The organism is Methylacidiphilum kamchatkense Kam1 (genome assembly GCF_007475525.1).
GTDB classification, from domain to species: domain Bacteria; phylum Verrucomicrobiota; class Verrucomicrobiia; order Methylacidiphilales; family Methylacidiphilaceae; genus Methylacidiphilum; species Methylacidiphilum kamchatkense.
The window spans coordinates 1,960,832-2,018,502 of the sequence record NZ_CP037899.1 but is presented as its reverse complement, the minus strand read 5'-3'; the positions used below and the strand labels follow the sequence as shown (position 1 = coordinate 2,018,502).

Genomic DNA, 57,671 nt, shown 5'->3' with positions numbered 1-57,671 from the left:
TCAGCATCAGTTTCCCATATGTAAACATCTTGGAGTCTAGCTCCTATGCGGTTATTGGCGTATAAACGAAAACCATCAAACTGGTCTATTGTTTTGCTGCTTTTGAAAAAAGATAGAGGGTTGTGAAGCATGACATCAGAGAAGATTTCTTTAAAGGCATGCCGGCTTTTAGGTCCAATGTAGGCATTGATGGCAAAACTAAAAATGCTATAAAGGAGCGCAAACCAAATAATGGGAGCCATGACCGCGCCAATGCTAATCCCAGCACTTTTTAAGGCAATCAGTTCTCTGTCTTGAGACATTTTGCCGAATAGCAGAATGACGGCAATGAGAAGTCCCCATGGTAAAGTAAATGTCAGGACAAAGGGGATCAGTGATAAAAGGAGTTTCAGGGAAATCCACAAAGGCACTTCGTTATTTACAAGAAGATCTGATAAATCTCGGAAAGCATTGGCAATGACCAGAAAAAAGGTCAAAATGGTGGTAGTTATAAGAGAATTTTTAAAAAGTTCTAGAAAAAGAAATTTATAAATTGTTCTCATGAAAGATGAGAATAAAATAAAACAATAGAAAAGGATTGATACAAATTATCGGTAGTAACAGACAAAATGCAACCTAAAAGAAAAAAGTGAGGGAAGAGTATGTCATTGCAATTACAAATTGATCAGCAACTAAAAGAAGCAATGAAGAAAAAGGAATTGGAGAAAATCTCCACCTTAAGGCTACTCAAGTCGGCGATTAATTATGCTGCTATCCAAAAGTCCCAAAAAGAACTGACAGATCAAGAAATCATTGGAGTCATCTCAAAAGAGATAAAAAAAAGGGAAGAGTCGATTCTCGAATACACAAAAGCCAATAGAACTGATCTAGCGGAAAAAGAAAAGATGGAAGTAGCGATTTTAAAAGAGTTTTTGCCTGAAGCGATGTCCGAAGAAGAAATGGAAGCCCTCGTGAAGAAAGTCATTGAAGAAACGCAGGCCAAAGATAGAAAAGAGATGGGCATGGTTATGAAAACGGTGATAGCTAGAGCTGGCGGTAGAGCGGATGGAAAGAAGCTTCAAGAACTGGTAAAAAAATATCTGGGTTAAGACGCTTTGCAGAGGGAAAAGAATGGTGGAACCTATCTCGAAAAAACGGATCTGTGGATCGCCATGAATATGAGCCAGGAAAGAATCTGGTTGATTCTTGCTACTGTTCTTGAATTTTTTGTTTCTCTTTATGGTTTTTTTATATTAGGTGCTAAAAAGCGGACAGGGGGAGATAAGTTAAGTTTTATTCTTCTTTTTGTCGCTTTCTTTTTAGAAACCCTTTTTTTATATTTGAGAGGCATTTCTATCAATCATTGTCCTATCACCAATTTTCTGGAAACTCTAGCATTCCTTTCATGGGCTTTTCTGCTTATTTATTTTATCATCGGCTCAACTTATAGAATCTCCATTCTAGGTTTTTTTACAGCTCCGACTACCTTCTTGATCAATCTGATTGGTTTGAGTGGTCGGCCTGATACTCCCAAGCTGATGCCTAAATTAGGGTGGATGCTTGAAATGCACGCGGCTTTTTCGATATTAGCTTATGCGATTTTTGGAATCGCAGCCCTTGCCGCAGTCATTTATCTGATGGAAGATAAAGAACTCAAAACCCATAAACTTTCTTCCTTATTTTTTTGGTTTCCGCCTATAGGGGATCTTTTTTTTATTCAAAAAAGAATTTTGTTGATGGGGCTTGTTTTGCTGACAGCTGGACTTGTAGGAGGCATTTTAATATCCCCGAAAAGTTCTTGGGATTGGGTAAAAATTAGCTGGTCGATTGGAATCTGGTTATTTTACCTTTATCTGGTTTGCTGCTCTTTTCTTTTTCATCCTGGGATGAAGCGACTATCTATCCTATCGATTGGCGGCTTTTTATTTATTTTTTTAACATTTTGGGGAATAAATTATTTTAGTCAATTTCACAGATTTTAAACACCATGAAAATTCTCTTCGGGGGCGGGCTTTCTTTTGATACTTCCTCCATTGAATTACGTGAACAGGTAGCATTCCGCAGCGAGGAATATCCTCAGGCGCTCTCCATGATGAAAGCAATGATGCAACTAGAAGAAGCGGTTTTGCTTTCTACCTGCAATCGAGTGGAATTTTTTGCGGTCAGTAAAGATCCTGATCAGGCTTCAAAAAGTTGGAGTGAATTTCTAAAAGTATACCATAAAAAGCAACTACCATTTGAATTATATTCTCATTTTTACAAGGGCAAAAATTGCATTGAGCATCTTTTTGAACTTGCCAGTGGTTTAAAATCAATGGTTGTGGGGGAGACCGAAATTTTAGGCCAACTAAAGGAAGCGTATCTGATTGCAAAGGAGCAGGGTATGGCTGGTAAGTATTTAAACAAGCTATTCCAGTCTGGCTTTGCCGCAGCTAAAGCCGTACGATCTGCGACATGGATCACACGGGGGAGCATTTCGGTGAGTGCTGTGGCTGTTGATTTAGCTGAAAAACTTTTTGGGAGGCTCTCTGGTTGTTCTATAATGATTGTTGGTGCCGGAGCCGTCAGTGAGGCTACTGCCAAGGCTCTTCAAAAAAAAGGGGGTAATATTATTCTAGTAGCCAATCGCACTTTTGAGAAGGCGCTCTCTATAAGCCAAGAGATAAAAGCCGAAGCCATTCCTTGGTCTGAGTTTCCAAATCGAATATCCAGAGTGGATATACTGATTAGCTCTACGGCCGCTCCCCATTATGTAATTACTAGAGAGAAACTGGCCCCCCTGATGGGGATGCGTGGGGGCAGGCCACTTTTCCTCATAGATCTTGCTGTTCCTAGGGATATTGATCCGGCAGTTCAAGATTTGGATGGAGTCTATTGTTATAACATTGATGATTTGCAGTCGATTGCTGACCAGAATCTAAAAGATCGTCTGGCCGAGGTAGATAAATGCAAAAATCTTATAGCGCCGCATATCGAAAGGTATTATCAATGGATGATAGGATCATTAAATGCTACAGAATCAGGTTTTATTAGAAATTTCAGGATCGCGTGAACTTACTTGTTATTGGAACACGGGGAAGCCCCCTAGCTTTAATTCAAACTCAGAGTATTATTGACCGTCTGAAGAAGGAATACCCCGATCTAGAGATAAAGACAAAAATAATAAAGACGACAGGTGATCAATTGTGTGACTATGAGCATTTAGAAGCAATCCAGCAAAGAGGAATTTTTACAAAGGAAATAGAAAAAAATTACTCGAAGCTGAAATTGATCTGGCTGTTCATAGCCTCAAAGATTTGCCTGTGGAAATGCCCCAAGGGTTGGAGATTGCGGCCATACCACCAAGGGAAGATCCAAGAGATTGCTGGGTAAGCCTTCATTATCCGCATCCTGATGGTCTTGAACCTGGGGCCATCGTGGCTGTAGGTAGTCCCAGGAGGGCGAATCAACTCTTAAGAAAGAGGCCAGATCTACGAGTGGTTCCCATTCGAGGCAATGTCGAAACACGGTTAAAAAAGCTTAGAGAAAATAAAGAATGGATGGGAACCATTTTAGCGATGGCAGGAATAAAAAGGCTTGGGATAGATTTATCTTCTTTTTTTTGCACTCCCCTCGGACTGGATTGGATGCTGGCTGCTCCAGGTCAGGGAGCCTTAGCTTTGGAAATACGACAGGGAGATAAGAGGGCGTGGGATCTTGTCCAATGCCTCAATGATTTTCCTTCGGCTTGTGAAGTGTGTGCTGAAAGATCCTTTCTTTATGAACTTGGAGGGGGGTGTAGAACGGCTGTGGGGGCCATGGCAAAGGTAGAAGGATCTAAGTTAGTCCTCTATGGGATATGGTGGCCTCAAGGCAGCCTGCGACCAAAAGAGGGGAAAGTTGTTGGCCAAATTCGGGAAGCTAAAAAGATAGGACAAGAGTTAGCCTATTTGTTGAAAAAACTGTAGTTCGGATTGGGAAAAGCACAAAATGAAGGATAAAAAGATTGGAACGGTTTTTCTTGTTGGCGCCGGCCCTGGTGACCCATTGCTTTTAACACTCAAGGCCAAAGAGCTCATAGAGAAAGCGGATTTTATATTCTATGACTATCTCTGTAATCCAGAAATTTTAGATTGGGCTTCCAATCATTGTAGAAAAGTTTATGTCGGGAAAATTGCCGGCAAAGCGGCTTATTCACAAAGGGAAATAGAACAGTTGCTTATCTCTAAAGCGGCTGAGGGAAAGAATGTCGTCCGATTAAAAGGGGGGATCCTCTTTTGTTTGGTCGTGGAGGAGAAGAAGCGGAAGCTTTGAAGCAAGCTGGAATTCCTTTTGAAATAGTCCCAGGGGTAAGTTCCGCTTTAGCTGTCCCTGCGTATGCTGGAATCCCTTTAACCCATAGGAATTATGCTTCGGTACTGACTATTGTCACGGGTCACGAAGATCCAGCTAAGAAATCTTCGGCTATAGGATGGGAGACGGTAGCCAAATTAAAGGGAACAAAGGTCATATTAATGGGGGTGGAGCGAATCGGGGCAATAGTCAGTAGCCTGATAGAGGCTGGCATGGATCCTAAGACGCCGCTAGCTGTTATTTCGTGGGGAACTTTTCCTTATCAAAAGGTGGTAGAATCTACCCTAGGGGACATATTGACAGGAACACATGCTTCATTTGCTCCGCCTGCTATCATTGTCATTGGAGAGGTGGTTCGGCTTAGAAAAGAGTTGCAGTGGTTTGAAAATAAGCCCCTTTATGGGCAAAGAGTGGTAGTGACAAGAACCAAAGAAGCTTGCTCAAGACTAGCAAAGCGATTGATTGAACTTGGAGCTGAAGTCTTGGAAATTCCGACAATTAGAATTGTCCCTCAGCCATTGGATGCTAAGCAGAAAAAAATATTAGAAAATATTGATGCCTTTTATGATTGGCTTCTCTTTACGAGTCCAACAGCAGTAGACATATTTTTTGATCAATTCCTTCGGCTTACTAATGATATTCGACAACTCGGAAAAGTAAAACTGGGAGCGATTGGAAAGGCAACCGCGCGAGCCATCGCCTCTTTCCATCTTCATGTGGATGTGATCCCAGAAAAATTTACTTCCATGAGCTTGGGGGAATGTTTTTATCAAAGGCGCATAGAGGGGTTACGGTTTTTACTGCCGCGAAGCTCTTTAGCCGATGATAGCCTAGCCAATATGTTACAAACACAGGGAGCCAGTGTCGATCAATGGTCTTTATATGCTATTGAACCCGAAACCGAGGACGTCCGTGGGCACAGAGAGAGATTTAAACATATTGGGGCCCATTGGATTCTATTTGCTAGCGCCAGTTCAGTTAGATATTGGCATCAACTGAACCTCCAATGCCATGATACCTCTCTAATACCTAAAGTTGTAAGCATAGGACCTCTCACAACAAAGGCCTTAAAAGATTTTCAACAAGAAGTGTATGTCGAATCAAAAGAACATAGTATTGATGGGCTAATTGAGACTCTTCTTCAAGTTGTCAAACAAAATAGAGTTGATGACTAACAGTTTATACCTATAGCTTATGGAACCAAAAATAGAATTTTATGAACTTGGTAATGAAGCTCTCGCTGTGGGAGACTTAGAAAAGGCTAAATTTTATTATACAAAAAGTGTAGAGACTGATCCTTCATATTTCGAAGGATGGCAAGCTTTGGCAATGGCCTATTATAAATTAGGGGAATACGAAAAATCAATTGAAGCTAATAAAAAGGCTCTTGAAATACGGCCGGAGGATTCTATGGTTTGGACGAGTCTTTCCTTAGCCTATATGAGGTTAGGGAATAAGATAGAAGCAGAAAAAGCTTCTTTTAAAGCGAGAATTTTTTCATGGAAAAAATCTTCCTAAGGATTTTATATAAAAGTATTTGATAAAAATGAGAAACATCATAAAATAATGTTGTTATACTTAATTAAATAAAGAAATTTAAAGTAAATAACAATTATATGAAACTCAAACATCTTACGAGTGCTGAAGTAAAAGAACTAGCCAAGCTCGTACAGGAAAAAGAAGAACTTCAGGAAAAGGTTTCTGAAATTGAACGCAAGATACAAACTCTTTGGAAAGTAGGGATAAAAGTTCCCAAGAAAAGAATCGAGAAAACACGAGTATCAGTAAAAAGAAGGGGACCAGAAAAAGGGAGTATTCCAGGACATCTTAAAAACTCGATACTGGAGGCTTTAAGAAAAGCTGGGAACGAGGGATTGACTGTAAAAGAACTTTCTGAAAAGCTTGGAGTAAAGATAAATAATCTTTACAGTTGGTTTTATACAACCGGGAAGAAAACGCCCGGACTTATAAAAATAGGTAAAAGCAAATATAGAATAGAAGAATCTACTGTCGAGCCTGAGGCAATGGAAAAATCTGAAAAAGACGAAAAAATTAAAAACCAAAAGTAAAAATATTTCCCATTTTAGTTTTTTGATTCCCTCTCTCTCTGTTTTATTTTTTTTTTTGTTTGGTCTTGACCTAGGTTCACAGCAAACTTGGAAAGGGATAAGGCACTATATGCATTTCCAAAAAACTATGTACAGAAGAAGCAATGGAAGGAAAGGTGTTCTTTCTTTCTGAGGAAATAGGCGTTGCTTTATATTAAGATGGGCTAAAAAGGGTTGAAGAAGCTTTTTAAGAAAAACAAGCCCCTATCCAATGGGGGTGGGGCTTTTAAGATCTTTAAATAACAATCATTAGAAGTGCGCAATACATTTCCTTCTTTTCTGAATTCTTTTCTAAGGAATCCCAAAGCAACCGGTTTCTCATAGCCAAAGGAATAACAACTAGAAGTTAGCCGGCCAACGGCTTGATTTTGGTCGAATAACGGCGCGCATTGGGGAACATTGTCATCAAGGCAAAGGAAAAGAGTTAAAAGATGGTTCACTTGTCCTAAGTGATGGATCCTAGAAATAATTTCTTGGCCAACATAACAACCTTTTGTAAAGCTGATTGCTTCTTTGTTAAGAAAAGCTTCCAAAGCTATAATATTCGCCGTTAGCTCAGAGCCCCATCTAGGAATCATCGCTTCGAGTCGTAAACTTTCCAATATCTTGGGAGGTATTTCCATACAACTGAAATTTTCAATTCCAGTTTGCGTCCATATGTCCCATCCAGGAATACCAAATCTTTTGTTAAAAAAACACAATTCGAAGCCTTTTGGTGACTCTAGACCAAAATAATGATAGAGTCTATAGGAGTTATCTAGCTGTTCGATCGAAACTTTGTCTGCGACAAGAAAACTTGTTAATCGCTTCTCCGTACTCTCTTTGATCTCTTTTGGCGCATCGATATAAAATGCCTCTTGCTGATTGGCTATCCATAGTTCGCAATCGATCCTTCCTTTTCTATTAAGTGCTGCCGTGTGTAAAGATTGTCCTACAGGTAGAGAAGAAAGATCAGCTGGGATTTGTCCATTTAAATATTTTGTCCTGTCTTTGCCATAAACCTTCCAAAGACTCTGATCCCTTAAAGAACACCATCCAGGCTGTCCTTGGACTAATTTTTCATAAATACTTTTCTCGTTCATGGCTAGACACTTCAATGAATAGGTTCAAAAGAGTCGCTGCTTGTTTGCCTTCATCTGCTGATCTATTGCAAGCAATAAACTTTTCTGAACAAAAGAAGAGTAATTTTTTTAATTTAAATAACTAAATGTTATGCGTCAATCTTTGAGCCAATAAAATAAGCGGCATGCCGCATGCTTTTGGGACAGATAAGGGGAAAGTCGAGGTAATAGCTGTCCTTAGGTTCAAGGTTTTGTAGAGGACTACGGGCAAAGAATAAATAGAAAAGTGCCAAATATCGTTGTCAATACTAATAAAAAATATTAATTAATAGGGTGGGTCCTCCTGCTTTGCTCGTAAAGGAGATAGTTCTATACTTCTGTCAGAAAGAACTAATAGAAAGGATTTGAAGGCGGCTAATTCCTGTAGATTGCGTGCAGGAGCTAACACATAGTATTCTTATGCTAAGAAGAATATATCAAGTCCGACTCTACTCTAGCTTATAGCCATGAAAACTGATCAGTTAGAAGTTGATAATTATTTCATGGGAAAAGCCTTAGAGCAGGCTATAGAAGCTTTTGAAAAGGGGGAAGTTCCAATTGGAGCAGTAATTGTGCGGGATCAAAAGATTCTAGGCATGGGACGAAATCGGGTAGAGGAATGCTGTGATGTAACAGCTCATGCCGAAATTGAAGCCATCCGTAATGCGCAGCTTCTTCTTGGAGATTGGAGGCTCACAGCAACGACTATGTATGTCACCAAAGAGCCTTGCTTAATGTGTTATGGCGCTATCCTATTGAGTCGCATTGCAAGAGTGGTATTTGGTATTGAAGACCCTAAAAAAGGAATATTTCAACCTCGCACATTTTTTTTCAATGGGGGAAAAAAATTGGAAATTACTTCTGGAATTAGATCTGAAGAGTCTTTGGAGTTAATGAAAAGGTTTTTTTTTGCTCTAAGAAATAAAAAAAGGGAGTTGCCACTTTGCGATATTGAGATTAGTTAATGTCAATAGCATGGAAGAAAAAACAGTTCATGACACGGGTGAAAAAAATCTACTAAAGGATATCAATTTGCTGTTTCAAAAAAAGTTCCATGAGAATCTCAAGCGAAGCTGCTTGCCGACTTACTCTGTTAAATTAAGATATTGTCCAACCAATGGTATCTTGCCTAAGGAGCTCGTAGAGATTCCAAATACTGACCACCTTCATTTCTTTAATGGCTATGTCCAGAAGGCTATTGGTTATACCATTGAAGATCTGGCCTTGGAAAATGGGGAGGAGGGTGGGGAACTAACTCTTCTTTTAGATGGAACAAAAAATTTTGCGAGTCATAAAAAAAGATATGAACAGTTATCTAAAAAACTGGATCGTATAAGGATATGGAGTATCCATCCGTTAGAAGGCTTGCCTTCTAATATCGATTTGATTCATCCAGTACATCCACGGTTAGCAAAGTATCGGTTTTATTTGTTTAGGAATTTGAAAATTGAGGTGGTATTTGTCTGCAAGCAGCTGAACAGGGCCACTGACATTGGTTCTCAAAAGTTCATTGGTTTTTGCAGTTTTGATCCTTTTATTGTTCATTCATTACGCTGGAAATTTTATCTTCTAAGTTCGGGAATCGATAAAATCGTCAGCCATTGGGAAAAACTTTTTCTCTGGCCCTCTTTTCGGATTCAGGAAATCGAAAATTTTATCAATACTAAATTAAATTCCTATTTTACTGAATAGTCTTGCTTTTTTTCTCATTTAGTGTAGGAATCGGTCTTCATGGCTGCGATAACCCCATTTTTTACTAAAGAGCTTCGGTTCCATTTTTTAGGAATATGTGGAACGGCTATGGGAGCTGTGGCTTCGATGCTCAAAGATATGGGTTATGTCGTAGGAGGATCAGATGAAAATGTTTATCCGCCCCTATCGACCTTTTTGAGCCAGAAAGGAATAGTGGTAGCGGAAGGATACAAAGCAGAAAATCTTCCAAAGGAAGTGGATGGAACCCTAGTTGTTGTTGGAAATTCGATCAAAAGAGGTAATCCAGAACTGGAAGCGGTTTTAGAAAAAAAATACCTTTTTGTGTCTTTGCCTGAAATATTGAGATTTTTCTTTCTTCATGGCAAACAGAATATCATTGTCACTGGAACCCATGGGAAAACCACTACCACTTCCCTACTAGTATGGCTATTTGAATCTGCTTCCCTTAATCCCTCCTTTTTTATTGGAGGTCTTCCTAAAAATTTTGCTTCCGGATGCAGATATACCCAAAGTGACTACTGGATTTTGGAGGGGGATGAATATGATACAGCCTATTTTGATAAAAGGAGTAAGTTTCTCCATTACCTTCCTCAAACAGTTATTATAAATAATATTGAATATGATCATGCAGACATTTTTCCGAGCCTAGAAGATATTTTGCTTTCCTTTAAAAGACTTGTTCATTTGATTCCAAAAACAGGCCATTTAATCATTCCAGAGGACGATCCAGCCATTGCGGAAGTCGCCAAAGGCTCCTTTGCGCCGGTCTATACCGTAGGATTGGGGGAAAAGGCAGACTTTCGGATCAGTGAGATTGCCTACGAAGAGGCAGGTAGTAACTTCAAGATGCTTGGGGAATCATTTTTTTTACCCATGCCTGGGGAATATAACGTTAGGAATGCAGCGATGGCCATTGCAGCAGCCACCCTTTATGGCATAAGACCGGAAGTAATCGCCAAAGCATTGAGGGGATTTCTTGGAGTCAAACGTCGGCTAGAAGTATTGGGGGATGTTTGTGGCATCAAAGTCTTGGATGATTTTGGTCATCATCCAACGGCCATTTGTAAAACAATTCAAGCGATTCGGCAACGTTATCCTGGAAGAAGGATTTGGTCAGTATTTGAGCCTCGGAGTAATACAACTCGAAGAGCTGTTTTTCAAGAAGAGCTGCCCCATTCTCTGTCTTTTGCTGATGGAGTCATCGTTAGTGAGGTAGCTAACAAAGAAGGGATTCCTCCTACCGAAAGACTGAATCCAGAAAAAATTGTTCAGGATATTAATCGCAAAGGCATCCCCTCGTATTTCTGTTCTTCGCCTGAGGATATCCTGGAAAGGCTTCGGAAAGTATTGATTCCAGGAGACGTTGTAGTGTTTTTCAGTAATGGCTCTTTTTATGGTCTTCCTTTTAGATTATTTGAAATGCTAAAAAAATTGAGTGGTGGATCCATTTGACCACTATAGTGGGACAAAATGACGCAATTATGCCCTCCTAAAAAAAAAATATAAAAATCTACTATTCAAATATCTCCTTGTATTCGAATAAGATCTAAATTTATTTTTTTTATGGCATACTTTTTGCTCCAAAAAAAGCATGGCACACGTATTAGGCATCGATTTAGGTACGACGAATTCCTGTATGGCGATAGTGGAGGGCGGCCAACCGGTGGTTTTGGAGAATTCCGAAGGGGCTAGGACAACACCATCAGTGGTGGCGTTTACAAAAAGTGGAGAGAGATTAGTAGGTCAGGCGGCCAAGCGACAGGCGATCACCAATTCTAAAAATACCATATATTCCATAAAGCGGTTTATCGGAAGAAAGTTTAGCGAAGTTCAAGAAGAAATAAAAAGGGTTCCTTATAAGGTCATAGAAGGCAAGAACGGTGATTGTGCGGTAGAAGTAGAAGTGGGAGGGGAACGAAGAATCTATACGCCTCAGGAAATTTCTGCTTTCATATTGATGAAACTGAAAGCGGACGCTGAATCCAAACTTGGAGAAAAAATTACCCAGGCGGTTATCACAGTTCCTGCTTATTTTAACGATAGTCAGCGTCAAGCTACCAAGGCTGCCGGTGAAATTGCTGGATTTGAAGTATTGAGAATTATCAATGAGCCGACGGCAGCTTCTCTTGCCTACGGTCTAGATAAAAAGAAGGACGAGCGGATCGCCGTTTACGATTTAGGTGGAGGGACATTTGATATCTCTATTTTGGAGATTGGGGAGGGAGTTTTCGAAGTTAAGGCGACCAATGGGGATACGCATCTTGGAGGCGACGATTGGGATGCGGCCATAATGGAATGGATTATTCAAGATTTCAAAAAAGAAACAGGTATCGATTTGCATGGTCAACCTGACGCAGTTCAAAGGATCAAAGAAGAGGCTGAGAAAGCCAAAATAGCCTTATCCTCAGCCCTTGAATATGAGATCAATTTGCCCTTTATCACAGCTGATCAAACAGGTCCCAAGCATATTCAAAAGAAATTGACGAGAGCCAAGCTAGAGCAACTGACTGAACATCTTGCTGAAAGAACGGTTCAGCCTGTTCTCAACTGTTTGAAGGATGCAAAATTAACGGCTGCCGACATTGATGAGCTTGTGCTAGTTGGGGGGATGACCAGAATGCCGAAAATTATCGAAACGGCTAGACGGCTTATAGGCAGAGAGCCTCATAAGGGAGTAAATCCTGATGAGGTAGTGGCTGTTGGAGCAGCCATACAAGGAGCAGTGCTAAAGGGACAAGTGAAGGATGTGCTGCTCTTAGATGTTACTCCCTTGACTCTTTCTATTGAAACAGCTGGAGGCATTGCGACTCCTATGATTCCCAGGAATACGACGATTCCTACTCGCAAATCCCAAATATTCAGCACCTTTTCAGACAACCAGCCAAGTGTAGAAATAAGAGTGCTTCAGGGAGAAAGGCCAATGGCTAGAGACAACAAGCTGTTGGGAGTTTTCCATTTGGACGGTATTCCTCCGGCTCCTCGAGGAGTGCCGCAGATTGAGGTTACCTTTGATATTGATGCCAATGGAATTCTTCATGTTTCTGCTAAAGATTTAGGAACGGGCAGAGAGCAAAAAATAACGATTACAGGCTCTAGCGGACTTTCCAAGGAAGAGATCGAAAGGATGACAAAGGAGGCCGAAGCTTATCGAGAACAGGATTTGAAGAATAAGGAGAGAGCTGAGGCGAAGAACAATGCGGATAATGCCGCTTATCAAGCAGAAAAGCTCTTAAGAGAATACGGTGATAAAGTCGATTCAGCTAAGAAGCTGGAGATTGAGAAATGCATTGAGAAAGTTAGAGAAGTTATTAAGGGGGATGACACGGATGCTATCAAGAAAGCTATGGAGGAGCTCAATGAAAAAGTCCAAGCCATTTCAGTAGAAATGTATAGAGCGGCTGCATCCAAGTCTTCTTCGAGTGCTCCTCCGCCACCAAGCTCAGGTGGTGAAAAATCCGATGTAATCGATGCAGAGTTTGAAAAAGTTGACAAGGATAAGCCTCAAGGGTCCTAGTGCGGAAGGCTTGATCTCTATACTGGGAGATAAAATAAATCTTTAGATGAGATCAAAACAATGGTTTTGGAACTAACTTGAAAAAAGGAGGTAAAGATGGTTGAACCTAAAATTCGCCCTTTAGGTGAGCGGGTATTAGTCAAGCTCAACGAAGAAAAGGAAGTAAGAAAAGGAGGAATCATTATCCCGGATACAGCCAAAGAAAAACCCCAGGAAGCAACGGTTATTGCTGTTGGTCCTGGAAAGTTGGATGAAAACGGGAAAAGGATTCCTATAGAGCTAAAAAAAGGAGATAAGGTTCTCATTAGCAAATATGGTGGAACTGAAGTAAAAATCGATGGAGAATCCTTTCAGATTCTTCGCGAAGACGATGTTTTGGCCATCATTGAAGAATAAACAAACGATAAACTATTAAAAGGAGGTAACCAATGGCTGCCAAACAATTGATTTTTGATGAATCTGCTAGGCATTCCCTTTTGCGTGGTATCGAAAAGTTAAGTAAGGCGGTTAAATGCACGTTGGGCCCAGCAGGACGCAACGTTATACTTGATAAGAAATTCGGTTCCCCTACCATCACAAAAGACGGTGTAACTGTTGCCAAAGAGATTGAATTGGAGGACCCATGGGAAAATATGGGTGCTCAATTAGTAAAGGAAGTCGCTTCAAAAACAAGTGACGTTGCAGGGGATGGAACAACAACAGCCACCGTTCTTGCTGAATCGATATACAAGGAAGGGTTGAAAAATGTTACAGCAGGGGCTAATCCAATGGATCTTAAGCGGGGAATTGACAAGGCGGTCCAGGCTGTAGTCAAGCAACTAAAAGAAATATCCCATATTGTTAAAGGAAAAGAAGAGATCAAACAGGTAGCTACGGTATCTGCAAATTGGGATACTTCTATAGGGGAAATCATTTCTGATGCCTTAGATAAGGTAGGAAAAGATGGAACAGTAACTGTCGAAGAAGCCAAACACATTGAAACAACTCTGGAAGTTGTAGAAGGCATGCAATTCGACAGGGGATATATTTCTCCATATTTTGTCACAAACGCTGAAGAGTTAGAAGCGGTATTAGAAAATGCTTATATTCTGATTCATGAGAAAAAGATTTCTAGCCTCAAGGATCTATTGCCACTGCTAGAAAAAATAGCCAAGGCGGGTAAGCCACTGTTGATTATTGCCGAGGATGTGGAAGGTGAGGCTTTAGCTACCCTTGTTGTCAATAAGCTAAGAGGAACTTTGCAGGTTTGTGCTGTCAAAGCTCCTGGATTCGGTGATAGAAGAAAGGCAATGCTTGAAGATATTGCCATATTAACAGGTGGACGCTGCCTCACAGAAGATCTGGGCATAAAGCTTGAAAACGTGCAGCTCGAAGATCTTGGGAGGGCTAAAAGAATCGTCGTGGAAAAGGAAAATACCACGATCATCGAAGGTGCTGGAAGCAGAAGTGAAATTCAGGGAAGAATCAATCAGATCAAGAGGCAGATAGAAGAAACCACTTCGGATTATGATCGTGAGAAGCTCCAAGAAAGACTGGCTAAGCTGGCTGGGGGTGTTGCAGTGATCCAGGTTGGAGCTGCCACGGAAACTGAACTCAAGGAAAAGAAAGCTAGAGTAGAAGATGCTCTCCATGCAACAAGGGCTGCAGTAGAAGAAGGCATCGTCCCAGGTGGTGGCGTTGCTTTGTTGAGATGCCAGAAAGCGATCGAGGAGCTTTCTTTGAAAGGGGATGAGAAAATCGGCGCTGATATTGTGTATAAGGCGCTAGAATATCCTCTGCGAACCCTAGCTTATAACGCTGGATTAGAAGGGAGCGTTATTGTTAATGAAGTGAAAGCTAGAAAAGGGAACGAGGGCTTTGATGTGGCTACACATAAATTTGTAGACATGTTTGAAGCTGGTATCGTCGATCCGACTAAAGTTACCAGAACGGCTCTTGAAAATGCCGCTTCTATTGCTGGCTTACTGCTTACTACGGAGGCGATGGTTACTGAAATTCCTGAAAAGGAAAAGAAACCAGCGGTCCCATCTGCCGGCGGTGGAATGGGTGATATGGAATATTAAGTTAATAGATTCTAAAAACAAGCCAGGACGAAAATCCTGGCTTGTTTTTTTTTGTTATCATAATTCTGTTTTTTTAGGGTAAAAATGGGAATTTTTTTGTTCAAATGAAAAATAATTTCTTGGAAAACTAGTCTCTAAAAATTCTTTTTTGATAAAAATCCAGAAACATAACCACATCGAAGCTGGTAATGCACAAAGGTTGAGAATTGGAAGATCGATTAGCGTGAGGTTGTAAGCGTGGTGCATAGATGTCCTTCCTCTATTGCCTAGGATCAAGGGGTATCGTTTCCAAAACGTATCGCAAATGACTTTTTCGTGAATCCTTTGAGGTAATATTGTTCATGGACATGGGCCAACATTGTCTAGTTACTCTTATAAGCATTAAGGGCCGTTCCGAAACGGCAGAGGATTCTTCCTGAAAAGATCATACGGCTGGCTCTATGGGCTAGTAACACATCTCCTTCAGGGAATGGGGGAATTTCGTTCATCTGGTAAAGTTATAAAGAACAAGTTTGAAGAATAATGCTTTTATTTTTTTTATTACCATATAACTAGAAATAAGAAAATGTCTTTACTCTTTCCATTCAACCGGTGGATTTATGTGGAGGAAAAATGGGTCAATTTTCGTTGGAGTATATGATTCTTAGAACAAGGTTCCTTTTTGGTTTTTACTTTTTTTGGTTTCTCTGTTGGGTCCATGCTCAAGTCGACATGAAAGATATTGAGGAAATTCTTGTAGATAAAGAGCAAACTCTACAAGGAAAGGCTAGAAAAATCTGGGGAAGAGATTTGTTTGTAGGGTTCTTTTCAGGAGGCTTTTGGCCATCTAGAACATCTACTTCGGCTTACTTTTCAACAGGTAGAATGGAACACGCAGAGGGATATACTCAGCCCCATGCAGGATATTTTGGGGGGCTATATTTAGGATACGATTTTAAAGAAGCTGCTATCGGCCTTTTTTCTGACAAAGGGTGGAAAGCAATTCCAGCCATAGCCTTGGTCTTAAACTATGGACAGATAAGTTCTTCTGGTTTCTCTTATAATTCCTTTTCAGCGACTCCATCGTATAACAACGGTACCAATCAGTCTTTTATTCCAGAAATTGCTGGCGTCGTCAATTTTTCTAATGCCACTCGATTTGTTCCTTTCATAGGGCTAACTCTTGGGGTGGCGTTTAATTGGCTTATCGATGAAAGTATTCTTGGACCACATGCGGAGGAACTTCTAGTTCCTGGACAAAGTTCGTTTGCTCTGGCTTTTACCTCCAAATTGATTGGAGGATTGGCTATAAGACTTTTTCCACATTGGGATTTGATCCTAGCCTATACCACTAGGTACATTGCTCCAATGGATTTTACCTTTCAAGGTTCTCCGCAGGCTGGATTTCATACATTAGTTTCTCACTCTGGCTGGTACCAGGATTTTGAAGGATGGGGTGCCATTCAATACAATTTTTGGCCCTAAAGATCAAAGGAAATCAGAGTTGCTAGCTAATGGCATTAATCTGAGAAAAAACTCTTAAAACTCTGCAAACTTGTACATTAGCTAGTGGATGATGGGATTTTTGCCTACCGCTTCAAGAATTGTCCCTAGAGATTTAATCCAATTCACATTGTCTTATGCAGGAGCTTCTACTGTTCCACTGCTTCCCCTTTTTTAATAGACTAGGAAAATAAAGACTAGGAAAATAATCCAGATTCTCATCGTTTATTTCAGATGAGGATACTGGTATAGTAAAACACTATGAAAAGACAAACTATGGTTTCTTTATGGCTGTCCCTTTTTTTATTTGTTGGCGGTTTTTTAATGAACTCCCATGCTCGATCATCCACTGTTTCAAAAATAAATTGTAACTGCGCTGCTAAGTGCGCCCATGCTAAAAACTGTTTTGGTTTTAAGACAAAATGCGATCATGGGAAAAAGCGCTAAAAGGCAGTAGCTAACGGCCTTATCATAGAAAAGGGACTCGTAGATAATCAATCTAAAGAGGGAAGATAATCCTTTTCTAAAAATAAAGTGGCATGAGATTTAAGGAGCTCTATTGCCTTTTCAGGCTCGGTCTGTGGCAAGCTACACTGGCCTCTTGCACAGATATAGGCAACAGGATATCCTGGATAAACTGAAAGAAGATTAGAATAAAAATCTATAGATTTGAAAGTTCTGGGCACTCCTTGGCGAGGATCAAGAACTAAAAAGATCCGATTCGGAATGAGCACACTGGATAAGGCATTGTAGAAGGCTCTTGTTTTTAAGTCATCTTTTTCTCCCACAAGAATAATTTCGACGGGTGAAACTGAGTATTCCAAATAAACTCCTAGGAAATAAGGCAATGCGGTTGGAAATCTTTCTAAGATAGGCCATGCGCTGTTAAACAATTCTTCTAGCCTTTTTTTCCATTTTTCTTCTCCGGTTATACTGAAGAGCTTCAAGAGAGCGTATGCCGATAAAGAAAGAGTCGCAGGTTCTGCTCCATCATATTCTTCTCTTGTTTGAATGATCGTTGCCGCCGTTTCTATGGCTCTAGAAAGATATTGATGTCTGTAGGGATCAGCAAATTTTTCTTCGAGCAGCTCTTGAAACACTTTTGCTTGCAGCAGCCATTTTTCATCTTGATCGGCTTCGAAAAGGTCAAGTAGGGAGGCGGCAAGAGAAGCATAGTCGGAAGCAAAGCCAGGGATAGATCCTCTGCCTTGGCGATATATACGGTAAAGGATTTTATTATCAGGATCCCAAAGATGCTCGAGAATAAAATTTGCTGTTTTTTTAGCTTCGTTTAAATATCGACTGTCAGCTAATACCATGTAAGCCTTTGCCAGAGCAGAAATCGCATAACCATTCCAAGCAGTAATGATTTTATCGTCTAAAAAAGGCTTAGGTCGTTTCAACCTGGCTTCTTTTAGGGCAGTTTTTGCTTTTAAAACAAGAGCTTTAGTTTCTTCTATTGGCATTTTGAGCTCTTCGGCTAACGCAGAAAGTGGTTTAGAAAAAAAGAGCATGTTCTTTGACCGCATTGATGGCTCAGATCCTAATCCTTCTGAAAGATTGCCTTGATCGGTGGCCCCAAAGAATGAAGCTAATACGTTACTTCGTTCTTTACCTGTCACCCCCTCGAGAATTTGTTCAAGTTCTTCCATAGTCCACAAATAATAAGCTCCTTCAGCTTTTTCTCCCGAAGAAGTTAGGCTGTCAGCATCTTCGGCAGAATAAAAACCACCAGCAGGATTATAGAGATGGCTAAAAAGATATTCGAAAATAGCAGTGGCCGTTTCTTTGAAAAGAGAGTCATTAGTTATTTGGAAAGCTTCCAAATAGGCTATAGCTAGATGGGCTTGATCATAGAGCATTTTTTCAAAATGTGGTAGTCGCCACTGTGCATCTACTGAATACCTGTGAAATCCTCCTTCCAGAATATCATGGATACCTCCGCAAGCCATTTTTTGAAGAGTAAAAAGGGCCATCCTCATAGCCTTATTTTGGAGGGGTTCTGGGAGTTCTTTGAAGGAACCAGCCCTAAATAAAAAATAGAAAAGGCTAGGACGTGGAAATTTCGGAGGAGGAGAAAAGCCGCCATGTACGCTATCAAAATTCGCCCAAAGTTGTTCTACTGTTTTTCTTGCTATTTGTGTTAAATTTGGCTGGCTTTCAGTTTCTATAGAACAAAGGATACTTTCCCGCATTTTATTAAGTATTTCCTGACCCTGTTGTTGAAGAGCCGATCGGTGAGATTGCCAAAGATTGGCAATTTTTTTAAGCAAATCAATAAAGCCAGGTCGTCCCCATTTACTTTCTAGAGGGAAATAGGTGCCGCCAAAAAATGGCTCTAAGTCTGGTGTCAACCAGACACTCATAGGCCATCCTCCCTGTCCACAAAAAGCCTGGACAAATTCCATGTAGAACTGATCAATATCAGGCCTTTCTTCTCGATCTACTTTTACTGGTATAAAAAAAGCATTGAGCAGTTCAGCAACTATTGGATTTTCAAAAGATTCTTTAGCCATCACATGACACCAATGACAGGTTGAATAGCCAACAGATAGAAAAATTGGCCTGTTGAGTTCCTTTGCTTTTTGGATAGTTGCTTCCGTCCATGGCTGCCATTGGACAGGGTTGTGGGCATGTTGGAGTAAGTAAGGACTTTTTTCTTTGCTTAGAGTATTCATGAATGAGTGTCAGTTGAAAAAGAACAGTTCTTAGAAACCAAAAATCAGTTCTTTATTTTTTAATATCTTCGGATAATTCTATTAGAAAGTCAATTTTCCCAAACTATCTGTTCAAAGAGGAGCTACATTTTAGATTTGAAAAAGAGAGGGAGGATAAGAATGGCTTGGCGGATCGATCGCCTCTCTTTATTTTCCTTTCTGTTCCTATGGATACCTCTTCTTGCCTTGACCAATGGAAAAGAAAAAAAGAGAGGGGAACTTTTTTTGACAGCAAGCCAAGCGGAGCTCATAGGAAAAAAAATCTGGGAAAATGAGTCTGGTGGAAAAGTATCCGGGTTACTGGCATGGAATGTGGGCGAGGATTTCGCTTCTTTGGGTATATGTCATTTTATATGGTACCCAGCCGGAAAGAAAGGTCCTTTTGAAGAAAGCTTCCCTCGCTTCTTAGAGTTTGCCCTTGAGAATGGAGCTAAGCTGCCTAGGTGGTTGACTCCTCAGTCCAATTGCCCTTGGTCTACGCGCGCGATTTTTTATGCTGCGGAAGGAGGAAGGCAGATGGAGGAATTAAAGCTTTTTTTATTAGATACTATTCCTCTTCAGATTCAGTTTGCGATTCTGAAGCTAAAAAATGCTTTGCCCAAAATGTTGGCGCTGAGTCCTGCAAACGAAAAGAAAAAAGTGGAAGAGAATTTTATTTTGCTTTCTCAATCTCCAAGGGGGGTATACGCTTTGATAGATTATGTGAATTTTAAAGGGGATGGAACTTGGCCTACCGAGAGGTATAAAGGGAAAGGATGGGGTCTTTTACAAGTTCTAGAAGAAATGGATGGGGGCGATCCGGTCGATGCATTTTGTCAGGCTGCTGAAAATGTGCTAAAGAGAAGAGTAAAAAATGCACCTCCTAGCCGTCATGAGGAAAGATGGCTCGCAGGCTGGATCAACCGCATTGAAACTTACCGTCATTAATTCCATCAAGGTCATGATAGTGTTAAACAAGGGAAGACAAAAGACAAAGACCTTTTTTTGGTCGATCTTTTGGAGTCTTTTGTTATTAGCCTTTTCTATTCAAAAGCTTTGTGCATGGAACCTTGAAAAAAAAATTGATCAAGTGGTGCCTCTTATTCAAATGATGAAAAATCGCTATAAGGATAATGTTCCAGAACCGATCTTTCAAGAGGCAAAAGGCATAGGGTTTATCAGTCTCTACCAGGCTAGCTTATTCATGAAAGAAAGGCAAGGAGTCGGATTAATTATAGTTCGGCTTCCTGAAGGACGTTGGTCAGGCCCATTGGCAGTAAAGGTATCTGGATGGGACTTGGGACTCAGCGTCGGTTTCCTATCTGCGGATCTATTGTTGGTGATCAATACCCAGGAAACAATTGATTTGCTAATCAAGGGGACCAAATGCAATATTGGAGTTGGGCAGAGTGCTCAACCGGGATTAGTCGAATTAACAGAAGACCAAGCCATTTCTCCGACTGCTGCCGTTTATGTCTATCTAATTTCTAAGAAAAAGTTGAAAGGGATTGCCATAGGCAATATTGATCTGGTAGCTGACCCCGAAACAAACTGGAAATATTATCAAACCAAATGCATACCTTATCAAATCCTTTCCGGAAGAATTGCCGTTCCTGAAAGTGGTCAGCGATTAATCCAGGCGCTCTTAGAGCCCTATCGAAGTTTGCCAGTAAAACCAGCAGAAAGGGTTGTAGCTTCTCCGCCCTAAGCTGCTTTGATTTTTTCTTCTAGCTAGCCGAAGGTGGCTTTTCTTGACGCATGGGAATTTCTATTTCCATTGTTGTTCCTTGGCCAAGGTTACTCTTTGCCCTGATTTTCCCTCCATGAAGTTCAACAATTTGCTTGGTGATCGAAAGGCCTAATCCCGTACCCCCTTCTGTATTCCTAGACTTGTCACCACGATAAAATCTATCGAAGATAAAAGGCAGGTCTTTTGGAGAAATGCCAATACCATTATCTGTAATTTTAAGAACAAAGTATGGATCATTTCTCTGCGCTTCAATGAACACTTTTCTAGGGGGAGAGGAGAATTTGACGGCATTATCAATCAAATTATAAACAGCTTGTTGGAACCAAAAAGGATCAACCTCTATGGGTGGCAAGTCTTTTTCAATAACCAGATTGACCTGACATTCTTTTTGCTGGAAAAGGGGATGGAGCTCTTGAAGGGTTTCTTCCAGGAGATCTTTTATTACGAAAGCGGAGGGCTCAATGATCAGTTTGCGTGATTCAAGCCTGGCCAAAAGCAAAAGATCTTCGATTAAAGCAGAAAGTCTAACGCAATGTTTTTTTAGAATTTCGTAAATCCTTTTAGTTTCCGCTTTTGATAGTTTCGGATTTTCTATTAAAGTTTCGACATATCCTTTAAAAATGGACAATGAAGTCCGCAGCTCATGGCTCACATTAATTATAAATTCTTTTCTTGCCTCTTCGAATTTTCTTCTTTCCGTAATATCACGGAAGACGAGAACCATTATATTACTCGCTATTTCTGTATTTTCATTCACCACAGGAACAGCATCCACAACAAAATATCCAGTTAAATTGCTGCTATTGTCTATTCCAAGAACTTCCTGCGATAGGGGTTTTTGATTTTCAAATGCCTTTTCGATGATCCGTTCAACTTCGGGTAATTGGATCAATTCAAGAAGTTTTTTGCCTTGAGGATTGGTCGTTAAGCCTAAGATGTTTTTGAAAGAGTCATTGGCTAATTTTATGAAATGATTGCGGTCAATTATAGCGATGCCTTCGGTCATCGATTTTAAAATAGTATTTAAATTAATTTCTTCTTCTTTGGATGTGCGTATAAGAGAGTGAAATTCATTTGAGATAGCTTCAAGATTCCTCGATATCGCTGAGAGGGATGGATCTCCAGAAAGCAAAAAAGAAGAGGGGATCTGTTTATTCCTTATAGATTGGGTAATTTTTTCTATTTTCCGAATTTTAGAGAGCCAAAAGTTCTGTCGAAGAATAAAGAGAGTAAGGAAGACTCCGGTTAAAACAAAAACAAAACTGAGAGTAAGCCAAAGCATAATCCTAATGAAGTGCTAAAAACTGATCAAACAAGCAAAGAGCACAACAGCCTTAAGTTGTTTTTTTATACCTATAACCAATGCCTCTAACTGTTCTAAGAAATTGCGACGCTCTCCCAAGCTTGTCTCTGAGCCTTCGGATATGGGTGTCGATCGTACGCGTATCAATAGTCTTTTCGTATCCCCAGACTTCCTTAAGCAATTGTTCTCGGGTTTGGACTGTCCCTTCTTTTTCCATCAGAGTAGAAAGCAGCCGGAATTCAATAGGAGTCAGCTCAATTCTTCTCTTTTTATAGTAAGCAACTTTATCAATCGGATCGAGTCTGATTTGATCGTCATGTTCGGCTTGCCCAACGGGGCTTTGGATTTCAAATCGTCTACGGAGGACGGACTGGATTCTTAAGATAAGTTCCCTAGGGCTGAATGGCTTGGCAATGTAATCATCTGCTCCCAACTCCAAGCCTAAGATTCTATCTGATGGATCAGACTTTGCTGTTAATATCACAATCGGGATAGCTGACGTATCGGGATCTTTTTTCAAGTACTTACAAACATCAATCCCAGAAAATTCAGGAATCATAAGATCGAGAACGATCAGATCTGGCAATTGTTTTCTAGTAACTCGAAGGGCTTCCATTCCTTCTTTTGCCACAACCGTTTCAAAGCCCTGAGCTTTAAGATGCATACAGATCAATTCCGACACATCTTCTTCGTCTTCGACTACTAGTATTTTTTTCTTTTTTTTATCCGTACCCATACTAACTATGTATGCGGTTCAAAATTAATCGAAACAAAAGGAAAAAAGAGATGTTCTTTGAAAGAATCTTCCGTTGGCATTAAAATATAAAAAACAATACATAATAAAGAGAAAAATGTATAAAAAACTCTTTTTTAAGATCGCTTTTTTTAAAGAAAATGTATAAGAACAATGCTGTATTAATTTTTTCCTTTAATTGAATGCAAATCTAGGTATATTAAAGAAGGCTTTCTTATCGATCTCTTTTTTCATTGAATTTTCTTAATGTTTATATTGTTTTTTTGCATTAAACCAATCGAACGAATACTATGTCGCTAGATTCTTCTGATCTTTCTACTTTGCCGAAAGTTGAAGTTGGCTACGATGCTTCCCAAATAGAAAAATTAGAGGGCTTGGAAGCTGTAAGGAAAAGGCCTGGGATGTACATTGGCCCTACCGATGAAAGAGGGTTGCATCATTGTGTCTTTGAAGTCCTTGATAATTCCATTGATGAGCATTTAGCTGGCTATTGTAGCCGGATTGAAGTGACCATCCATGTGGATGGGTCGATTTCCATTTTAGATAATGGCCGTGGCATTCCTGTGGAGCCGCATCCAAAGTTTAAGATCCCTGCTGTAGAATTGGTATTAACAAATCTCCATGCTGGTGGCAAGTTCAAACAAGGCGTCTATAAATATTCGGGGGGACTGCATGGGGTAGGAGCAAAATGCGTAAATGCATTGTCGGAATGGTTTAAAGTGGAAGTTTTCAGAGACGGCAAGGTCTACAGGATGGAGTTTCGAAGAGGGAAAACTTCTCGACCATTAGAGGTGGTTGGCAAAACCCAGAAGAGGGGAACGTTGATTACTTTCAAGCCAGACCCTGAAATATTTACAACGCTTGATTTTAAAACGGAGATTATTGCTAAAAGGCTTAGAGAGCTTGCCTTTCTTAATCCGGGACTTGAAATTTTGCTTCTGGATGAAAGGACCATTGATGGGTCTAAACCAAACACCTTTCGATTCTTTTTTAAAGAAGGAATTGTTGAGTTTGTATCTCAATTTACTCAAGATCTCAAACCGCTTTGTCCTAAGCCGATTGTTATTCAAAAACAAAAAGAGGATCTGATCCTTGATTGTGTGCTTCAGTATACGGAAGGCTATACGGAACAGATTTTTTGTTATACCAATGGTATTCCTAATCCTGATGGAGGAAGCCATCTTTCGGGCCTAAAAACAGCCCTTACCCGATCGATCAATCAATACGGAAAAGCTAATAATCTCTTTAAAGAGAAGGACCCTCCATTGAGTGGAGAAGATGTCCGAGAGGGATTAGTTTGCATTCTATCCTTAAAGCATCCCAATCCAAGTTTTGAATCGCAGACGAAAGTTAAACTTGTCTCCCCGGAAGTCGAAGGCTTAGTCGCCTCTCTTGTTTATGAGGGGATGATGAATTACTTGGAGTCCAACCCTCAAAGTGCAAGAAAAATCGTTGAGAAGGCATTGACGGCGGCTAGAGCCCGAGAAGCAGCTAAAAAGGCTAGGGAAGCAGTTCGTAAAACGGCTTTAAGCGGTGGTGGATTGCCTGGGAAACTAGCCGACTGTTCGGTAAGGAATCCGCAAGAAGCAGAACTTTTTATCGTCGAAGGTGATTCTGCTGGTGGATCAGCAAAGCAGGGCAGGAATAGGCAGTTTCAGGCTATTCTTCCTATTCGAGGAAAACTAATCAATGTAGAAAAAGCCCGCTTAGATAAGGTCCTTAATAATGAAGAGATCCAGACGATTATTACAGCAATTGGAACGGGAATTGGCGAGGGAGATGGTGAAGGGGCTTTTCTATTAGAGAGATTGAGGTATCACAAAATCATTTTGATGACAGATGCAGATGTAGATGGTTCACATATTCGCACCTTGCTTTTAACCTTTTTTTACCGACAAATGCCTGAGCTTATCCACCACGGTCATATTTATATTGCACAACCCCCACTGTATCTTATCGACAAAAAAAAGGAAGAACAATACGTCCAGAACGACGAGGAGCTTAATAGAATTTTGCTTGAGCAGGGAGTAAAAAATGTCGAGCTTTCTATTGTTGGGGAACACAAGGTCTTTTGTGGGGAGATCCTGCTCTTGTTGTTGTCGAAACTTGAAAAACTTAGTCAATTTTGCAAATATCTTGAACTTCATGGCGTGGACTTCGATTTATTGCTTTCTAAAAAGGATCCCCAAAGCGGCAAACTTCCTGAGCATATTATTCGGGTTTGGGAAAACAATCAGGAAAAACTTTTCTTTTTCTTTGATGATAGAGAGTTGGGTCGTTTTGCTGAAGAAAATCCAGATCTTTTGCTTTTTGAAGCGGCTGGGATAGAAAATGGAGCATCGACGGTTGATGCCTCTGAGCGGCATGGAGCAGATAGCAAGCGTCGTGCGGCCTATGTAGAACTATTTGAAAGTCCCATTATGATGAAGATCCTCGATGAGCTTGCACAGCTTGGGTTTGAAATCAAAAGCTACAGATCCAAAGAGCATCCTCTCTATAGAATGGTTGTTAAGAAAGGAGAGAAAGGGGAGAAGCTGCTCGATATTTTTTCAATTGGACAAATTTTGGATGTCGTAAAAGAAAATGGCAGAGAAGGAGTCGAAATCAAACGGTTTAAGGGACTTGGAGAAATGAATCCTAAGCAGCTCTATGAGACGACGATGGATCCTCAGAAAAGAAAATTGCTGAAGGTTGAGATTGCTGACGCTATTGAGGCTGAAAAAATATTCATCACTCTGATGGGCGAAGATGTTGAGCCAAGAAAACGTTTCATAGAAGAAAATGCTCTTCAGGTAAAAAATTTAGATATTTAAAAGAAAACAATTCTTAGACTGATGGAAACTTATGGCGCAGAATTCTGAAAACAACGAGCAACTATCAATCAGAGATAACTCATCTGTTCGGATGGTAGATGTATCCGAGGAGATGAAGAGTTGTTTTCTAGACTATGCGATGTCGGTGATTATTTCAAGGGCCTTACCGGATGTAAGAGATGGATTAAAACCTTCCCAGAGAAGAATTCTTTTTGCTATGCACGAGCTAGGGCTAGCGCCTAACCGCAAGCATTTAAAATGTGCAAAAATTGTGGGAGAAACAATGGGGAATTTTCATCCGCATGGGGATCAAGCTATCTATCCAACGCTTGTTCATATGGCTCAACCATGGGCAATGCGGGAAGTGCTGATCGATGGGCAAGGAAATTTTGGTTCCATTGAAGGCGATCCACCAGCAGCCATGAGGTATACTGAAGCCCGACTTTCTCCTGCTGGAGCTTTGCTCATGGCGGATATGGAGAAGGACACGGTTGATTTTGTTCCCAATTATGATGAAACGCAAATGGAGCCAGCAGTTTTTCCGGCTGCCTTCCCTAATTTAATCGTTAATGGAGGAACGGGAATTGCTGTAGGAATGGCTACCAATATTCCTCCCCATAACCTTTCTGAGACTATTGATGCGTTGGTTGCGTTGATTGATCAACCAGGTCTTTCTGCTGAAGATCTTCTCAAATACATCCAAGGCCCGGATTTTCCTACGGGGGGAGTTATCTTGGGTAAGGAAGGCATTGTCAGTTATTTTACCACTGGGAGAGGTAGCCTGAAAGTGAGAGGGGAAGTGCATTTTGAAGAGTTAAGAGGGGGCAAGTCGGCAATTGTTATCGACGAAATTCCTTATAATGTCAACAGGGCTTCTTTAGTTGAAAAGATTGGGGAACTCGTTAACCAAAAGATTATTCCAGAAATTGCGGATATAAGGGATGAATCCGACGAGAATACTCGGGTAGTGATAGAACTCAAAAGAGATGCCATACCAAAGGTTGTCATTAATAATCTCTACAAGCACACGCCCCTACAGACCACTTTTGCGGTCAATATGGTGGCAATTGATCGATTACGCCCCAAATCCCTCAATTTAAAAGAACTCCTTTTTTGTTACTTAGATCATAGGCATGATGTCATAGTCAGAAGAACCCGCTTTGATTTAAACAAGGCCTTGGAGAGAGCTGAAATCCTTGAAGGATTCTTGATCGCCTTAAGCCAGCTTGAAGATTTTATTCGATTGATAAGAGAATCAACGAATCGAGAAGAAGCTCGGAAAAAGCTTTTAGAACTAAAATTTTCAACCCGTTTACTTGAAACCCTTGGCATATTCATTGCCCAGGATAGAATAACAGAGGAGGGAGTCTATAGCCTGAGCCTAAGACAGGTAGAAGCTATTCTGGATTTGCGTCTTTATCAACTCACTGGGCTCGAAAGGGGGAAAATAGCCTCTGAATATGCAGAGTTGCTTGAAAAAATTGAGCAGTTTAAAGAGATTTTGGGAAGCGAAGAGAAAATTTGGGCTCTTATAAAGCAAGAGCTTCTGGCAGTCAAAGAGAAGTATGGTAATCCTAGAAAGACGAAGATTCTCCAAGAGGCAGGGGAAGTTAGTTTCGAAGACTTAGTGGCAAACCAGCGTGTGGTCATCACTCTGACGCATAATGGTTTTATTAAAAGAACCAATCTTGATAATTATAGGTCCCAAAGAAGAGGGGGAAGAGGGGTTGTGGGCATGGCGACCCAGGAAGTTGGCAAAGAAGAGGAACAAGATTTTGTCGAAAATCTGATCAATGCTTCCACTCATGATTATTTGCTCTTTTTCACTACCGATGGAAGGGTTTACATTCAGAGAGTATATGAGATTCCAGAAAAAGAAAGAGCGAGCAAAGGCAAAAACATAGTCAATTTCCTTGAATTAAAACCTACCGAAGAGATCGCTTCGATGTTGCGAATCGTTGCCAATTCCGAAGTTTCAGACTCAAGAGAGACTTCCTGGGACAAAAACGATTATATTTTTTTCTGTACCAAAAAAGGACGCGTAAAAAAGACGCCCGTTGCCGATTTTCAAAATATCCGAAAAGGTGGCATAACGGCAATTAGTATTGAGGAGAATGATAAACTGATCGATTGTATGTTTACCGATGGGCAAAAGGATATTGTTTTAATTACCAAAGAGGGGCAAAGCATAAGATTTTCAGAAACCCAGGTTCGTTCCATGGGTAGAAATGCTGCTGGAGTTATAGGAATTAATCTTCGAGAAGGGGACGAAGTGGTGGGAGCTGCTGTGGTAGATGAGAGAGCAACGTTGCTTGTTGTGGGAGAAAAGGGGATAGGGAAAAGAACTTCTTTTGAAGAATACCGTCGACAGAAGAGGGGAGGCTATGGAATAAAGACAATGAAAACCACAGAGAAGACAGGCAAAGTGGTATCGGCCAGAACCGTTTTCGAAGAAGATGAACTGATGCTATTGACGCTCAAAGGCAATGTTATCAGAATTAAAGTAAAAGATCTTCGAAAGACAGGCAGAAATACCCAAGGGGTACGACTTGTTCAGTTGGATAGCGATGATAAAGTCACCTCGATCGCTCGAGTAGTTCCTGAAAAGAGGAAGGTGAAGAGCCTTTGCTTCCTTAATTGCTTTGATACTGTTCCTTAAGACTTTCTCCTTCCCACACAGGGATCGAGAATAGTTTTAGGGTCAACGTTCTCCCAAGCGCCGTGTCTTTCCCTCTCCACAGGCTCAAGACCGTAGAACTTCATAGAACCAAATCCTTCAGGCTTCCAAATGGCATTCCTTTATGTCCCTATGGCCATACCACCAGGGACTTGGCCACTGCTTAGTGTTGACATTCTGCCAGAGAAGAAAGATGCAAATATATACCTGCATCTTAGATGATAGGAGGCAACAAGCTGCAAGATTGGTCTAAGGTGCTGTTTTCTATAGCGAGGGGGAGCCAGCTGCTTTTTTGATTCTTTCATTGATAGCTTTTCCTAAACCTTCCTCTGGCAGGAGTAACGCATAGATTTTTTCTATGTTGCTTTTGTCCAATTCTCGAAGCATTTGAAAAAAATTTGCGGCTGCTTCGATCAGTGATCTTTCTTTGGAAAGATTTTTGACAACTTTGAATCCTGTCGTGTCTTCTTTTCCCCAGAAAATCAAGCCAGCATTTTTTCTTTTCCAGTAGGGAATCTCTGAGAGGGAGGAGATAATTTCCACCGGGACTGAAGGAGCATAGTGTTTAGGGAATCGGCCAGGTGCTAGGTTCCATTCTGTATTGGGAGCAGGGACGGCCAATGGCCCTATTCTCTTTTCTATTTCCTCTCTAGGGATGGCACCATATCGGAGCAGCAAGGGAGGGTCATGGGTAAACGAAATGACTGTCGATTCAATACCCACTGGACATGGCCCTCCATCAAGAATTAAAGGAATCAGATGATTGAATTCTTCGAAGACGGCTTGTGCGGTCGTAGGACTAATTTTCCCAAATCTATTTGCACTAGGCGCTGCCAGTGGTCTGCCAAGTTTTTCGATCAGTTTTAGGGTTAGAGGATGTTTGGGTACCCTAAATCCGGCAAAAGGAAGCCCTGCCGAAACAATATCAGGAATCGAATCTTTTTTTTCTAAGACCAGAGTGAGGGGACCTGGCCAATACATCGTAGCAAGAAATCTAGCTGGTTCTGGAAGGTTCTGAACAAAGGAAAAAACTTGGCTTGCACAATAGCAGTGGACAATTACCGGATCTATTTTCGGCCTTTTTTTAAGTTCAAACAGTCGGGCTACAGCTTCGGAATTGAGAGCATCAGCAGCCAGGCCATAGACAGTTTCCGTAGGGATAGCAACAACTTCTCCTTTCTGCAAAAGTTCTATCGCCTTTTCGATTGCATTTTCTATTGGTAAAGCAGATCCTTGATTTTTCATTGGATAAATAAATAATGTGAATGCCTTCCCTTCTTCATCTAAAGGAACAACAGGGTGTATTGGTTAAAAAAGAACTAAAAAGTATAGATTTGATTCTACCTTTGGTCATATTTAAAAAGAAAGTCTTTTTAAGAAAAACCAAGAATAGCATGGAATAATATTAGAGAATGAGAGTAGTGTTTATAGGTACAGGAGATTTTGGTGTTCCAAGTCTTGAAGCTATAGCCCTGGATGGAAGATATACCATTCCTGGAGTTATTACTCAGGCGGATCGACCTTTTGGTAGACAAAAAGAGCTTTTACCTTCACCTATCAAAAGAGCTGCCTTGAAATTGCATTTATGGGTTTTTCAACCTGAAAATATTAATTCAGCAGGTTCTATCCAACAAATTCAGTTCCTAAAACCCGATATCATTGTTGTTTGTGACTATGGACAGATATTGTCTAAAGAGGTGCTTGGGATTCCTTCTATTGGGATTTTGAACATCCATGGATCGCTTCTTCCTAAATATAGAGGGGCATCACCAATCCAAGCCGCCATAAAGAACATGGACAAAGAGACGGGGGTAACCGTCATTTGGATGGATGAGGGGATAGATACAGGTGATATTTTAACAAGTGAAAAACTATTAATTCGCTCGAATGACACGGCTGAATCCTTGCATAATCGTCTTGCCGAATTAGGAGCACGATTGATTATTCAGTCTCTAGAAGCAATAAAGGCTGGGAAAGCGCCGCGGATTCCTCAGGATCATGCACTGGCTTCTTATGCAAGGAAAATAAAGAAAGAGGAGGCGCTTATAGATTGGACAAAAGATAAACAGGAAATAGATGCAATGGTCAGGGCTTTTAATCCATGGCCTGTGGCTTATACTACGTTGAAAATAGGGGAAGAGAAAAAGATCCTAAAAATTTACAAAGTAATTATTTCTCATCGGGCTAGAGGGAATCCAGGAGAAGTTGTGCGTATAGATAAGCATGGAGTTTTAGTTGCTGCAGGGCGTGCTGGCGGTCTGTTGTTAAGAGAGGTTCAACTCGAGGGAAGAAAGAAAATGCATGCGGCTGATTTTGCTCGTGGGGCAAGACTAGCTATTGGCACGATTTTGGGACAAAAAGATGAGGATTAAAGCAGCTTGCACCTTGCTTGCAGCTATCAGCCTGGATGGCAAATTTCTCAGCACTGATTTTTCTCCTTCTTTGCTTTGTCATAGATTATTACCTTTGGAGGCTTTCCCAGTTAATCTCTTTACAGATCTTCCGGTTCATTTAGATCAAGAAGATCAAGACCAATTTGTTCGATTACAACCTATTAGTCTTAAAACTTTTAAAGAGATCATAGCCAGGAGTCATCCCTTTTTTCTTTTAGGTTCTCCTGAGGCCAATAAAATGGCTTTGCTAGCAGGAGTTGTCCAAAGGATTTCGTTGTTATGGATTCCTTCCTTTTATGTTGAAAGGAAGCAATGTCTCATTGGGGAAGTTGATTGGAGGAATAAAAAAATGAAGTGGCATTTGGAATGTTGGAGAGTTTTTCCCGAAGGTTGTGCTTGTCATTATAACATCGCTGATCCTTAAGTTGTTTTATTATCTTCTAGAAGTTGTGTTTCTGTTACTATATAAAAAAGAAATGATGAAACAGGTGGGTTTATTTTTATTAACGGCTTTTTCTTTTCTAGTTTGTAGCTCTTTTGTGGCCTTTGCTCAAAGGCCGTTTAGCTTACCTAAACAATTTTCCGTAATGCAAATTATTAAAGTCGGAGGAGGAGAAATTGTTCAAAAGATCTTTGTTGATGGAGATAAAATTAGAGTTGAAGGGCCGACGGGAGTGCAGCAGCAGATCAATATAATCCGTAAAGACAAAAAGACGATTTATACTCTTTTTCCAGATGAAAGAATTTATTTTGAACATCCTGTCAAAGAGGAAACTCCCCTTTTCGATATAACCCCAGGAGATCCTGCTGCTAAATGGACTCCTGTTGGTACCGATACGCTTCAAGGAGTGCTTTGCGATAAATATTTGATGGAATCCAAAGCGGGAAAAGCCACCTTTTGGATTGGCAAGGAGACTGGAGCACCGGTTCAAATAATGCCAGAAAAAGGAAATGTATTGGTTGAGTGGAAGGATTATAAAGTGGGGCCACAGCCAGAGGAGCTTTTTGTTGTCCCATCAAATTATCAGCAAATAGAAAACTATACAATAGATTCAGAAGAAAAAAATCAGACAGCCCCTTCTGAAAAACAAAAGCCTCCTATTCCTCCTTCTCCCCATGATGTCCAATAAAACTTTTTTTAATTTTTGAAGAGAATGATCTAATCAGCTCAATTGCTGGATAAGTGAATCTTTATTTTTCAGTTATTGTCAAAATTTTTTTTTTTAGAAAAGTGAATTTTTTTATCGCGATTTTTTCTTTTTAAACATAAAAAACCCTTCTGTATCCATCAAAAAGAGGAGCATATATTCCAAGTGTTGTAGAAAAAAACGCAATTTTTACTATTTATGAAGTTCCAAGAAAATCTGCTTTTTCTCTTAAACTTCCATTATTCGGTATTGGACTGATTTTCCTGTTAAATACCATCGACTATGTCTATCAAAGGCTCTTTGCCTTTACGAAAGGCCTTGATTACTCAACTCCACAATACCAACAATATTGGATGAGTGTCTTATGGGCTGAACTCATTATTGAGGCTTTGGTAGCTCTTTTTGTTGTCGTGTATTTGTGGCAGACAAGAGACAGAAACCTTGAAAATCTTTCCCCTGCAGAAGAACTAAAAAGATACTGGATTTGGGGATCGTTTGTTCTAATGTATGCTTTTGCTGTCTTTATTGCAGCTTATTATGCAGAGCAAGATGCGACTTGGCATCAAACTGTAATCAGAGACACAAGCTTTACTCCTAGTCATATTATTGAATTTTATCAAAGTTATCCCGTTTATATCATTTTAGGATTAACGTTGTTGATGTATGCTTTAACTAGGTTACCTCAATTTGCAAAAGCTACCTCCCTTCCATTAGTTATTTTAGTGGCTTCTCCTTTAATGATATTCCCCAACGTTGGTCTTAATGAATTTGGTCATACGCGTTGGTTCATGGAAGAGGTCTTTTCTGCACCACTCCATTGGGGTTTTGCAATTTTTGCTTGGGGGGCGTTGTCTCTATATGGAGTCTTAGTAACGGTATGTCCAAGAGTCTATAGTCTAATCGATCAAGTTTATTTAGGGGCAGAGGTACCTAGCGCCTCGACTGTTATAGAAAATCCTGAGGCTTGTATTAATCCCTTATTCTGTTCTTGTGAGAAGAACATTCTTCCGAATAAATAAAAAGGGTGAAAAATAGCAATTAAGAAGGAAGGAAGGAAGAGGGAATCTCCAATATGAATGAGCAACTCTTGACTCAGAGGGAAATCGAAGCAGATTTTGTCAGGAAACGCTTTGATTTGGCTGTCCTTTTGATCATTTTTCTTGCAACTGTAGCAGCTGCTTGGATTCATCAACAACTCTTTGCTGGAGACTGGTCTTTTTGGATCGATTTAAAAGATAGGATGTGGTGGCCAGTCATAGTTCCAATTGCGACTATCTGTTTTCCTGCTGCCGTCCAAGCAGCTTTATGGACTCATTGGAAATTCCCTGCAGGGGCGACTATGGTATGCTTTGGCCTTTTGCTTGGACAATGGTTGAATCGGATTATTAATTTTTGGGCATGGGCTAAGTTTCCTATTAATTTGGTCTTTCCTGAGACATTGCTGCCGCAAGCGATTGTTTTAGATGGGATCTTAATGACTACAAATAACTTTGTTGTGACTGCCTTAGTGGGTGGAGAGTTATGGGGGCTGCTTTTTTATCCGTCAAATTGGCCTATGATTGCGCCATACCATGTGCCTGTCCTGTGGGAAGGGCAACTCCTCAGTGTGGCTGATCTTATTCAATACCAGTATATTCGAACCTCAACACCTGAATATTTAAGAATGGTAGAAACTGGAACAATGAGGAGCTTTGCTGGCGGCGTGCTTGGAGTCTCCGCTTTCTTTTCTGGGTTTATATCTATCATTATGTATTTTATCTGGTGGTATATGGGCTATTTTTTCGCAAAGCCGATCTATCTCAAAGGTAAGAGGATATAACTCTATCAGACATAGAATTCAAAAGGGTAAACCTTTCGGTTTTAAGTATAAGACTTTCGGTGGCCTTCTATGTTTTCACATTCTTGAGATCTTAAATTGTAGATCAAAGTTTTTTTTCTATTTTTATCCTTTAAAAGCGAAGAATACCGCTCCTATGATGAATAGATAGGCAATCAAGAGATTCCAGCTAGGGGACTCTTTGAAAATGATCCAAGCAAGCAGGGTAAAGACTGCCAGAGTAATACATTCTTGAAGCACTTTCAGTTGAGTCACGCTAAAAGAATACGATCCAATTCTATTGGCTGGCACCTGAAAAATATATTCAAAGAAGGCTAGTCCCCAACTCATCATAATAGCTGTAGGTAAAGGTTTGTGTCTGAATTTCAAGTGCAGATACCATGCCAAAGTCATGAATATGTTGGAAATAATTAAAAGCAAGATCGTTTTCATGGGTCTAGCTGTATATTGGTTTTTTTTAGGCTGCATATCGTGTTCTCTGACTCTCTTCTTTCCAAGGAAGACTCAAAAAAGAAAGTTCTTAAAAAAACTAATCTCAGCCGTTTTTGTCTACAGGCAAGGAAGGAAAATAGAAAACAAACTTGCCATAGACTATTTCTCGTTGGCGATCAAGAATATTTTTTAGCCTTTTATTAGCTTATCTAAACACTGGCTATCTTCTAGCGTGGTTATATCTCCTGAAATATGCCCCTCACGACTGATTTCTTTTAGAAGTCTGCGAACAATTTTGCCACTTCGAGTCTTAGGTAATGCATCAATGAATCGAATTTCCTTTGGTCTTGCTATAGAGCCTATCTCTTTTACAACATGTTCCTTTAAAGCATTCTCTAAGTCCAATGACGAAGTCCATCCTTCTTTGAGTGTTACGTAGGCTATAAGAGCCTCTCCTTTTTCTGGATCAGGGACTCCAATGACTGCAGCTTCAGCAACTGCTGGATGACTAATGAGTGCGCTTTCTAATTCAGCAGATCCAATGCGATGTCCTGAGACATTGATCACATCATCGATTCTGCCTATAATCCAGAAATAACCTTCTTTATCTTTATACGCTCCATCCCCTGTAAAGTATACTCCTGGGATTCTACTGAAGTAAATTTTTTTGAAACTCTCCTCATCCCCATAGATGCCTCTTAACATCGAAGGCCATGGTTTTTTTATGACCAACAACCCATTTTTCCCAGCAGGCATGGGCTCCCCTTTTTCATCAACGACCTCAGGTTCTATTCCAAAAAGTGGAAAAGTGGCTGAACCAGGTTTCATTGGGGTAACCTTGGGCAGAGGGGATATCAAAATAGACCCTGTTTCCGTTTGCCACCATGTGTCTACGATGGGACATTTTTCTTTGCCAATATTTTTGTAGAACCATAAAAATACATCGGGATTAATAGGTTCTCCGACACTGCCCAATATTCTTAAGGAAGAGAGATCATGTTTTTCTATCCATTGGGTCCCCCACTTGATAAAGGATCGGATCGCGGTGGGAGAGGTATAGAATATAGTGATCTTGTATTTTTCGATTAGCTGCCAAAATCGGTCGTAAGAAGGAAAATCGGGAGCTCCTTCATAAATGAAAACGGATGCTCCGTTAGCTAGCAGACCATAGACGACGTAGCTATGGCCAGTAATCCACCCAATATCGGCCGTGCACCAGTATAAATCCTCTTCTTGTAGATCAAATACAATCTTCGAACTGAAAGCCGTTTGAACCAAATAGCCTCCGGTGGAATGGACAACCCCTTTTGGTTTTCCGGTCGTGCCACTGGTATAAAGAATGAAGAGGGGATGCTCACTGTCTAAGGGAACCGGCTCGCAAGTAGTTTCAACCAAACTAGCTTCTTCTTCCATCCAATAGTCTCTGCCATGGCACCACCCAATGGGGGCCCCTGTCCTTTTAAAAAGAAGGACTTTTTGAACTTGTGAGCTGTGTTTAAGCGCTTCGTCCACACGCTCTTTTAAAGGAATGATTTTGCCTCTCCGAAAGCCACCATCGGCGCTAACAATGATCTTGGCTCCACTATCAACTATTCGTTCAAGGAGTGACTTTGCACTAAATCCAGCAAAGACGACGCTGTGAATAGCGCCAATACGTGCACACGCAAGCATAGTGATGATCGCTTGGGGGATTAAAGGCATGAAAATGATCACCGTATCTGAGCAGTTGACTCCATGCCTTCTTAAGACATTGGCATATCTAGCCACTTCTTGACTTAACTCTTGATAAGTGTAAGAAATCCTTTCTCCAAATTCTCCTTCCCAGAGTATGGCAGTCTTATGTTTTCTATTTCCGCTTAAATGCCTATCTAAACAATTATAAGCTGCATTAAGTTTGCCTCCACAAAACCACTGACAATGAGGGAATTGGCCATCGAAAACTTTAGTCCATGGTTCGAACCAGTCGATATCTTTGGCTATTTTCTCCCAGAAAAGTTCAGGATGAGCAATAGATTCTTTGTAGAGGGTAAAATACGTTTGCATGGAATCGACTAAATCGTTCTGCGAGCATGGAAGTGGAGGATAGATTTTTTTAGTAGAGTGAAAATAGGAGTTGTCTTCTTGTATGAAATCCATGGAAAAATCCTTCTTTTTTTAAAAGAAAATTTACTATCCTTGTAAAGCAAGAAAAGAAAAAGAAATATTAACGGATATCGTACTTACGTAACTTAGCGTAAAGCAGGGGTCTTACAATTCCAAGTTTTTTAGCGGCAGCCGAGCGAGTGGGACATTCGGCAAGAGCTTTATGGATGAACATTTGTTCAAGTTCTTCTAAGGCTTTCGGAAGAGGTAAGTTGAAAAGATTTTGGATTTCTTTTATTTCAAGTGGATTATTAAAAGGCAGATCAATATCCATAGGCTCTATGGTCTTTTTTGGCTGAGTTAGACAAAGTCGAATAATTAGATTTTCTAATTCCCTGACATTTCCTGGCCAATGATATCTATAGAGTAAAGAAAGCGCTTTTTTTGATATCCGTTTGGGATTTTCCTTTGCATATTTAGCAATAAAAAATTGGACTAAATCAGGAATATCTTCTTTTCTTTCTCTAAGGGGAGGTGTATGGATGCGAATGACATTTAACCGGTAGAAAAGATCCTTACGAAATTGTCCACTTTGTATATTTTTTTCAATCGTCTCTTTGCTAGAAGCTATTATCCGAATAGATCTAGCTTTGGTGATTTTCTCTTCTTCAAAAAGGCGAAGAAGTTTTGATTGGAGAGAAGCTTCCAGTTCTTCTACTCCATCAAGAAAAAGAGTGCCCCCAATGGCCTCTAATTTTTTTCCTTTATGTCCCATAACCGTCCTCTGAGATTCTACACCAGCAAAATGGGCCCCGAAGATTTCATTCTCAGCTAATTCTTTGGGAAGGGATGCACAATGGATGGAAACAAAAGGGTGCATTGCTCTTGAACTGCTAAAGTGAATGGCTTTTGCAACGATTTCTTTGCCACTGCCAGTTTCTCCAGAAATCAATACTGGTTGATCAGTCAGAGCAGCGATTGCTATCATTCTTCGGAGTTCCTCTGCCAAACGGCTCTTACCGATGATTGCATATGGGCTATCTAGGGAAGCAGAGCGTCTCATTGCAGCGAAGCGTTTGAAAAAGGCATTGGATTAGCACTATACTTTGTAATATACGAAAATATTTTGTTGGAAATAGTAGCATGCAAATTATTAAGTCACAATACAGAGAGAGCATTGAGTTCTTTGTTATCTTGGTGGTAGCCACAGCCTTTTGAATTTCTTTTCCTTAAAAAAGAAAAAGCGATACGAGACAAAAGTTTCTTTTGGTTTATTTGTAAATGTTTTTTTTCGGCAGGCGTAGGATTATGGGATAAGATCAAACTGTGCTCTTTTCCCTTCTGTTGAATTGGGTCCAACCCAGAGAAAAAACCGGCCAGGTTCAATCTTTCTTTTCCCTTCATAATCTATAAAAGCTAAATCCTCGGAGGAAATAGTAAATTTAATTTTTTGTTTTTCTCCAGGGTTAAGAAAGACTCTTTGTATTCCTTTTAATTCTTTTAAAGGTCTTGAAATGGAAGCTACTGGATCACGAATGTAAAGCTGTACGATTTCTTCTCCAGGAACCGTGCCTGTATTTTCTATTTCTGTCTGGATCTCTAATGTTTGATGATAATTGATTCTGGAACGATTGAGAGTAGGGAAGCTGTAATGGAAAGTAGTATAACTTAATCCATAACCAAAAGGGAAAAGGGGGGTGGTGCTTTGGTCGATATAGCGGCTGGAGGGAAAGGAGCGGTTGGCTGGTCTACCGGTAGGAAGTTGAGCGTAATAAATAGGGATCTGTCCGACGGATCTTGGGAAAGTGATCGGCAACTTTCCAGAAGGATTGTAGAGCCCAAAAAGTATCTGTCCTAAGGCTTCTCCGGTTTCTGTTCCTAAAAACCAAGCTTGCAGGATTGCTTTTGTTTTGGCAATGATTCTTGAGAGATCCAGCGGCCTGCCGCTAAAGACTATGAGGACAACTGGGACTTTGGTTTCTAATAAGGCTTCAATAAGCTGCTGCTGTTGTGTTGGAAAGTCTAAAAAAGCTCTCGATGCAGCTTCTCCTGACATATTTGCTTTTTCTCCCACCGCTGCGACTATCAGTTGACTACTTTGAGCGATTTTGAGGGCTTGCTGATAATCCACCGTGCCATGGCGAAACCTATTGCAGCCTTCAACCACGTTGATTTTTGTTCCCCTAGGAGCATATCTTTTTAGGCCTTCAGCAAGGGTTATTACTTCATTGCCATCTCCAATGGCAGACCATGGGCCTAAATGTTCTTTGCGTTCTTCACTGAAAGGACCGATTAGAGCAATAGAGCGAATAGAAGGAGCAATGGGGAGCAGTCCATCTTCATTTTTTAATAACACCACGGATTTTTTGGCTGCTTCCAAAGCTATTTGCTTGTTGGTCTTAAGAATGGTCTGCCATCTATTTTGATCTATCTTTAGAGGATGTGGCTCTTGGGTAAAAAGTCCGAGCTTATTTTTAAGGGTTAGGACCCTCTGGACAGCATCATCAATCGTTTCTTCTTTGACCTTTCCTTCTTTGAGGAGTTCTTCTAAATATTGGGAATAAAGACCACTAGCCATATCTATGTCAATACCAGAATTTATGGCTATTGCCACGGCAGCTTTTTCATTTTCAGCAATCCCATGATGGACCAGTTCTCTGACAGCATTCCAATCGCTGATAACTGGACCCTCCCATCCAATGTCCTTTCTTAATAAGTCTTTTAGCAACTGTGAATTGGCGGCTGGCGGTAAGCCATTAATGGCAACAAAGGCTGCCATCGTTGCAAATGCTCCTTGTTTAAAGGCTTGGAGGAATGGAGGAAGATAGATTTCTTGAAGTAGCCTATAAGATATAGTTACTGAATTGTAATCTCTCCCACCTTCGACAGCTCCATAACCGACAAAATGCTTAGGACATGCAGCAAGGAGACTGGAAGAAGAAAGGTTCGTGCCTTGAAACCCTTTGATCCATGCTGATGAAAGGAGAGAGGCTAAAAAAGGGTCTTCCCCTGGACTTTCGGCTACTCTTCCCCATCTAGGATCTCGACAAACATCAAGCATGGGAGCAAAAGTCCAATGAATTCCAAAAGCTCTTGCTTCTTTAGCGGAAGCACGAGCTACTTGCTCAATCAGTTCTGCATCCATACTAGATGCCAAAGCAATCGGGATAGGAAAAATGGTTTTAAAACCATGCAGAACATCGAATGCAAATAGTAAAGGAATGTGCAAACGGCTTTTATGCGAAGCGATCCGCTGAGCTTCTTCAATTTGTGAGGGGTCTGTTAGGTTTAAAAAGGAGCCTACTTTTCCTTTTTGAATAAGAGTTTTTAGCTCTTCAGATAGCATGCCATCCTTGGGACTTAATTGAACCAACTGTCCAATCTTTTCTTCTAGGTTCATTCTGGAAAGAATAGCTCTGACATCGGATGGTGCGATCGGCTTAAAAGAGGATGAGGGCATTGCTAAAACAATAAATAAAAAAGACGAACTGGCAAAATATAGTCGTCGAGGCTCAGTCTGTCAGATGTTTTACAAAGGGATTTTAGGGGAATCCATTCCCTTTTATGCCTATCTTAAGAGGAACGAATCTTTACTTTAGCAAAGCTGCTTTTCTTACGTGTCCTATGGCCTGGGTCAGATTCATTGTCTCCATCCATAAATGGGTTGGCGTGTAGGGCTGGACCAAATTTTTTTAAAATGCTTGCTACATTGAAGTTGCGGCCTTGAATTGGCTATAAGTCCGAACATGGCCACGCTTCTACAGGAGTAAGTAGCTTGCCGGATGTTTGCGGTATGGGTAGGAAACCGTCTATTTTCCTGAAAACGATTTCAAGGGTCCTGTTCCAGGGAGAAGCTAATAACTATTTTTGGATCAGAAGTGGTTTTTTCCCCTGGGCCTTTTTCCATTTCCACAAAATGGGACAACCTGTAAAGGAAAAAGTTTGGCGCAGTTTCCCTTCAAGAAATTTTTTATAGGCTGCTTTGAGTAAGGTGAGATTATTGACAAAAAGAACAAATGTTGGACAAGGAGGCGCTTTTGAACTGTCTTTATCTTTAAGTTGTGTGGCGTAGTAAATTTTTAATCTTTTACCTTGAATGGGCTGTGGGGGGAATTGATGCAAGGTCCTTTGGAAAAATTCGGCAACTTCATGGGTAGGAATGCATTTTTTTCTTTCCTGGTCGACAAGAAGAATAGCAGTGAATAAGCTTTGATAATTCCATTTTTTTTCAGCACTGAGTGCCACTACAGGCGCATAACTTAAAAAAGGAAGCTCTCTTTGTATCAGTAGGCGACTTTCTTTCCCCCAGTTTCTCCGATCGAAGGAATTCTCTAACAAATCAATTTTATTGAGGACAATGATACAGGGCCGAAATGCCTTTTGTATTAATCCACCAATTTTTTTGTCTTGCAGGCTGATTCCTTTTTCAGCATCAATGACAAATAAAACGATATGTGAGCGGTTTATAGCATGTACAGTCCGACCAGCGATTTTGCTTTCTAAGCCTGGTTGCAGTTTATTTTTTTTCTGAGCCCTGCCGTATCGATCAGCGTGAAAGGAACGCCAGCGATACTAAAATCAACATCCACAGCGTCATGAGTTGTTCCCGGATGTTCGTCCACCACAAGCCTTTTTTCTCCAATAAGCCCGTTTATCAACGTTGATTTTCCAGCATTGGGTTGGCCTATGACGGCGATGCGGGTAGGAGGAGAAGCGGGCAGTTTTAAATCCTTTTGCTCTGTCTCAATGGAATTGGTCGCAAAGATGGAACGAAGAAGCTCTTCTATCCCTCTATTATGTGCTGCTGAAACTGGGAAAATGGTATCGAATCCAAGTGCAACAAAGTCCAAAGTGTTATTTTCCAGTTTAGGATCATCTATTTTGTTGACGACAACAAAGACTGGCTTTTGCCTTTTCTTTAAAAATTTTCCTATTTCTTGATCTAAAGGAGTGAGTCCAGTTCTGCCATCGACGACAAAAAGGATATGGGTAGCTTCTGTTAAAGAAGTCTCAATTTGCTCGAAAAGGGACTTTTCTAAATTTGTTTTTGGATTAAAGTCTAACCCTCCTGTATCTATGACCATTGCTTTTTGCCCATCCCTGTGAATAAAAGAAATGATTCGATCCCTTGTGACCCCTGGGATATCATGGACCAGGGATAGTTCTTTGCAACAGATCCTATTGAACAAAAGAGACTTTCCAACGTTCGGCCTTCCGATAATGGCAACGACTTTCATCCCTATAGAAGATTATCTTTTTTTGCAGTTGGAGAAACAGAATGATGTTGAGATAGTAGAATTTTTATGGCTCTGATAGAATATACTATACTAGAAAGTATAAGGAAAAGCGCACACAAATAGACCGAAATATTGGTTAGTTTTGCAATTCCAAGCAGAGAAAAACCCACTAGGCTAAAACTTGTGAATGTAGCCAATTTGCCAGTCCAATGCGGCTGAACTTCCATTTCTTTGTGTAGGGCTTTTAAAAAAAGAAAACCAAAAAGAAGGAAAAGATCTCTGGAAGCTATTAGAAGAGGTAACCATAAAGGAATTTTAGCTATTTTTGAAGCGTTGATGGTCGCTAAGGAAAACAGCATGACAAAAAGAAGTAATTTGTCAGCGATCGGATCCAGAATGGCTCCTAGCTTGCTTTTTTGTCCACAGTTCCTGGCCAAATACCCATCGATACAGTCAGAAAAGGCGGCAACTAGAAAAAAAATCAAGGAACCTGCCCGCAGTTTTTCATCCGGTTGGCTTATTTCATCACTCTTTTGGTATTGATTAAGGAAAAAGAGTATAAGAGGAAGGGATACAATTCTAAACAAGGTTATCCATGAGGCCAGCGTCATAAATCATCATTCATGTTCAAATAGCACTTTATGTAATCTATTCAAAACCTTCTCTTTTCCTAGTACTTCCAACATTGGATAAAGACTGGGTCCAACTGTTCTTCCCGTAAGCGCTACCCTAAGTCTGTGAATATAATCGGCAGTCTTTCTTCCATTTTTCATCGCTAGGCTCTTAATTGTTTCTTCAAGTTCCTTTGATTGAAAAGGAGAAATCTTTTCAAGATATGGGAAGACTTCTTTAAGGATATTCTTTCCCTTGTTGTCTAGGTATTTTTGCAACACAGCATCTTCGTATTCGATTTGCTCACTGAGCAGGGGTTTCATCCAATCAACAAGTTCTTTGCCCGTTTTTACTTTTTCTCTTACGATAGCAACAGCCCCTTTCAAAAAGGGGATATTATCATAATGGTCATCAATAAGACCTGCCTTCTTAAGCCAGGATAAAGCGTGGGGAAGTAGTTCCTCTAAGGGCATCGCTCTCATGTATTCTCCATTAATCCACAGCAGCTTTTGACGATTAAAACGAGCGTTGCTCCGATGAATCTGAGTTAGATCGAACTTTGCAATTGCCTCTTCAATGTCGAATATCTCTCTATTTTCTTTGATCGACCAGCCAAGCAAACACAAATAATTGCGGAAGGCCTTAGGTAAATACCCTTCATCAATATACTCCTGGACAGAAGAACCTTTATCTCGTTTGCTCATTTTTGAGCCTTCCGGATTGAGGATAAGGGGAATATGAGCATAAAGAGGTGACTTTATCCCCAAAGATTCAAAAATGGCAATATGTTTAGGGGTATTAGATAAATGATCTTCTCCCCGGATCACATGGGTTATCTTCATTTCACAATCGTCTACAACATTAACGAGGTGAAACACAAAGGAGCCGTCTTTTCTACGAATCACAAAATCTTTTTCTAGCGTACAATCAAAATAGATATCGCCACAGATAATATCTGGCACAATGATTCGCTTTCGAGGCATTCGGAAAAGAACAGCTCCCTCTTTGATATAGGCCATATCTTTATCGATCAGCTTCTTACAGTAAGCTTCGTAAATATCTTTTCTCTGGCTTTGAAAATAAGGACCAAATGATCCAATGGTGCTGCCATCAGGTAAAGGACCTTCGTCCCAATCTAGGCCTAACCAGCGGAGGTTCTCAAAAATGACCGATAAGGCTTGAGGGGTATTTCGGCTTGCATCGGTATCTTCGATCCTCAAAATAAAAGTTCCGTTCGTATGCCTGGCATAAAGCCAATTGAATAGAGCAGTTCTAGCTCCGCCTATATGAAGATAGCCGGTAGGAGACGGAGCGAATCGAACGCGTGGATGAGATGGAGTGGTTGAGGTCATGGCAGATAAGATAAGTTAAAAAATGATTCGTGCTCTAGTCTAAATTATTCTAGGAAAGCTCTTTTTAAAAATAAATATTCAGCTGTTTTCTTTTTAGAGTTAAAGGAAGTATTTTTGTGGGAATCAGTAAGTCAAGAATCCACTAGAGAAAGTGACAGCGGAACTGTCTCGAGGTTCAAACCATTGTTCATAATAGGTTCTTTTAAAGAAAAATGGTTTATCTTTGAAGATTTCCATAAGAAGGGCAATAGCACCCACACCATCAAAAAAACGAATATTTTTTTCCTTTTGAAGATGCGCAAGAAAACCTTCTAAATTTTGTTCTTCGACTTTTTTCCATAGTTCTTTTTCCCACGATTCTGTATCTTTGAGCAATACTTTTGTTAAGTCCAAAGGATGACCAAATCTTGGGCCAATATGGCATCCATCAATGCTAATGATAAGAGCTGCTTTTTCCCCATAAGCGTTAAGCACTTCACGAAGAGCGGCAGCAAGCATTCGCATCATTGAAAGGGCATCCTTGCCGTTGTCATAAATGATGAGATCGTGTAAGCCGCCACAGAGAATAGGGATAAATTCTAAAGGCTTTTGGATGCCCATCCAGTAACGCAAAGCTTGCATAAAAACGATAGGAAATTCGATAGAATGCTCTTTTTGATGTCCATAGGGATCAGCCAGAGAAAAATTGACGCTTCTTTCGATGAGCTCCACAATATCCGTTCTGTTATAGGCTCTTCCTAAAGGAGTTATATAATCTCTACTATCAATACTCCATTCAAGCCGGCTATGGTGTCCAACTCCAAGGATAATGAAAAAATCGGCTTCTGCCCTAGAAAACCAGTGAGAAAAGGCATGAGTATAGGCCTTGGGACTTACTTGAAAATCGATATGAGGAGACAAAACGGCAAGCCGCTCTTTTTTTTCTTTCCCGATCGAATTTTTTTCAGGCCAAGCGCAAGCGCCGGGCAGATCAAAAAAAGAACGGAATTTGGTCAGGCATTCTAGGGGATCAGAAGGATAGGAAAAGCCGTGGCAGCTTGCTCGAACAACACTCTTTTGCTTATTTAAGTTTTTCAAGTTCATAGGCAACGAAAATCAATAAAATGAAAAATTAAGGACTGTAAAGCTCCAGTTAAATAATCGTTCCATGAGGAACGACTCCGCCTCGTGGGATGATAACGATCCCATCTCGAATATAATAGAAATCACCATCGTAATTCTGAGGCTTGCCGGCAGGAGAAATTTTCACATTATTGCCAATCCGACTATTCTTATCGATGATGGTTTTTTCAATGAAAGAGTTATTGCCAATCCCTATTCTAGGAAGACCGTGGCCTTCTGCGCTTAGCGCCTGACTTTCTGTTTCGTAATAGTCGTTCCCAAGAAGCACGGTATCTTTGAGGCAAGTTTCTGGTTGAACAATGCTTCTTATTCCAATGAGAGAATGGGTGATTTTCGCTCCCGTAATGATACAGCCTTCCGCAATAAGAGAATTTTCGATTGTTGCATCGAGGATTTTGGAGGGCGGAAGATATCTGGGCCGAGTAAATATGGGAAAGTGGCTATCGTAAAAGTCAAAATTGGAATGGAGATGACATAGGTCCAAATTGGCTTGGTAGAAAGCTGAGATTGTTCCAATGTCTTCCCAATAGCCAGGATAAATATAAGAATAGACCCGATGCGTGCGGATTAACGAAGGAATAATATCTTTGCCAAAATCTGGCTCAGCGCCTACAAGCGCATTGGAAAGGGTCTTGCGATTAAAAACATAAATGCCCATTGAGGCAAAATAGTAAGCTGAATCCTTTGGTATGTGATAAAGACTTAAAAAAGGATCGGATATAGCAAATTCTTTCAGTACTTCTTTTTCTTTCGGTTTTTCCACGAAGGCCACTATTCGTTTTTCTTCATTGACCCTTAAGATTCCTAAGGCAGAAGCCTGTTTCATGGGAACAGGGGTGATTCCGACCGTCACATCTGCGCAGGTTTCAATATGCTGTTCGATCATTACTCGGTAATCCATCTTATAGAGTTGGTCTCCAGCAAGAATTAAGACCATATCATGAGGGTGACTGGCAAAATGGATAAGGTTTTGTCTAACCGCATCTGCGGTACCCTGATACCAGTAAGCACCTTTGGGAGTCTGCTGCGCAGCCAGAATTTCTACAAAACCTTGGGAATAGTCATCAAACCGATAGGTCTGCTGGATATGTCGATGGAGAGAAGAGCTATTGAACTGGGTTAATATAAAAATTCTTCTTAACCCAGAATTGATTGACAAACTTATGGGGATATCTACAAGACGATATTTGCCAGCAATAGGCACGGCTGGTTTTGCCCTTTCTTTGGTTAGTGGGAACAGTCTTGTGCCTGCACCTCCTCCCAGAATCACTGTAATGACATCCATGGGAGAAAAGGAAAAAAGGTGAGATCTATTCATAATGTTTGATATTTATTTTGATTTTATTTAAAAAAGATACGCCATGTGTGGAATTTTTGCTTACCTTGGGAAAAAGAAGGCACAGCCTATTCTGTTGGATGGGCTCAAGCGGTTGGAATATCGGGGCTATGATTCCAGTGGTATTGCCATTTTCGATGGGACTAAGATTGAGGTGGTAAAAAAAAAGGGAAGAATTTCTGAACTTATCCATCTTCTTGGGAAAAAGGAGTTGGACGGTAGACTGGGGATCAGTCATACCCGCTGGGCCACTCACGGTATTCCTAGCGATGAAAATGCGCATCCACACTTCGACCAGTTGCGCCATCTTTCGTTGGTTCATAATGGAGTTATTGAAAATTACCAACTTTTAAAGCAAAGATTAATCCATTTAGGGCATACCTTTCAATCAGAAACAGACACGGAAGTTTTAGCCCATCTTATAGGTCATTACTATGAGCTGGGAAATGAAGACGATCCCACTGCCAGACTTATCCAAGCACTCAAGCGTTCACTAAAGGAAATTAGTGGCACTTATGGGATTGCTTTGATCCATTCCGAGGTCCCCAACTTGCTTGTAGGGGCTAGAAGAGGTAGTCCCTTGGTCTTGGGAATTGGAAATGATGAGTATTTTTTAAGTAGTGATGTCACAGCGATTTGTCCCTATGCGCATAAAGTTGTCTATTTAAATGATGGAGATCTTGTAACAATCAACCCTGAGACTTTCGATATCCAGTCTTTAAATAAAACTAATAATGGATTTGAAATCCGGGACGTTGATCAATCTGAAATGAGTGCCAGCCTCAAAGGCTTTCCTCATTACATGCTAAAAGAAATTTATGATCAGCCCGAAGCGATTAGGAATGCTTTCCGAGGTAGATTAATCCAGGAAGAAGCAACGGCTAAACTGGGAGGACTGAATATGAGTCCTCAGGAACTACTCAGGATTGAAAGAATCCAAGTTATTGGATGTGGTTCTGCTAGGCATGCTGGGATTGTGGGGGAATATCTTATTGAATCCCTCGCACATATTCCGGTAGAAGTCGAATTTTCAAGTGAATTTCGATATAAGAATTCTCCGATTGATAGGCATACGGTGGTTATTGCTGTGAGCCAATCTGGAGAAACTGCTGATACCCTTGCGGCTGTCAAAGAAGCAAAAAGAAAGGGGCTTAAGGTCCTTGGGATATGTAACCGTGTGGGAAGCTCGATAGCCAGAGAAACAGAAGGGGGAGTCTTTATGCATGCAGGCCCTGAAATCGCGGTGGCGGCTACAAAATCGTTTACTTCCCAAGTCCTTATCTTCACGCTGCTTGCTTTATTATTAGGCAGATTGAGGTTTCTCTCTGCCAGAGAAGGCCATGAAATCGTAGAAGCTATTGAAGCGCTTCCGGATCAAGTGGCCGAAGTCATCAAGTTGGATCCACAAGTCCGAGAGTTGGCAAAAAAGTATGCCCATTCAAAAAGATTTTTGCTCTTTGGACGCCAGTTTCAATATGGAGTGGCATTGGAAGGTGCATTAAAGATAAAGGAAGTTTCCTATTGTAGTGCCGAGGGGAACCCTTCGGCTGAATTAAAACATGGGATTATAGCTTTAATCGATCAATTCACTCCGAGCATTTTTCTTTGTCCTAAAGACGGCGTTTATGACAAAAACATTAGTAATATGGAAGAAGTAAAGGCAAGAGGCGGACCGATTATCGCTATTGCGACGGAAAAAGACGATCTGGTTTCTAAAATTGCCGATGAGGTCTTATATATTCCCAATGCACAAGAGTATTTGTGTCCCATATTAACCGTTATCCCGCTGCAATTGTTTGCGTATCATTTGGCAATTATCTTGGGCAAAGACGTTGATAAACCTAGAAATTTGGCCAAAAGCGTTACGGTAGAATAAGCCGTTGATTCGGCTAGTCTTCTTCACCGACTTGCCGTCTCAAAAGATCCATTACTGAAGCTTGAATGTTCTTGCCCTCGTAGAGTATCTTGTAGACTTCATCGGCGACTGGTTTTTTTTGTTTAGAAAAAAGAGCGCTTTTGTAAACGGAAAAAGCCGTTGGATATCCTTCTATAACGGTTGATTCCATTGACAAAGCCTTAGTCAAAGGAATGCCAGAAGCTATTCTCATCCCAAGCCTAAAATTCCTACTTTTCATGCTGCTAGCCGTAAGCAAGAGATCTCCTACACCACTAAGACCAAAGAAAGTCTCAGCTTTCCCGCCTGCAGTCACTCCTAGTCTGGTCATTTCTGCTAAGGATCGAGTCAAAAGGGAGGCATGAGCATTGTCCCCTAGAGCCAGTCCATAGCAAAGGCCTCCAGCAATCGCATAAACATTTTTAAGCGCGCCTCCTAGTTCTACCCCCACCAGATCGGTGGTCCGATAAACGCGAAAGGTTCTCGAATGAAAAATATTTTGGAAAAATATTCCTAGAGCTTCTTTTTCAGATGCTACGACTGCGGCTGCTGGAAGTCCAGCAGAGATTTCTTCTGAAAAGGTAGGGCCCGAAAGAGCTCCTACATTCTCATTTTTCCATACATCTTTGATGATTTCCGTGACTCTCTTGCCCGTGGTGATCTCCAATCCTTTACTTAGACTTATGACTGGACACTCTGGATTAGGAAACCGAAGAAGAGTTTGTCGAATGTGCTGAACAGGAATAGCAATACAAAGACAGTCAAGTTGTTGTTCCCACGGATGATCCGTATGATGAAAGCCGAAAGGTTCATGGCCATTTTCTGCAAGGAGTTTTTTTATCGTTTTCCCCCACTTCCCCTGGCCTAGGATACCGATCTTCATTTGTTTTGTTTTGAAAAATTCAGTTTTGGTTCAGTCCCATTGAAAATTCTTTTTATGTTTGATCTATGTCTCCATATAGCAAGAAAAGAAGCGACAATGGAAAAAAAGAAGAATAAAGGATTGTTTGGATAGAGGATAAAGGTAAAGAAGGGAAAGAACAAAGCAGCACAGATCGAGCTGATCGATACAATGCGGGTAAAAAACAAGATACCGAACCAAGCAATCAGAAGCAGGAGGAACACCTTGGGCATAAGGGCTAAGAGGACACCGGCTGAGGTTGCTATTCCTTTGCCTCCCTTGCCCTTTAACCAAGGGGTAAAGTTATGACCAATTATAGAAGCAAGACCACAAATCAGAGCAAAAAGATCTGAAGAGGTTTGATGAACATCGAAATGAAACCGAATAAGAAAAACAGGGAGAAAGCCTTTTAAAAAGTCGAGCAAAAAAACTAAAAGGCCCCATTTCCAACCCAAAATCCTACCAACATTAGTGGCTCCAATGTTTTTGCTGCCCAACAGCCTAATATCAATCCCCTTAGCTTTGCCTAGAAGAAAACCGAATGGAATGGAGCCGCAAAGAAAAGAAAGGAGGATGCCACTAACAAGCAAAAGTGGTGAAATAGCTGTTGAACTCATAATGAGCCGACGCAATTAAAATGCTAGAACATACGTAATCGAAAGGGAATGGTTCATTAAAAAAGAGCATTCTTACACACTTTATGGTCTACAATCCAGTACTTTTTGTCTTAAAGCGTGATCAGCCAAAACCAGCTTAGTCATCGCTTCAACGATTGGAACAGCTCTGGGCAATACACACGGATCGTGTCTACCTCTTGCCCGTAAAAGAACTTCTTCTCCATCCACTGTCACTGTCTTTTGCTCTTTGGCTAAAGTGGCCACCGGTTTAAAAGCCACACGAAAAAAAAGATTTTCCCCATTACTTATGCCCCCTTGGACTCCGCCACTCCAGTTCGTATACGTTCTTACCCTTTTGCCTTCCATATAAAAAGGATCGTTATGCTCAGAGCCTCTCATTCTGGCCGCTTGGAAGCCAGAACCGATTTCAAAGCCTTTTGAAGCAGGTAAGCTAAGCATTGCTTTTGCTAAGTCAGCTTCCAGCTTATCAAAAACAGGTTCCCCTAGGCCAGGAGGCATCCCACGAACTACACAGTCAATCACTCCCCCGACCGTATCCCCTTCTTTCTGTGCTTTTTCCACTTCTTTTAAGGCATTATCAAAATTTTCTGAATCGGGCCATCGTAATATGTTCGATTCAATTGTTTCTTTGGTAATTTTATTAGGATCACAAAAGGATTTGACTCCATGAACCTCTGATACCCATGCAATAACTTCTAAGGAAGGGTAGAGGACTTCAAGGAGCTTTCCGCCAACCGCCCCTCCTGCGACTCTGCCTACAGTTTCCCTGGCAGAGGCTCTCCCACCCCCTTGCCAATTACGAATGCCATACTTGATTTGATAGGTATAATCCGCATGCGATGGCCTATAAATATGCTCCATCTCAGCGTAGGCTTCTGGACGGGCATCTTCATTTCTTACTAAAATTAGGATAGGGGTTCCTAAAGTCATCCCATTAAAGGTACCAGACAGAATTTCAGCAATATCTTTTTCCTTCCTCTGGGTAGTGATTTTACTTTGTCCAGGTCTTCTGCGATCGAGTTCCTTCTGGATGTCTGATTCAGTCAGAGGAATGTTTGATGGACAGCCGTCTACAACGACTCCCACTCCTTTGCCATGAGATTCGCCCCAGGTAGTTATGCGAAATAAATGTCCGAAGGTATTGGGCATATATATATGATGGTATCGTCCTAATAAATGTAAATGGCTTGGATATTTTAAGGCTTAAAAACCCATTCTCCTATTCATACTAGGTTCAATTTCTAATAATCGCTACAGAAAATCTTGAGCTAAAATTTTTTTTAAACACCGTTGCTCATAAAGGATAGGCATCTTGAGTTTATAAAAAAATAAATGGTAGTAAAGGGTCTCTTTCTTTCTATTTACTTTAAAAAAGATATAATTTAAAAAACGGATTTTAGGGTATGCCAAGACACATTGTACTTGTGGGGATGATGGGGGCTGGAAAGTCTAGCGTTGGATCCTGGCTTTCCCAAGAAAAAGCGATTCCCTTTTATGATTTGGATCGGATGATAGAAGAAGCAGAAAAGGCAACAATAGCTGAAATCTTCGCCACGAAAGGAGGCGAGTATTTCAGGAAAAAGGAAATGGAAATGGTTTACCAAGTCATTTCCTCTCCTCCCGGAGTGATTGCTACGGGAGGAGGGACTTTACTAAATCCATCTAACCTCTCTCTTTTAAAAGAGCATGGGTTTCTTTTTTATCTTCAAGCCTCTTTGGAACTGCTTTGGTCAAGGCTACAAGATAAAACGGATAGACCTCTTCTTTTTGGGAAAAATCCAAAAATGACATTAGAAAAGTTATTGAAGGAAAGAGAATCCCTTTATAAGGCAGCAGACATGGAAATTGAGGTTGATGGAAAATCAATTGAACAGCTGGGAGAACTTTTATGGAGTCATTGGATCAGAGCAACGGAGAAAAAAAGTGGCTAAGCCATTCGCGTATAGGCTTTGTTGGTTCTGGAAAAATGGCTAAGGCGCTAGTGCACGGGTTTTTAAGGAATAACAAAATGAGCTTAGAAACTCCAATATGGGTTTCTGGGCGTTCCAAAGGGAGCATTCAATCCTTTTTAGAAGAATTTGAGGGCCATAAAATCCATACCACCCTGGACAATCGGGAGTTAGTTAATCATACCGATGTGGTATTTTTATGTGTGAAACCACCCCAAGCAGAAGAGGTTTTACGAGAAATCAGTGCCCTAATGGCATCTAAAGTTTTCGTTTCGGTTGTCGCTGGTTTGACAATAAAAGACATTACCCAACTTTTATCCCATTGCATGGTGGTTCGAGCAATGCCAAATCTTCCTTGTCAAATTGGCAAAGGAGTGATCCCTTATGCTTTAAATAGGGATGAGGATACAAAGAATAGGAAGATGGTTAGCCTGATCCATTATTTATTTTCCCTACTAGGCCATCCTATTCTGATTAGTGAAGATCTTATGGCGGCAGCAACTGCATTAGTTGGGTGTGGCCCGGCTTATGTCTGTATGCTTATGATAGGGTTAATAGAACAAGCGAAAGCCTATGGATTTCCAGATTTGGAGGCGATTCAATTAATGAATGAGATGGTTTTAGGGACTCTTTCACTGCTAATGGAAACAAAGAGATCCCCTGAAAAACTCCTTTCTGAAGTCAAAACACCACGTGGAATTACAGAAGCAGCGACTCAAGTGATGGTTCGAAAGGGGTGGGAAGATATTTTACTGGAAGCGATAGAAGCGGCAAAGAAAAAGGCTGAAGCATTGGAAGTCAGCTTAAAATAAATAAAGAAAATCTGAGAATGAGCTTGACTTTTTATCCCATAACCAAAGAACTTTACGATTACGCCGTTTGTCATAGGACTTATGCTTCCGATCCTTTAATGCAAAAGCTTCGGAGCGAGACCATGGCATTAGGAGAAATTTCCGAAATGGCTATTCCTCCCGAAGAAGAAAGTTTCCTCTCGATACTGGTTGCAGCATGTAATGCAAAGACTGCGATAGAAGTGGGAACCTTTACAGGGATTGGTTCCATAGCCATTGCCAGAGCATTCCCCCAATATGGGAAGCTTGTTGGTTGTGAGATCAATCCTCAGTGGATTGCATTGGCTTATAAATGTTGGAAAGAAGCTGGGTTGGAGCATAAAATAGAAGCGAAGCTTGGTCCTGCATTAAAAACCATTCAAGAATTGGAAGAGGAGGTACGGTTTGATTTCGCTTTTATTGATGCGGATAAAGAAAATTATGAAAATTATTATGAATTGTTATTGCCTAAAATGCGACAGAATGGGCTACTTGACAATATGTTTTGGAGAGGAAGAGTGCTTTGTTCTGAAAAATCTGACAAAGATGCCCTTGTTTTGAATAGGCTCAACGACAAACTAAGCAACGATACCAGAATTGAATCGGTACTCCTTCCTATAGCCGATGGAGTTGTGATCGCTAGAAAGAAAAGCTAAAAGGAACTTTATGATTTTCGATGTAAACGACTTTGAAAAAGAGGTTATCGATAGAAGCAAAACTATCCCTGTTGTTGTGGACTTTTGGGCAGCATGGTGCGGTCCATGCCGCATGTTGTCTCCTCTGCTAGAAGAGTTGGCAGTCGAAGCGCAAGGAAAATGGGATCTAGCAAAAGTGAATGTAGATGAACAAGAAGCAGTGGCTGTAGCGTACGGAGTGAGTGGAATTCCCGATGTGAGGATATTTATTGATGGTGAGGAAAAAGACCGCTTCATTGGGTTACAACCTAAAGCAGCAATTAAAAGTTGGCTGGAGAAAAATTTGAATCAAAAGGCGCTGAAGATAAAATGGAAAACAGCCCTCGATTTATTTGAGCAAGGGAAGTTCCATGAGGCGCTTGTGGCTTTTGAAAAAGAAAAGGAAAAGCCAGAGAATCCCCAGGAGTTTTTAATCTATGCGAAATTCCTTCTTTTGTCCGATCCGCAAAAAGCGTTGGCAGTTCTTCAACCAGAAATGGAATCGGAAGATCCATTTTCCTATGAGGCAATCAAATGTCTTGGAACTTTGTTGCTTGGTGAGGAAATAGAAAAATTGGGTGAAACTGATGAAAAAAAACGTTTTGTGGAGGGCCTGGAAGCAATCAAAAAATTGGATATAGAAAAAGGACTGTTTCATTGGATTTCTCTGTTGCATATAAATAAGAACATTGGAGAAGGATTAGTCTTAAAGGCGGTTCGTAGCTTATTTCGATATCTTGGTCCAAGACACCCGCTTTCTCTAAAATACAGCCGAGCTTTCTCTACAGCTGTCAATGTTTAAGAGAGGGGAACAGAAAGTTCCCAATACAAACAAGAAGGCAAGTTTAAAATGGATTTGCCAAGCTTAGTTGCTCTATGATCTTTAGGATACGTATGGAGGGATAAAGAAATGGCACCAGTGGAATTAATCCTATCCTAGTCGACCCTATCAACGGAGCAGGAAGCATATTACTCTACTGGTTCGATATGGACGACCACATCGGTAATATTCATCGGGGAAGCACAGAGTTTATCTTTAACCTTATGACCGATAATATGTCCTTCTCTGACTGTTAGCGAGCCGGGTACCATCACATGGATATCCATCAGGAGACCTTGGCCACTTTTGCGAATCCGACATTTTTCAATCTTTATGACTCCTGGAACTTCTTCTGCGAGATTTCGGATTTTCTGTTCAATGTTCTTTGAGGGAGCCGTATCCATCATTTCAAGGAAAGAAGGTCTAATAAGATGAATACTGTTCCAAAAAATGATTATAGCTGATACGATCGCTGCGATACTGTCCGCCTGTTTTAACTCTGTAACGACTGCAAGAAGAATTCCCAAAAAGGCGGCCAGAGAAGATAATGCGTCGGAGCGATGATGCCAGGAATCAGCACATAAAACAAGACTGCCGGTATTTTCTCCAAGTTTCTTAAAGATTCTATAAAAAATCTCTTTTATAATGACGATCATGCCAATAGCAGGAAGGGTATAGAGGGAAGGCAAGGGAGTGGGAACCCATAAGTTTTTTATGGCTTCGATGGATACGAATAGGGTGCAAAGCATAAGGAGTATGGAGACAATGAATGCGGCGATAGGATCAGCTTTCCCATGGCCAAAAGGATGGTCAGGGTCAGGAGGAATTTGAGAAATTTTTATTCCAAACCATACAAGAAATGAAGAACCTATATCAGCCAAAGATTCTAGACCATCGGCTATTAAAGCAAAGGAATGGCCACTAAGCCCAAAAGAAATTTTTCCAGCAGCCAAAAGGAAATTGACCAGAATGCTTAAGCTAACAAAGAGGTTAATCTGCTTTTGTTGGTTCATTCAAGCAAAGGATTCGACTTGCCTGATATAAGCTTGCAATAGTTTAACATTTAGAAATAAGGTTTCATGTCCATTTTTTAAAAAAATTATGTTTATTTTGAGCAAATACCATGGTATGAAAAAATTTATAAATTACTAATTCTCAAGGAGGTAAGCATTGAAAAAGATTATTTTTGCTCTTGTTCTTGTTGCTTTTCAGGGCTCTTGGTTGTTTGCAGCTGAACAGGTAACTGTAAAAGGAGAACTAGTCGATTTGGTCTGTTATATCGATCATGCTGCTCGGGGTGAAAAGCACATGAAATGTGGCCGTACTTGTCTTAATGCTGGTTTGCCCCCTGGGTTGAAGGGAGAAGATGGAAAATTATATATTATTGTTGGAGAGCATAAGCCGATAGGAAAAGAAGCCGCAAAGTATGCCGACCAAAAAGTCACGGTCAAAGGCAAATTGGTCAGTGCCGACGGGTATCATTTGATTGAAGATGCTGAAATTATTCCTTAATTTCTAATTTCTTTGTCGAAAGCATTTTTAGTTCTTATTTTTTAACTTTAAATGAGGATAGGGTTGATTGTTTCCTTTCAACCCTATCCACAAAGCTTTATTAAAGCGATCTACATCCAATTTATCTTCTTTAGAAAAATCTTCTTCTGACATCAACGCGTTCCAGAACGCGCTGTCATGTACTGCATGTTGGATTGGTTTTTTATTCGGAAGAGGAAGATCGGTCGTGTTCAATATTTCAGGAACGATGGCAGTATAAGACCAGTTTTTTTGTTTCAGGTCAAAGATATTGCTCATAGGTTGAGAAAATTGGTCGTAAACGGATAATGGACCTATACCAAGAATTTTTTCAATGGTCTTGATAAGATTAATTGTCGTGTATCTAGTTGAGATAGTAATTCCTTGTTTAACATATGGTCCAATAATCAGAGCTATGCTTCGATGGGCATCCACATGGTCAACCCCATTTTGCGCATCGTCTTCAATCACGAAAATAAGAGTGTCATCTTTATAAGGGCTATGGGCGATCTTTTCAACAATGAGTCCAAGGGCATAATCGTTGTCTGCCATCTGAGTTTCTACTGTATCAATTTTATCTATTCCTTGACCAAATAATCCAAAATGATCGTGTGGAAGCCTTATGAGTTCCAGCGTGGGAAGATTGTGATTTTTTACGAAATCATCAAATTCCCTTTCCCATTCTTTAAACCTCCAAAAATCTGGGTATTTCATGTCGAATCCGCGGTAAAAAAGATCACTGACTTTAGCTAGAGAAGCCTTAGTTGGGAAAAATTGAACGATATTTTCTTTGTAGGGATTCCTGGCTAAAGGAATAAATGAGGGATGATCTTTGGGCAAATGATATCGAGTCAAATCTCCAAAAAACCCATAATTTCGTATGGAGATTCCTCTTCTCATGGCCTCATCCCATAGATATCCCAGCCCTAACTCTCCTTCTGGTCCATCGGGCGCAGAAATATCGCTATTTCCTGGGAGAATGTCTGGATCTTTGGGTAAAAGAGGGTCAGCTTTTTTTCTGGATTCAAAAGATGATTCCCCAATATTAATATTTCTGTTCATTCCTTCCCAATCATAACTGATGCCACGACCACTATAGTGGAGTGGAACAGTTTTTTCGGTGATGTCTAAGGACCTCGCTGCAGTACTCCAAAGCCAGCCATTGCCGCTCACTTCTCCACTATCAAGGAAGTTGTCTAAAAGGACGAATTGAGTGGCCAGTTTCCTGTGATTGGGGGCATAGGGTGCTAAAATCGCAAGATCTGGATCTCCATTACCCGATTTCAGATCGCCGAAAAGCTGATCGTAACTTCTATTTTCTTTGATAATATAAAGGACGTGATGCACTAGAGTGTGGAGCTTGCTAAATAGAGAAAGTGGCGCTTTGAAATCTTCTTTTAAATGATTATTTTCAATAACAGCTTCCGTAAGAGTTTTATAAGTGTTAGCTTTGAGTTGAGGAAAACTCAAAAGAGTCGAATAGTATTTTTGTAGGATAAATTGATTTTTCGATAACCACTTTTTAAAAAATTCGTTATTTAAAGCTATTGGTTTTTCCCATTGTTCGTTGTTTGGGCCAAATCGGCTTTTAAAATTACAGACATAAATCCATTTTCCATCGGATCGTAGGCCTACGGCAGAAGGATACCAGCCTGTTGGGATGAGACATAAGAGCTCACTTTTCGATTGAGGGTTGTTCTTTTTTGTGATCCCTTGAGCATAAGGGCTTAGTTTGATAAGTGAAAGACAGTTCATCCCGCCATTCGTGACATAAAGGAATTTTCCGTTGGGATCGAGTGAGAGGTTATTGGGAGCAGCTCCTTGGAGCAGTTTTCCGGAAGGTTGTCCCATTGTTGGGATGGATTCTATGACTTTGTCGATGCTTGTATCGATAATAGTTAGCCGGTCAGCATTATCTTCAGTAATATAGGCTCGATTAAAAGTGCTATTGACAATGATTCGATTTGGTTGGCCTTGAAGATACAGTCTTTTGGAAAGTTTCATGATGTTATTTTCGAAGCTTATGATGTCTATTTCTCTATCTCTAAGGCTTGAAACATAAATTTTGTCTTTGCCTATCCAAGCAATATCTAATGGATATTCCCCACCTGGAGTTCCGACATATCTAGGATCGATTTTCCCAGGACGTAGATCGAGTTCTCCAATTTTTTTCCAATTTTCCAAATCGATCATGCTAATGGAATCATTAGTAAAATTAGCAACCGCAAGGAATTTTCCATCTGGACTGACTCGAAGGCCAGAAACAACTGGTTTGGTCTCAATACCATTTCCTTTCGAATGATTAAGGCTCAGAGGAGGACGAGAAAAGGACCAATGTTGTTCAAAACCTTTAAAAGCATAAATGACATCGTCCATTCCGCCGGATACGTAAAATTCCCTCCCATCTGGATTCCAATCGATCCCCATAAATGAGTTGGGGATACTCACCGTAGCCATTTTTTGAGGGTAGCCGCGTGAGATATCGTAAATAAAGACATATTCTTTAGATTGCTCGGGAATGACTTGTCCATTTGGGTTAAAGTGCTTATTGTAGCCGCTTGTCAAAAGTAGAAGGGTATCTTCGATTGGGCTTATGGCTA

Annotated in this window: 49 protein-coding genes and 2 pseudogenes (2 of these 51 running past the window's edge); 30 read left to right on the top strand and 21 right to left on the bottom strand. The window is 40.6% G+C overall.

From position 1 onward, the window contains the following. A protein-coding gene (locus kam1_RS09285; RefSeq protein WP_039720836.1) for an LptF/LptG family permease crosses the window boundary here: on the bottom strand, window positions 1-542 show its 5' portion. 577 nt of this gene lie to the left of the window's left edge; the window shows 542 of its 1,119 coding nt (coding positions 1-542); the start codon lies at window positions 540-542; the stop codon falls past the left edge of the window. A 99-nt stretch (window positions 543-641) separates the two neighbouring features. Between kam1_RS09285 and kam1_RS09280 the strand changes: the two genes are divergently transcribed. From kam1_RS09280 to kam1_RS09250, 8 genes and pseudogenes are all read left to right on the top strand, one after another. Beyond that, the gene (locus kam1_RS09280; protein WP_039720837.1) at window positions 642-1,088 is read left to right on the top strand and encodes a GatB/YqeY domain-containing protein; all 447 of its coding nucleotides are present in this window, start codon (window positions 642-644) and stop codon (window positions 1,086-1,088) included. 6 nt (window positions 1,089-1,094) lie between these two features. Beyond that, on the top strand, window positions 1,095-1,961 hold the full coding sequence (locus kam1_RS09275; RefSeq protein ID WP_235276763.1) for a cytochrome C assembly family protein: 867 nt from the start codon (window positions 1,095-1,097) through the stop codon (window positions 1,959-1,961). A gap of 5 nt (window positions 1,962-1,966) precedes the next feature. Further along, window positions 1,967-3,031 (top strand): glutamyl-tRNA reductase, encoded by a 1,065-nt coding sequence (gene hemA / locus kam1_RS09270; RefSeq protein WP_039720838.1) that lies wholly within the window; start codon window positions 1,967-1,969, stop codon window positions 3,029-3,031. Beyond that, window positions 3,028-3,926: pseudogene (gene hemC / locus kam1_RS09265) on the top strand (hydroxymethylbilane synthase). Before hemA ends, hemC begins: the two are co-directional and overlap by 4 nt. A gap of 22 nt (window positions 3,927-3,948) precedes the next feature. After that, window positions 3,949-4,547: pseudogene (cobA, locus tag kam1_RS11320) on the top strand (uroporphyrinogen-III C-methyltransferase); the annotation flags it as partial. Then, window positions 4,524-5,486 carry a uroporphyrinogen-III synthase gene (locus tag kam1_RS09260; protein WP_391524879.1) on the top strand — a complete coding sequence of 321 codons (963 nt, stop codon included), beginning with the start codon at window positions 4,524-4,526 and terminating at the stop codon, window positions 5,484-5,486. The pseudogene cobA and the gene kam1_RS09260, both read left to right, overlap by 24 nt. Before the next feature lie 19 nt (window positions 5,487-5,505). Continuing rightward, a complete protein-coding gene (locus tag kam1_RS09255; RefSeq protein ID WP_039720841.1) occupies window positions 5,506-5,829 on the top strand; it encodes a tetratricopeptide repeat protein in 324 nt (107 codons plus the stop codon). 98 nt (window positions 5,830-5,927) lie between these two features. Then, window positions 5,928-6,380 (top strand): hypothetical protein, encoded by a 453-nt coding sequence (locus tag kam1_RS09250; RefSeq protein WP_039720842.1) that lies wholly within the window; start codon window positions 5,928-5,930, stop codon window positions 6,378-6,380. Between the two features lie 203 nt (window positions 6,381-6,583). On the opposite strand, the gene ygfZ is transcribed toward kam1_RS09250, so the two are convergent. After that, window positions 6,584-7,501, bottom strand: a complete 918-nt coding sequence (gene ygfZ, locus kam1_RS09245) for a CAF17-like 4Fe-4S cluster assembly/insertion protein YgfZ (protein ID WP_143958412.1) — start codon at window positions 7,499-7,501, stop codon at window positions 6,584-6,586. Window positions 7,502-7,986: 485 nt separating this feature from the next. Between ygfZ and kam1_RS09240 the strand changes: the two genes are divergently transcribed. The 7 genes from kam1_RS09240 to kam1_RS09210 all read left to right on the top strand — a co-directional run bounded on the left by kam1_RS09240 (window position 7,987) and on the right by kam1_RS09210 (window position 16,273). Then, a complete protein-coding gene (locus tag kam1_RS09240; protein ID WP_143958411.1) occupies window positions 7,987-8,484 on the top strand; it encodes a nucleoside deaminase in 498 nt (165 codons plus the stop codon). 10 nt (window positions 8,485-8,494) lie between these two features. After that, window positions 8,495-9,211, top strand: a complete 717-nt coding sequence (locus kam1_RS09235; RefSeq protein WP_143958410.1) for a hypothetical protein — start codon at window positions 8,495-8,497, stop codon at window positions 9,209-9,211. A gap of 39 nt (window positions 9,212-9,250) precedes the next feature. Beyond that, window positions 9,251-10,684, top strand: a complete 1,434-nt coding sequence (gene mpl, locus kam1_RS09230) for a UDP-N-acetylmuramate:L-alanyl-gamma-D-glutamyl-meso-diaminopimelate ligase (RefSeq protein WP_039720844.1) — start codon at window positions 9,251-9,253, stop codon at window positions 10,682-10,684. Between the two features lie 139 nt (window positions 10,685-10,823). Continuing rightward, a complete protein-coding gene (gene dnaK / locus kam1_RS09225; RefSeq protein WP_039720845.1) occupies window positions 10,824-12,746 on the top strand; it encodes a molecular chaperone DnaK in 1,923 nt (640 codons plus the stop codon). 96 nt (window positions 12,747-12,842) lie between these two features. Continuing rightward, the gene (groES, locus tag kam1_RS09220) at window positions 12,843-13,142 is read left to right on the top strand and encodes a co-chaperone GroES (RefSeq protein WP_009061560.1); all 300 of its coding nucleotides are present in this window, start codon (window positions 12,843-12,845) and stop codon (window positions 13,140-13,142) included. A 32-nt stretch (window positions 13,143-13,174) separates the two neighbouring features. Continuing rightward, a complete protein-coding gene (gene groL / locus kam1_RS09215) occupies window positions 13,175-14,809 on the top strand; it encodes a chaperonin GroEL (protein WP_039720846.1) in 1,635 nt (544 codons plus the stop codon). Between the two features lie 612 nt (window positions 14,810-15,421). Continuing rightward, entirely contained in the window at window positions 15,422-16,273 is an 852-nt protein-coding gene (locus kam1_RS09210) for a hypothetical protein (RefSeq protein ID WP_039721051.1), read from the top strand. Between the two features lie 512 nt (window positions 16,274-16,785). Here kam1_RS09210 and kam1_RS09205 read toward each other — a convergent pair. Beyond that, a complete protein-coding gene (locus tag kam1_RS09205) occupies window positions 16,786-18,969 on the bottom strand; it encodes a thioredoxin domain-containing protein (RefSeq protein WP_143958409.1) in 2,184 nt (727 codons plus the stop codon). Window positions 18,970-19,128: 159 nt separating this feature from the next. Between kam1_RS09205 and kam1_RS09200 the strand changes: the two genes are divergently transcribed. Together kam1_RS09200 and kam1_RS09195 are read left to right on the top strand one after the other, a co-directional pair. Next, on the top strand, window positions 19,129-19,935 hold the full coding sequence (locus kam1_RS09200) for a hypothetical protein (RefSeq protein WP_039720849.1): 807 nt from the start codon (window positions 19,129-19,131) through the stop codon (window positions 19,933-19,935). Beyond that, on the top strand, window positions 19,862-20,695 hold the full coding sequence (locus kam1_RS09195) for a lipid-binding SYLF domain-containing protein (protein ID WP_244946056.1): 834 nt from the start codon (window positions 19,862-19,864) through the stop codon (window positions 20,693-20,695). The genes kam1_RS09200 and kam1_RS09195 overlap by 74 nt, the downstream gene beginning before the upstream one ends. A 19-nt stretch (window positions 20,696-20,714) precedes the next feature. Here kam1_RS09195 and kam1_RS09190 read toward each other — a convergent pair whose 3' ends face one another. Together kam1_RS09190 and kam1_RS09185 are read right to left on the bottom strand one after the other, a co-directional pair. After that, a complete protein-coding gene (locus kam1_RS09190; protein WP_039720851.1) occupies window positions 20,715-22,019 on the bottom strand; it encodes a sensor histidine kinase in 1,305 nt (434 codons plus the stop codon). 52 nt (window positions 22,020-22,071) lie between these two features. Next, window positions 22,072-22,776: a response regulator gene (locus kam1_RS09185; protein ID WP_039720852.1), complete on the bottom strand. Its 705-nt coding sequence runs from the start codon at window positions 22,774-22,776 to the stop codon at window positions 22,072-22,074. 308 nt (window positions 22,777-23,084) lie between these two features. Here kam1_RS09185 and gyrB point away from each other — a divergent pair, with 308 nt between their 5' ends. Both gyrB and gyrA read left to right on the top strand, forming a co-directional pair. Further along, window positions 23,085-25,607, top strand: coding sequence for a DNA topoisomerase (ATP-hydrolyzing) subunit B (gene gyrB, locus kam1_RS09180; RefSeq protein WP_039720853.1), 2,523 nt, complete (start codon window positions 23,085-23,087; stop codon window positions 25,605-25,607). A gap of 31 nt (window positions 25,608-25,638) precedes the next feature. Further along, window positions 25,639-28,266 (top strand): DNA gyrase subunit A, encoded by a 2,628-nt coding sequence (gene gyrA / locus kam1_RS09175; RefSeq protein ID WP_143958408.1) that lies wholly within the window; start codon window positions 25,639-25,641, stop codon window positions 28,264-28,266. A 282-nt stretch (window positions 28,267-28,548) separates the two neighbouring features. Here the strand turns inward: gyrA and kam1_RS09170 are convergent, their stop codons facing one another. Beyond that, a complete protein-coding gene (locus tag kam1_RS09170; RefSeq protein ID WP_052250412.1) occupies window positions 28,549-29,529 on the bottom strand; it encodes an L-threonylcarbamoyladenylate synthase in 981 nt (326 codons plus the stop codon). A 167-nt stretch (window positions 29,530-29,696) separates the two neighbouring features. On the opposite strand from kam1_RS09170, the gene fmt reads away from it, so the two are divergent. The 5 genes from fmt (at window position 29,697) to amoA (ending at window position 33,644) form a co-directional block, all read left to right on the top strand. Next, on the top strand, window positions 29,697-30,656 hold the full coding sequence (gene fmt, locus kam1_RS09165) for a methionyl-tRNA formyltransferase (protein ID WP_039720855.1): 960 nt from the start codon (window positions 29,697-29,699) through the stop codon (window positions 30,654-30,656). Further along, a complete protein-coding gene (locus kam1_RS09160) occupies window positions 30,646-31,101 on the top strand; it encodes a hypothetical protein (RefSeq protein ID WP_039720856.1) in 456 nt (151 codons plus the stop codon). The genes fmt and kam1_RS09160 overlap by 11 nt, the downstream gene beginning before the upstream one ends. A gap of 52 nt (window positions 31,102-31,153) precedes the next feature. Next, complete coding sequence (locus kam1_RS09155) at window positions 31,154-31,807, top strand: DUF4412 domain-containing protein (protein ID WP_235276769.1); 654 nt, start codon at window positions 31,154-31,156, stop codon at window positions 31,805-31,807. 149 nt (window positions 31,808-31,956) lie between these two features. Continuing rightward, entirely contained in the window at window positions 31,957-32,844 is an 888-nt protein-coding gene (locus kam1_RS09150) for a methane monooxygenase/ammonia monooxygenase subunit C (protein ID WP_315861690.1), read from the top strand. A 53-nt stretch (window positions 32,845-32,897) separates the two neighbouring features. After that, window positions 32,898-33,644 (top strand): bacterial ammonia monooxygenase, subunit AmoA, encoded by a 747-nt coding sequence (gene amoA / locus kam1_RS09145; RefSeq protein WP_039720859.1) that lies wholly within the window; start codon window positions 32,898-32,900, stop codon window positions 33,642-33,644. A gap of 123 nt (window positions 33,645-33,767) precedes the next feature. On the opposite strand, the gene kam1_RS09140 is transcribed toward amoA, so the two are convergent. The 10 genes from kam1_RS09140 to kam1_RS09100 all read right to left on the bottom strand — a co-directional run bounded on the left by kam1_RS09140 (window position 33,768) and on the right by kam1_RS09100 (window position 45,817). After that, window positions 33,768-34,094, bottom strand: a complete 327-nt coding sequence (locus kam1_RS09140) for a DMT family protein (protein WP_039720860.1) — start codon at window positions 34,092-34,094, stop codon at window positions 33,768-33,770. A 189-nt stretch (window positions 34,095-34,283) separates the two neighbouring features. After that, window positions 34,284-36,221, bottom strand: a complete 1,938-nt coding sequence (gene acs, locus kam1_RS09135; RefSeq protein ID WP_391524878.1) for an acetate--CoA ligase — start codon at window positions 36,219-36,221, stop codon at window positions 34,284-34,286. 76 nt (window positions 36,222-36,297) lie between these two features. Then, entirely contained in the window at window positions 36,298-37,239 is a 942-nt protein-coding gene (locus kam1_RS09130) for a sigma 54-interacting transcriptional regulator (protein ID WP_039720862.1), read from the bottom strand. 243 nt (window positions 37,240-37,482) lie between these two features. Next, entirely contained in the window at window positions 37,483-39,636 is a 2,154-nt protein-coding gene (locus tag kam1_RS09125; protein ID WP_039720863.1) for a glycoside hydrolase family 3 N-terminal domain-containing protein, read from the bottom strand. Window positions 39,637-40,037: 401 nt separating this feature from the next. After that, window positions 40,038-40,595 (bottom strand): ribosome biogenesis GTPase Der, encoded by a 558-nt coding sequence (locus kam1_RS10855; RefSeq protein ID WP_235276954.1) that lies wholly within the window; start codon window positions 40,593-40,595, stop codon window positions 40,038-40,040. An 80-nt stretch (window positions 40,596-40,675) separates the two neighbouring features. Beyond that, window positions 40,676-41,413 carry a GTPase gene (locus kam1_RS10850; RefSeq protein ID WP_244946054.1) on the bottom strand — a complete coding sequence of 246 codons (738 nt, stop codon included), beginning with the start codon at window positions 41,411-41,413 and terminating at the stop codon, window positions 40,676-40,678. 2 nt (window positions 41,414-41,415) lie between these two features. Further along, complete coding sequence (locus tag kam1_RS09115; protein WP_039720864.1) at window positions 41,416-42,024, bottom strand: CDP-alcohol phosphatidyltransferase family protein; 609 nt, start codon at window positions 42,022-42,024, stop codon at window positions 41,416-41,418. A 6-nt stretch (window positions 42,025-42,030) separates the two neighbouring features. Then, the gene (gltX, locus tag kam1_RS09110; protein WP_143958405.1) at window positions 42,031-43,377 is read right to left on the bottom strand and encodes a glutamate--tRNA ligase; all 1,347 of its coding nucleotides are present in this window, start codon (window positions 43,375-43,377) and stop codon (window positions 42,031-42,033) included. Between the two features lie 123 nt (window positions 43,378-43,500). Further along, window positions 43,501-44,460: an AmmeMemoRadiSam system protein B gene (gene amrB / locus kam1_RS09105; RefSeq protein WP_039720866.1), complete on the bottom strand. Its 960-nt coding sequence runs from the start codon at window positions 44,458-44,460 to the stop codon at window positions 43,501-43,503. Window positions 44,461-44,509: 49 nt separating this feature from the next. Further along, window positions 44,510-45,817: a glucose-1-phosphate adenylyltransferase gene (locus kam1_RS09100; protein WP_039720867.1), complete on the bottom strand. Its 1,308-nt coding sequence runs from the start codon at window positions 45,815-45,817 to the stop codon at window positions 44,510-44,512. A 43-nt stretch (window positions 45,818-45,860) separates the two neighbouring features. On the opposite strand from kam1_RS09100, the gene glmS reads away from it, so the two are divergent. Then, window positions 45,861-47,711, top strand: a complete 1,851-nt coding sequence (gene glmS, locus kam1_RS09095; protein WP_143958404.1) for a glutamine--fructose-6-phosphate transaminase (isomerizing) — start codon at window positions 45,861-45,863, stop codon at window positions 47,709-47,711. 13 nt (window positions 47,712-47,724) lie between these two features. On the opposite strand, the gene kam1_RS09090 is transcribed toward glmS, so the two are convergent. The 3 genes from kam1_RS09090 to aroC form a co-directional block, all read right to left on the bottom strand. Next, on the bottom strand, window positions 47,725-48,612 hold the full coding sequence (locus kam1_RS09090; RefSeq protein WP_039720868.1) for an NAD(P)H-dependent glycerol-3-phosphate dehydrogenase: 888 nt from the start codon (window positions 48,610-48,612) through the stop codon (window positions 47,725-47,727). Beyond that, window positions 48,609-49,247, bottom strand: coding sequence for a glycerol-3-phosphate 1-O-acyltransferase PlsY (gene plsY / locus kam1_RS09085; RefSeq protein ID WP_052250413.1), 639 nt, complete (start codon window positions 49,245-49,247; stop codon window positions 48,609-48,611). The genes kam1_RS09090 and plsY overlap by 4 nt, the downstream gene beginning before the upstream one ends. A gap of 81 nt (window positions 49,248-49,328) precedes the next feature. After that, complete coding sequence (gene aroC / locus kam1_RS09080) at window positions 49,329-50,417, bottom strand: chorismate synthase (RefSeq protein WP_039720869.1); 1,089 nt, start codon at window positions 50,415-50,417, stop codon at window positions 49,329-49,331. Between the two features lie 254 nt (window positions 50,418-50,671). On the opposite strand from aroC, the gene kam1_RS09075 reads away from it, so the two are divergent. The 4 genes from kam1_RS09075 to trxA are packed head-to-tail and all read left to right on the top strand — an operon-like array spanning window position 50,672 to window position 53,523. Continuing rightward, window positions 50,672-51,199 carry a shikimate kinase gene (locus tag kam1_RS09075; RefSeq protein WP_039720870.1) on the top strand — a complete coding sequence of 176 codons (528 nt, stop codon included), beginning with the start codon at window positions 50,672-50,674 and terminating at the stop codon, window positions 51,197-51,199. Next, window positions 51,157-52,029 (top strand): pyrroline-5-carboxylate reductase, encoded by an 873-nt coding sequence (gene proC, locus kam1_RS09070; RefSeq protein WP_039720871.1) that lies wholly within the window; start codon window positions 51,157-51,159, stop codon window positions 52,027-52,029. Before kam1_RS09075 ends, proC begins: the two co-directional genes overlap by 43 nt. 17 nt (window positions 52,030-52,046) lie before the next feature. Continuing rightward, a complete protein-coding gene (locus kam1_RS09065; protein ID WP_039720872.1) occupies window positions 52,047-52,703 on the top strand; it encodes an O-methyltransferase in 657 nt (218 codons plus the stop codon). A gap of 10 nt (window positions 52,704-52,713) precedes the next feature. Continuing rightward, entirely contained in the window at window positions 52,714-53,523 is an 810-nt protein-coding gene (gene trxA, locus kam1_RS09060) for a thioredoxin (RefSeq protein WP_039720873.1), read from the top strand. Between the two features lie 167 nt (window positions 53,524-53,690). Here the strand turns inward: trxA and kam1_RS09055 are convergent, their stop codons facing one another. Then, window positions 53,691-54,554 carry a cation diffusion facilitator family transporter gene (locus tag kam1_RS09055; RefSeq protein ID WP_052250414.1) on the bottom strand — a complete coding sequence of 288 codons (864 nt, stop codon included), beginning with the start codon at window positions 54,552-54,554 and terminating at the stop codon, window positions 53,691-53,693. Window positions 54,555-54,711: 157 nt separating this feature from the next. Here kam1_RS09055 and kam1_RS09050 point away from each other — a divergent pair, with 157 nt between their 5' ends. Further along, entirely contained in the window at window positions 54,712-55,053 is a 342-nt protein-coding gene (locus tag kam1_RS09050) for a hypothetical protein (RefSeq protein WP_039720874.1), read from the top strand. A 27-nt stretch (window positions 55,054-55,080) separates the two neighbouring features. Here kam1_RS09050 and kam1_RS09045 read toward each other — a convergent pair whose 3' ends face one another. Further along, a protein-coding gene (locus tag kam1_RS09045) for a bifunctional YncE family protein/alkaline phosphatase family protein (protein WP_039720875.1) crosses the window boundary here: on the bottom strand, window positions 55,081-57,671 show its 3' portion. 211 nt of this gene lie beyond the right edge of the window; 2,591 of the gene's 2,802 nt are visible here — the last part of the coding sequence; its start codon lies beyond the right edge, outside the window; it ends in the stop codon at window positions 55,081-55,083.

Bases quoted from the DNA above. Each gene is read 5' to 3' on its own strand.
- kam1_RS09140 (WP_039720860.1), bottom strand. From the start codon at position 34,094: ATGAAAACGATCTTGCTTTTAATTATTTCCAACATATTCATGACTTTG.
- gyrA (WP_143958408.1), top strand. From the start codon at position 25,639: ATGGCGCAGAATTCTGAAAACAACGAGCAACTATCAATCAGAGATAAC.
- kam1_RS09155 (WP_235276769.1), top strand. From the start codon at position 31,154: ATGATGAAACAGGTGGGTTTATTTTTATTAACGGCTTTTTCTTTTCTA.
- kam1_RS09255 (WP_039720841.1), top strand. From the start codon at position 5,506: ATGGAACCAAAAATAGAATTTTATGAACTTGGTAATGAAGCTCTCGCT.
- kam1_RS09195 (WP_244946056.1), top strand. From the start codon at position 19,862: ATGCACCTCCTAGCCGTCATGAGGAAAGATGGCTCGCAGGCTGGATCA.
- gltX (WP_143958405.1), bottom strand. From the start codon at position 43,377: ATGACCTCAACCACTCCATCTCATCCACGCGTTCGATTCGCTCCGTCT.
- ygfZ (WP_143958412.1), bottom strand. From the start codon at position 7,501: ATGAACGAGAAAAGTATTTATGAAAAATTAGTCCAAGGACAGCCTGGA.
- kam1_RS09200 (WP_039720849.1), top strand. From the start codon at position 19,129: ATGGCTTGGCGGATCGATCGCCTCTCTTTATTTTCCTTTCTGTTCCTA.
- kam1_RS09090 (WP_039720868.1), bottom strand. From the start codon at position 48,612: ATGAAGATCGGTATCCTAGGCCAGGGGAAGTGGGGGAAAACGATAAAA.
- kam1_RS09280 (WP_039720837.1), top strand. From the start codon at position 642: ATGTCATTGCAATTACAAATTGATCAGCAACTAAAAGAAGCAATGAAG.
- kam1_RS09190 (WP_039720851.1), bottom strand. From the start codon at position 22,019: ATGCTTTGGCTTACTCTCAGTTTTGTTTTTGTTTTAACCGGAGTCTTC.
- gyrB (WP_039720853.1), top strand. From the start codon at position 23,085: ATGTCGCTAGATTCTTCTGATCTTTCTACTTTGCCGAAAGTTGAAGTT.
- kam1_RS09240 (WP_143958411.1), top strand. From the start codon at position 7,987: ATGAAAACTGATCAGTTAGAAGTTGATAATTATTTCATGGGAAAAGCC.
- kam1_RS09205 (WP_143958409.1), bottom strand. From the start codon at position 18,969: ATGAATACTCTAAGCAAAGAAAAAAGTCCTTACTTACTCCAACATGCC.
- amoA (WP_039720859.1), top strand. From the start codon at position 32,898: ATGAATGAGCAACTCTTGACTCAGAGGGAAATCGAAGCAGATTTTGTC.
- kam1_RS09075 (WP_039720870.1), top strand. From the start codon at position 50,672: ATGCCAAGACACATTGTACTTGTGGGGATGATGGGGGCTGGAAAGTCT.
- groES (WP_009061560.1), top strand. From the start codon at position 12,843: ATGGTTGAACCTAAAATTCGCCCTTTAGGTGAGCGGGTATTAGTCAAG.
- trxA (WP_039720873.1), top strand. From the start codon at position 52,714: ATGATTTTCGATGTAAACGACTTTGAAAAAGAGGTTATCGATAGAAGC.
- kam1_RS09125 (WP_039720863.1), bottom strand. From the start codon at position 39,636: ATGCCCTCATCCTCTTTTAAGCCGATCGCACCATCCGATGTCAGAGCT.
- dnaK (WP_039720845.1), top strand. From the start codon at position 10,824: ATGGCACACGTATTAGGCATCGATTTAGGTACGACGAATTCCTGTATG.
- kam1_RS10850 (WP_244946054.1), bottom strand. From the start codon at position 41,413: ATGAAAGTCGTTGCCATTATCGGAAGGCCGAACGTTGGAAAGTCTCTT.
- groL (WP_039720846.1), top strand. From the start codon at position 13,175: ATGGCTGCCAAACAATTGATTTTTGATGAATCTGCTAGGCATTCCCTT.
- amrB (WP_039720866.1), bottom strand. From the start codon at position 44,460: ATGAACTTGAAAAACTTAAATAAGCAAAAGAGTGTTGTTCGAGCAAGC.
- hemA (WP_039720838.1), top strand. From the start codon at position 1,967: ATGAAAATTCTCTTCGGGGGCGGGCTTTCTTTTGATACTTCCTCCATT.
- glmS (WP_143958404.1), top strand. From the start codon at position 45,861: ATGTGTGGAATTTTTGCTTACCTTGGGAAAAAGAAGGCACAGCCTATT.
- kam1_RS09210 (WP_039721051.1), top strand. From the start codon at position 15,422: ATGGGTCAATTTTCGTTGGAGTATATGATTCTTAGAACAAGGTTCCTT.
- plsY (WP_052250413.1), bottom strand. From the start codon at position 49,247: ATGAGTTCAACAGCTATTTCACCACTTTTGCTTGTTAGTGGCATCCTC.
- kam1_RS09115 (WP_039720864.1), bottom strand. From the start codon at position 42,024: ATGACGCTGGCCTCATGGATAACCTTGTTTAGAATTGTATCCCTTCCT.
- kam1_RS09130 (WP_039720862.1), bottom strand. From the start codon at position 37,239: ATGAGACGCTCTGCTTCCCTAGATAGCCCATATGCAATCATCGGTAAG.
- aroC (WP_039720869.1), bottom strand. From the start codon at position 50,417: ATGCCCAATACCTTCGGACATTTATTTCGCATAACTACCTGGGGCGAA.
- mpl (WP_039720844.1), top strand. From the start codon at position 9,251: ATGGCTGCGATAACCCCATTTTTTACTAAAGAGCTTCGGTTCCATTTT.
- fmt (WP_039720855.1), top strand. From the start codon at position 29,697: ATGAGAGTAGTGTTTATAGGTACAGGAGATTTTGGTGTTCCAAGTCTT.
- kam1_RS09160 (WP_039720856.1), top strand. From the start codon at position 30,646: ATGAGGATTAAAGCAGCTTGCACCTTGCTTGCAGCTATCAGCCTGGAT.
- kam1_RS09065 (WP_039720872.1), top strand. From the start codon at position 52,047: ATGAGCTTGACTTTTTATCCCATAACCAAAGAACTTTACGATTACGCC.
- kam1_RS09250 (WP_039720842.1), top strand. From the start codon at position 5,928: ATGAAACTCAAACATCTTACGAGTGCTGAAGTAAAAGAACTAGCCAAG.
- kam1_RS09185 (WP_039720852.1), bottom strand. From the start codon at position 22,776: ATGGGTACGGATAAAAAAAAGAAAAAAATACTAGTAGTCGAAGACGAA.
- proC (WP_039720871.1), top strand. From the start codon at position 51,157: ATGGAGTCATTGGATCAGAGCAACGGAGAAAAAAAGTGGCTAAGCCAT.
- kam1_RS09170 (WP_052250412.1), bottom strand. From the start codon at position 29,529: ATGAAAAATCAAGGATCTGCTTTACCAATAGAAAATGCAATCGAAAAG.
- kam1_RS09100 (WP_039720867.1), bottom strand. From the start codon at position 45,817: ATGAATAGATCTCACCTTTTTTCCTTTTCTCCCATGGATGTCATTACA.
- kam1_RS09055 (WP_052250414.1), bottom strand. From the start codon at position 54,554: ATGAACCAACAAAAGCAGATTAACCTCTTTGTTAGCTTAAGCATTCTG.
- kam1_RS09260 (WP_391524879.1), top strand. From the start codon at position 4,524: ATGGATCCTAAGACGCCGCTAGCTGTTATTTCGTGGGGAACTTTTCCT.
- kam1_RS09235 (WP_143958410.1), top strand. From the start codon at position 8,495: ATGGAAGAAAAAACAGTTCATGACACGGGTGAAAAAAATCTACTAAAG.